The following is a 57,671-nucleotide window of genomic DNA, read 5'->3' as shown; positions in this document are numbered from 1 at the left end:
GCCTGGTCCACCCCGGGCGCCGCCCTGTTGGTCACCGCGCTGGCCGGCGTGCCCTTTCCTGAAGCCATCGGCGCCTTCGTGCTGGCGGCCGCCCTGACCCTGGCCTGTGGCCTGTTCGGCTGGATCGACCCCATCCTGCGCCGCATTCCCGGCGAGGTCGCCGCCGCCATGCTGGCCGGCGTGCTGCTCAATTTCGGCATGGGCGTCTTCACCAACATCAGCAAGCAGCCGGCGTTGGTGCTGGGCATGTGCGCCGCGTATCTGGTGTGCCGCCGCTGGGCACCGCGCTACGCCGTGCTGGTGGTGATGGTCGTGGCCGTCGGCATGGCGGCTGGCCTGGGCCTGCTGCAGGTCGACCAGCTTGACTGGCACCTCACCGAATTCGTCTGGACCACGCCCGTCTTCAGCATGCAGGCCGCGATCAGCCTGGGCATTCCGCTCTTCGTGGTCGCCATGGCGTCGCAGAACCTGCCCGGGCTGGCCATTCTGCAAGCGGCGGGCTATCGCCCCCCGGCCTCGCGCCTGGTCGCCGCCACGGGCTTCCTGGGCCTGCTGGCTGCCCCCTTCGGCGCCCATAGCGTCACGCTGGGCGCCATCAGCGCCGCCATCTGTACGGGCCCCGAGGCCCACGCCGATCCGTCCAAGCGCTACATCGCCGCCGCCACCTATGGCCTGGGTTACTTCGCGCTGAGCATCGTGGCCGGCGCGGTCGCCGTGTTCTTCCAGGCCCTGCCGGCCGCCCTGCTGGCCGCACTGGCCGGCCTGGCGCTGCTGGGCACGATCATGGGCGGCATGGCGGCCGCCATGGCCAACCCGCAACGGCGCGAAGCCGCGCTCATCACGCTGCTGGCCACGGCGTCCGGGTTCAGTTTCTGGGGAATCGGGTCGGCCTTCTGGGGCCTGGCCGCAGGCCTCGCGGCCCACACCGCCTTCGAGTACAAGCGCAAGCTGGCCGTGCCGTAACGGCAGGTCGGAAAACGGCAAGTCAGGAATGCGTCGCGCGGGTCCCCGCGGCGCTACCGGTTGTCAGGCCGGCCAGGCGGACACGGGCGTGTCCGGATGCACCTTCATGATGCGGCAGGGCACCTGCACGAAATTCGAGATCCAGGCGGCGGCAAGCTCGCCTTCGTCGACCACGTCGATGGTCTGTTCGCCCACTTTCATGCTGTAGCGCACGCTGTCGTCGTCTTCGATGACATCCAGTGGAATATCCATGCGCAGCATGCCCGGGGCGCGCAGCACCAGGTAACCCAGGCGCAATTCAACCGTCACGTCGGCCAGCCGCGGGCACAGCTCGCGGTTCAGCCACTGGCCCGAATCATTGGCCACCAGCCATTGCCGGTGGTAGGCGGCGGCCTCGGGCTGTGCCGTGTGGCCGCACTGGGCGATGGGCTGGAAGGCGTCGCTCATTTGCCGAGCAGGCCCTTGAGCGCCTTGTCGACCGCCGCACCGCCCTTGCCCTTGCCCGTCACGGCTTCACGCAACTTGTTTTCCAGGCTGCGCTTCAGAATGCCGCCGATGGCGTCCTTCCAGAGCAACGTATACGTGGGCTTGTCGAACGGGCCCTTCACGTGCACGGGAATGGTCACGTCCTTCAGGTCGATCAATTCCTTGCCTTCCGGGTCGGCGGCCGGGTTGACCACACGGGCGCGCGCCACCAGGTCCAGCTCTTCCTTGACGAAGTCGATGGTGGCCGGATCGCCTTGCGTCACCCGCAGCAGCGGCGACACGACGTTCAGGCGCTTCACGCTGGCCACGCCCTTGGTGAAGGCCAGGTCGGCGTCCATTTCCGAGAACTCGGTCTGCTTGCTGGTGTCGGCCGCCACGGTCTCGTCTTGCGACTCGGGCTTGAGCGCGGCCTTCAATTCGCGCAGGGTCTGCGTCAGGTTGATACCCTTGACCGCGCCATCGCGCAGGCGCACCTGCAACGTGCCGCCCAGGTTGCTCTTCATGGCGTAGCCGTTGGCGCCGCCGGTTTTCAGGTCCAGCGCCAGGCTGCCGGTGCCGGACAGCACATTCTTCTGCGCCAGGTCCATCAGCAGCGGTTCGATGGCGATGCCCGCCAGCGACATCTTCGTGGCCAGCTGGTTGCCCTGGGCCGCATCCACCGACATGGCGCCAGCCAGCTTGCCGCCGTACAGGCCCGCCGTGAGGCTGGAGATATCGAGCTTGCCGCGGTCCAGCTTGACGGCCGCGGCAACGTCGTCGGCCTTCAGGCCGCGCACCACCAGCTTGCCGACCTTGAGCGTGCCGTTCACGCTGGGGCCGACCAGGGCCGACAGGTTGATCGAGTCGTCCGCGGGCTTGGCCGGGGCCGGCTGGGCGGGCTTGTTTTCGTCTTTCTTGCCGTCGGCAGGCGGCTTGGCGGGCGCAGCCGCGACCGGCGGCACCAGCTTGTCCAGATCCAGCGTATCGACCGCCAGCGCGAAATTCACCTGCGGCGCGTCGCTCAGCTTGGTGATGTCGGCGCTGAGATCGAACTTGCCGCCTTCCAGCACGGCGTTGATCTTGCTGTTGGCCTGGTCTTTGAGCAGGTCGACATTCAGGCTGCCGATCACGGGAATCTGCAGGTTGCCCTTGGGCAGGCCCGGGTCGGTGATGCTGACGTCGCCGCGCAGGCCGGACAGGCCGCCCTTGCGCTGCAACAGGTTCAACGACAGCGGCGAGGCGAAGGTCAGCTTGACGATGCGTTCGCCGTTCTTGGACGTGCTGTCCAGCTTGGCTTCCTTGATGTCCAGTTCGGTCGCGTTGCCGCTGATGCCGTTCAGGCCGAAGGTCGCGTCCAGGCCGCTGATGCGCACGCGGCCGGTCAGGGCTTCGCCGGTGGCCTGCGTGGGCGAAATGTTCAATGCCGGTGCATCCACCGCGAATTCGAACGGGCCGTCGGCCACGCCGCCCTTGGCGCGCACGGCCAGCTTTTCGATCTGCAATTGGCTCTTGTGCGGGTCGATCGACAGCTTGGGCATCGCCACGCTGGCCTCGACACCGGTGGCGCGCGCGGCCGGATCGGTGATGTCGCCCTGGAAGACGAGTTCCAGCCCGGCCACATCCAGCGCCGACTTCTGGCCGTTGAACGCCAGGTTGCCGCGCATGGCCAGGCTCTTGGCCTCGGCGCCGGGCAGCTTGCCGTCCATGCGCAGGTCCAGCTTCTGGGCCGCATAGCGCTTGGCGGACGGGTCCAGCGTCAACAGCGCCTGGCCCGTCAGGTTGGCATCGATGCGCGGGTTGCCGCCTTCGACGCGGGCCGTCAGGCGCACATCGAACGGCTGGTTGAACGTCACGCGGCCGGTGTTGGCGTTGATCTTGGTGACCGCCACCGCCATGCCCGACATCTCGTCCTGCAGCAGCACTTCGCCGTCTTTCAGGTCCAGGCCGGCAATGTCGATCTGCATGTTGTTGCGCGCCGCCGGCGAGGTGCCATTGGTGAGCGCCTGCGCCGCAGTCTGGGCCGCGCCGGCAATGGCCTCGGCCGGATTGGCGGGCGTGGCGACCACCGGGGCCGTGCCGCCGACCAGATTGCTGAAATTGAACTGGCCGTCCTTGCCGCGCACCACCCGCGCCTTGAAACCGCTGATGGCCACGTGGTCCACCACGAAGCTGTTCGACAGCAGCGGCCACACGGCCACCGCCAGTCGGGTGCTTTCGATGGACGCGAAATTCTCGGTGCTATTGGCTTCGGACAGGGACACGCCCTGCACCGACAGGCCGATGCGCGGGAACAGCGACAGCTCGATTTCGCCGTCGATCGTCAGTGTGCGGTGATAGCGTTCCTGGACAAGCTCTTCGAGCTTGTACTTGTACGCGTTGGGGTCGAACGTCAGCAAAAAGATGGCCAGGCCAACGACGGCCACGACAACCAACACCACCAGGCCTATCAGAATGCGCTTGAACCACGTTTTCATTGCCGCCCCGTCGGACCCTCGACTGGTAATCCTTGAATGCCACCCGCCGCGCCGGGCGCGAAAGTGACGCTTTGCCGTGGCTTGCCGCCCGACATCCTGATCTGACCGTCTTGCATGGCATGCCGCCGCGTGCGCCGGGCTTGGGGCCGGGTCGCCTGAAATGGGGGATCTACCAAGGAAAGACGGGCTGAAGACGCGGGCATGGCCTGCGTGCAGATACCGCTATCGTAACAAATCGGGCCGGCCTGCGCGCCAACCCGAAAACTGACGGTTTTCTGTCTGGGGGATTGTAGGACTAGAATTATTGATCCATCAATCATTGACGTATCCAACAATGCCCGCCCCCAACCCCAGCACCCCCTATTCGCCCGGCCAGGTGCTTCCCTTCCGGCAGACCCTGCTGGCCATGCTGGGCATGTGCTTCGTGATGATGATGGTGGCCATCGACCAGACCGTGGTCGGCACCGCCCTGCCCACCATCGTGGCCGAGCTCAAGGGCTTCGAACTGTATGCCTGGGTGGCGACCTCGTACCTGCTGACCTCGGTCATCACCGTGCCGATCTTCGGCCGCCTGGGCGACTATTACGGGCGCAAGCCCTTCGTGGTCGCGGCCATCGTCCTGTTCACCCTGGCCTCGGTGCTATGCGGCGCCGCCGACAGCATGCTGACCCTGGTGCTGGCGCGGGCTTTGCAGGGCATCGGCGGCGGCATGCTGGTGGGCACGGCCTTCGCCTCCATCCCCGACCTGTTTCCCGACCCCCACGTGCGGCTGCGCTGGCAGGTCATGCTCAGCTCGGCCTTCGGCATCGCCAACGCGGTCGGCCCGTCGCTGGGCGGCGCCCTGACCGAGCACTACGGCTGGCGCTCGGTGTTCTACGTCAACCTGCCCATCGGCATCCTCGGCGTCTTCTTCGTGGCGCGCTACCTGCCCCACCTGCGCAACCACACCGCCGGCAAGGTCCGGCTGGACTGGCAAGGCGCCCTGCTCATCGCCGCCGCACTCGGCGGCCTGCAATTGCTGGTCGAACTGCTGCCCAAGGAAGGCGCCAGCCTCACCATCGCCCTGCTCGGCATCGGCAGCGCCGCCGCGTTCGCCCTGCTCTTCTGGTGGGAACGCCGCTGCCCGCACCCGCTCCTGCCCTTCGACATGTTCCGCAACCGCGGCCTGGCCACGCTGTTCACCCTGGCGCTGCTGGTCGGCGTCACCATGTATTCGATGCTGTTCTACGCCCCCCTGCTGCTGCAAGGCGGCTTTGGCCTGTCGCCGCAGGACGCCGGCCTGCTCATCACGCCGCTGGTCGTCTTCATCACCGTGGGCAGCATCATCAACGGCCGCATCATCACCCGCATCCGCAACCCCAACCGCATGCTGTACGCCGGCTTCATGCTGATGGCCGCGTCCTGCCTGGGCATCGTCACCACCCACAACTACACCCCGCACTGGCTCATCGCCGGCTACATGATGATGGCAGGGCTAGGCATGGGCTTCATCATGCCCAACCTCACCGTCTTCGCCCAGCAGACCGCCGGCCGCACCCACCTGGGCATCGCCACGGCCCTGCTGCAATCCCTGCGCATGATCGGCGGCATGCTCGGTACCGCCGTCGTCGGCACCATGGTCAACCATAGCTACTTCAGCGGCGTCGAATCCACCCTGCGCGGCACATCGGCCCAGTGGCTGCCCCAGCTGGACGACCCGCAGATGCTGGTCAATCCCGTGGCGCAGTCGCAGTTCCTGGCACAATTGGCCCATCAAGGCCAGGATGGAGCGTCGCTGATCGAGATCGCGCGCGTGGCGCTGGTCGGCGCCATCCACGAAGGGCAGCTCATTGCCCTGGCGGTCGCGGTGCTGGCGCTGTGGTGCGTGCGGCGCGTCCCCCTGGTGCAATTGGCGCGTGTTCCCAAGCCGGAGCCCGCCGGCGTCGGAGAGTAGCTTTTGCCCAAACAACAACAAGGCCTGCAGGTCATCCAGCACATGGGCCAGACCTACCGCGTCATGCAAAGCGCCTTCAGCGCCAAGGTCGGCCACGCGCTACCGCGCTGGCGCATCCTGCTGGCGCTGCATGAATGCGGGCAGTGTTCGCAAAAGCACCTGGCCGAACGCTGCCGGCTCGACCCGGCATCCCTCACGCGTCAGTTGCAGGCCATGCAGAAACTGGGCTGGATCTCCCGCGCGGTCGATGCCAACGACAACCGGCTGACCAATGCAAGATTGACGCTTGCCGGGCAGGCGGTGGTGGATGAAGCGCTACCGAAGCGGGCGGCGTTCTTTGATGAGTCGTTGAAGGGGCTGTCGGCGGCGGATATCGATACGCTGAACCGGGTGTTGAGCGTACTGGAGGAGAATTTCGTGCGTGGGGCGGGGGATAAGGGCGCTTGATCGGGCGCGGGTTTCATACCTTTCGATATGGCTGTTCAGCCCATTGCCCGACCAGCCATGTTGATGACGGCACGGTCATAAGACAGGCGCTCCGTTGGCGCTTTCAAACGACTCAGCAACACCAGATTGTGGCCCCCGAGCAATTGTGCAATAGCCGCTTGCACAATTTGGGTCTCTGGCCAGGCCTGGACGAGACTTCATCCGCGCACGTGGAAATACGTTCTCAGATTGGCTCGTATTCCGCGGCAAACGGAACCAGCTCGTAACTCGTACTGCGTCCGCCCGCCCCTGACCGCCGCAATACCCCCAACGCCATCAGCTCGTTGATATCGCGCAGCGCGGTATCCGCCGAACACTTGGCCAGCGCTGCCCATTTGCTGCTGGTCAGCTTGCCTTCGAAGCCGTCGAGCAAACGGTTGAGCACATTCACCTGCCGCTCGTTCAACGCGGCGCCCGACACGCGTTGCCAGAATCGCGCTTTGCCCAGCACCGCGTCCAACGTGCGGTGCGCTTGGTTCAGGGCCTCGCCCAGCATCCGCAGAAACCACAGCAGCCATTCGGTCACATCCGGCGTGCCTTTTTGCGTGCGCTCAAGGATGTCGTAGTACTGCTTGCGCTCACGTTGGATCTGCGCCGACAGGCTGTAGAAACGTTGCGGACTGCCATCCGCGCGCGCCAGCAGCAGATCGCCCACGGCGCGAGCAATGCGGCGGTTGCCATCGTCAAAGGGATGCAGGGTCACGAACCACAGATGGCCCAGGCCAGCGCGCACCAGGGCCGGTTCCGGCGTATCCGGCACGTTGACCCAATCCAGAAAGCGCGCCATCTCGGCAGGCAGACGCGTGGCGGGCGGCGCTTCGTAGTGCACCTTCTGGCGGCCGACCGGCCCGGATACCCCCTGCATCGGCCCATGCGCGTCGTCACGCCAGTCGCCAATGGTGATCTTGCTCAGGCCGGAGTAGCCCGTGGGAAACAGCGCGGCATGCCACCCGAACAGGCGCTCCACCGTCAGCGGCTGGGCGTAGTTGGCGCTGGCGTCCAGCACCATCTCGACCACGCCTTCCACATTGCGGTCCACGGGGGCCAGCGAGCCGATATCCACGCCAAGACGGCGCGCGATGGATGAGCGCACCGAGGCGACATTCAGATGCTCGCCTTCGATCTCGCTGGTTTTGATGACGTCATCCGTCAGAGCGGCGAGACTTGCTTCACCCTGCAGACGCGGACCGACGTCGGCCAGGCGACCCAATAGCAGCCCCTGCGCACGGCTGACACGCAACATCGGCTCGGCCACTGCGGCAAGGTCGTAGCGCCATTGCGGCCATTCCGGGATTTGCCAGAGATAGAGGTAATCACCGTGTTTCATGCGGCGATTATCGAGCCGATTCGCCGCATTCGCAAGTTATTCGCCGCATATTATGCAGTGAATAAGCGAAGATGACCCTTCCTGCCCTAGGTTGACACCTACGGCACGGTATCCGTAGCGATGCTACGGACTGAGCACCCGATGAACTTCATCGGGTGTTTTGCATTGTAGGGACAGATGTGGACGTTCGGTGTTGTAGATCTCGATAGACTGCCTGACCATGAGCCTGGCTTGAGCCAGATTAGCGGGTCTCTGGAGCAACAACTCTCCTTTGAGGATGCCGTTGACCCGCTCGGCCAAGGCATTCTGGTAGCAGTCATACCCGTCGGTCATCGAGCAACGGATGCCATGGCGAGCATGCAGGCGCTGGTAATAGGTCGAGCAGTACTGGATGCCTCGATCCGAGTGGTGCACCGACGGTTGGCTTGAACGTCGTGAGCGCAACGCCATCTCCAGCGCGCGGCGCACCCCTTCGGTTTGCAGGTTCTCGGCCACGTGATAGCCCACGATCTTGCGCGAGTAGGCGTCGGTCACCAGGCTCAAGTAGGTGCATTGCTGGGCGGTCGGCAGGTAGGTGATGTCGGCCACCCAGACTTGCTCAGGACCGGTCGCCACCACCTGACCTTGGCCCGCCTTGAGCAGGTTCGGGTGGCGCCGGAAGCGGTGATGGCTGTCTGTGGTCTTGTGGTACGTCCGGCGCGGTCTGACCAGCATCCGGGCGCTGCGCAGGATGTCGAACAGCGCATCGCGCCCAGCCTTGATCCACGCCTCGCGCAGCGGCTGGCCCAGCACGTGATGCAGCTTGCGCGTACCCAGCCTCGGCTGGCGGACCCGTAGCGCCGTCACCATCGACACCACCTGGCATGCCTGCTGCTGGCGTTCTCGCTCCCTGTGCCTGCCCTGGTAATACGCCTGGCGGCTGTGGCCCATGTAACGGCAAGCCCTTGCCACGCTCAGCCCTTGGACGAGCTTTTGCGTGAGGACTTGCCCGAAGGCTTTTTTACGACGCGCACCCCGTAGTCCTTCTCCAGCACGCTGACCACGGCCTCGAACAACTGCGCCTTCTCGCGGGCCTCCTTGAGCTGAACCTCCAGCTCCTTGATCCGCTGCTCGGGCGTGAGCACCTTGCCCTGACGATCCATATCCACTCCTCTGACCGTCGGCAGGCTCCAACCGCTCAAACCCGGACGACCATGCTTGCGCAACCACACAAGCACGGTTGACCGTCCTTGGATCCCATAGCGACGCTGCGCCTCTTTGTACGTCAGCTCGCCTTTTTCCACCTGCTCGACCACCGACAGTTTAAAAGCCAAGCTGTAGTCCCGCTGGGTTCGCTTCATCCTTGATTCCAATTGGCTCTCCTTTTTTCTCTCAAAAAGGTGTCAACTGAATTCAGGACGGGTCAAGAGGAACAAAAAAGCCGCATGACTGCGGCTTTCTTGGGAGGCAGTGCACTGCCGGGCATTCACGGAACGCCCGACACTGCCGAATCCGATCAGCCGTTGATCACACGTTTAAACGTTGATCGGTCGGCAAAGGGCCGTGAATGCTAGGTTTCGCGGGGAAATCGCGTCACGGGCTTTGCGGGAATCGCTGGAAGTACCCCCCAGTTATACCCCCATAGGGGTATCGGGATGATAAATCAGTCTGGATGCCGGTGCCAAAACTGCGGGTAGACGGATAAAACGGTTGTGGCGCAGACCGCATTGTTGGCTGACGTCTTGAACGGTACGCGATGAGATGCAGAGGAACGGGCCGCTGTAGCCCAGACCTCGGAGAACTCTCATGGCAGACCACCACACCCGGCACAACCCGCTGGGGCAAGACGCCCTGTTCGCTACACCTGCCTCGCTCATGCTCGATGCTCGCCTCACGCCGCTGGAGCGCAATGGCTGGCAGGTGCTGCGCTCTGCGGAGGGCATCAGTCCGCTGGCGAATCTGGGGCAGTTGCGCCGCTATCTCACCTCCACCCCGCTGGGGCAGAGAGCCGGGTACGAGACGGCCCGGCGCGTTCTCGTCGTGCTTAGGCTGACGGGGTGGATCAGTCTAGTGGGGCAGCACCGTGATCCGCTGACGGGACACGTGATTGGCGAGTTGTATCAGGTTCACGAAAGTGCCCTGGACTTCCAAGAGGCTTGCGTGCTCGATGCCAGTCTGTCCGCACTTCTTCAAGGGCCGATCAGCCACGAAAACAACCAAGTGGATCGGGTGGCCGTCCACATTCAGGCAACGCTGGCACAAGTGCCGGAAGTGGCTTCCATTGCGGCCCACGATCAATTCCGCGATGACGATGATTTGCCCCCTACGCCGCCGTCGCAAGCGAGCGAAGCAGCCGACCCACTGCCATTGCCTGGCAATTCCGCTGGTAGCACGCTTGTTCCGCAACAGACCGGACATGCTCACCACATGACAACTGAGCAGGGCAGTACGTATAAGACTTATGTGTATAAAAAAGAACGTACGTACCGCGCGCGCGAAGGCGACGGCGACTCGGCATCGCCGTCGGTGAGCTTGCCACCTTGCCTGAGCAATGCCCAGGCAGATCAGCAAAAGGACGTGCAGGCCGCCTTGCGGCGGCTGCCGCCGCAACATCGCCAGGAAGTACTCGACGAGTTGCAGGCACGCAGCCAGAGCGGCACCGTGCGCAATGTTGTGGCCTACTTCTTCGCCTTGGTGAAGCGCGTCTTTGCGGGCGAGTTCCGCTTGTGGGCAGGTCGCAAGGAGAAGTCTGCCGCGAACCGGCCTGCCCAAAAATCGGCCTGCTGGTGCGCCACGCACCGAAGACCGCCCGGAACCGACTGCGCCACCGGCATCGCGTGAAACCGTCCTGGCGCACATCGCCAATATCCGCAGGATGCTGAATGCCCCGGCGAACACTGGGGACATCGCAGCGCAGGCAATGCAGGTCAGGGGATGGCAGCCGCATCCTGCGTAGCAAATGCTGCCGCGAAACGGGTCGCCACTGCTCGCCGCAGTGACGACCCCGCACACGCCAGCAACAATGCGGGCGAATGCCGAATCCTATTGCGTGCGGCAGACATGATGATGGCCGCCCTACACTGACCGAGCAGTTGCCAAGACCGACGGGCTTCGTACATCGGCATACCCAACAGCGCAGGTTCCTGCAAGCGCTGGCCTGTCAGGGCGGAACCACCCCAGGTATGCCCAGGCTCCGATCGCATACCGGCCCTATCCAGGGGCGGAGCCTTCTTCGTCTGTTTGAACTCATCCCTTGCGCGCCGCCTTGCGCACTGTCCTTTGCGGCAATGTCCTGTGCGCAACGCACAGGACTCCGGCTGCTTTTTTCATCCCACTCACTTCATAGGAGGACTCTTCCACATTCGCATCGCTTTCGTCTTGCAGTACCTCCGTCCGGGCTTCCAACAGGGAGCAAGACGGGCGCCTCATTCGAGGCCCTGGTGTCTCCTGAACACCATGCCCTTGCCCTCACGGGATCTCGCCTAGACGAGTTGGCACCAACACTAACCACTGAGTTTCAGGACAACGCAGTACGTGCTTTGCTTGGAGGCCGGAAGATGGACGACTTGACCTATACGCTGCGGCAACTTTGCCAGCGCAACCGTGATGGTAGCTACAACACACAGGCCGACCGGACGCGTTCGCTGTCGCTGGCGGCGCGACAACTACGCGAGGCCGGTTTCCGGCAGATGAAAGCCTCGTCGCTCAAGGGCAAGCATATCCAGGCGCTGCTGGAACGCTGGCAAGGCGAAGGCTTGTCGTCCGGCACTATCAAAAATCGGCTCTCCCACCTGCGCTGGTGGGCGGAGAAGATCGGCAAGGCAGGAATCCTGCCCGCGGATAACACCAAACTGGGCATTCCTGAGCGGCGCTATGTAACCAATGAAAGCAAGGCCGAGGAATTGGGTGATAGGCTGGACAGAATCACCAACCCTCATGTCCACATGAGCCTGCGTTTGCAGGCCGCCTTTGGTTTGCGGCGGGAAGAGTCCATCAAGTTCCAGCCCTGCTACGCCGACCGCGACAACCATATCGCTATAAAGGGCTCATGGGCCAAGGGAGGACGTGATCGCACAGTGCCAATCACGACACCGGAACAGCGTGCTGTGCTGGATGAAGCCCATCGTTTGGCAGGCTCAGAATCATTGATCCCGCCGTACAAGACCTATATCCAACAGCGACATGTCTACGACGGGCAGCGTAAGGCTGCGAGACTGAGCAACATGCATGGGCTGCGGCATCGGTATGCGCAGATGCGGTATGAGGTGCTGACGGGACGGAAAGCTCCTGCGGCAAGAGGTCTTTCTAAAGTTCGGCTCAGTACCAGTCAGCGAATGAGCGACCTACATGCTCGGCAGCAGATCAGCCGCGAGCTTGGGCATGAGCGTATAAATGTAACGACGGCCTACCTCGGCACCTAAGGCTTTACGAGCCAGCAACATTCGCGTCAGTTTTTCATCTGGCGGCCAACCTCGGTGGGATCTTGTGTTGAGTATGACGGCTCATTACTGCGTCCCAGAGCTAGCTTGCCCCTCCCGCACACGCCGGAAGATCTCGAATGCCAGATGCTCATGTGCAGCCGAACGAAAAGTCTTGTCGGTCATGATGCGCGAGAAAATTTCCTCATTGCCTTCCATCCGGTCGATGAACAACTCATCCAGTGCACGTTCCAGATAGGATGAAAAATCCCCCAGATTGTTGGCACGAGCAGCCTCGATGATCTGTTCGTTGCCCTCCGCCGTGGCTCGAATCTGGTCGAAGAACAACTGGTCTGCCTCATTGAAGTCGGTGCCGAAACGTTCATTGAGCTTGTCCACCAGGCTCGACAACATTACCGGCTCCTCAGCCACACGCAAGGTGCCCACGTCGGTCGGCCCCTTCAACATATCCGCATAACCTTTGCTTAGTTCGATAGAACCTTCGGTCATCTGCTGCAGCCGGAAGTAGCGCAAGGCCACCTCGTCATCCAGCGTGAAGGCCTGTCCGTCGCCAGGAGGCGGCAGCTTGGCGATCAGGTTGCGCACGAAGGCATACAGCTTTTCAAGCTCGCTGTCCTGATAGGGAATGATCTGCGAGAGAAAGGCGTACAGATTCCGGTAGGCGGTGAGCTGTCCGCGAAACTCCTCCTTCTCGTGTTCCTCGCGCTCGCCGAAACGGTGCACTACCACATCCAGCAAGGCATTCATCACACGGTGGTCGCTGGCCGAGTGCTCACGCTTGGGCCGATACCAAACCTCAGCAAAGGCATCCACATCGGCAGGCGCGAAAATGGCCCATTCCAGCAGTTTGTGCTGCAACTCGGAGAGACGGTGCGGATCTGCATTGTCCCCGATGGGTGTTGCTTCGTAGTAGGGCTTGAAGGCCTTGTAGATATCGTCCTCTTCGTTGGCAAAGTCCAGCACGAAGGTACGCGTCTTGCCCGGTGCCATGCGATTGAGACGGGAAAGGGTCTGCACTGCCTGCACTCCGGCCAGCTTCTTCACTACATACATGGTCTGCAACAGTGGTTGATCGAAGCCGGTCTGGTACTTCTCAGCTACCAGCAGCACGCGGTAGTCGTCACGCTCGAAGGTCTCAGGCAGCTCGCTTTCGGCTAGCCCGTCATTCATGGACACTTCGGTCCAGGATGCGCCAGGGTTTTCTGGGTCTTCCACGGTGCCCGAAAAGGCCACCAGCGAGCGGATGCCAGTATAGCCGTTGGCCTTGATGTAGTGGTCGAATGCCAACTTGTACTTGACGGCAGCCAGCCGCGAGCCGGTGACCACCATGGCCTTGGCGCGCCCCCCCAGTTCGTGCATCACGTAGAGCCGGAAGTGTTCCACGATCACCGACACTACTTGCTCGATGTTGACCGGGTGCAATTCCAGGTAGCGGGTCAGCGCCTTGGCGGCTTTCTTGCGCGGCACTTCCGGGTCATTCTCCACCTGCTTGATGAGGCCGAAAAATCGTTTGAAGGTCGTGTAATTTTGCAGCACGTCCATGATGAAGCCTTCTTCGATGGCTTGTCGCATGGTGTATTCGTGGAAGGGTGACGTTCCCGATATTCCCGGCTCGTCGAACAATACTTTGGTCTTGAACTTCGGCGTGGCGGTAAAGGCGAAGAACGACAGGTTCGGTTGACGCGCGCGCTTGAGGGCATCGCGCAGCATCGCCGCCCTGGCTTCATCGGAAAGGTCGTCATCCTCCTCATCCGACATCTGAGCGGCAATCGCGGCCTCGATACCGTCCCGGTTCAGCATTCCTCGCAAGGCAGTCGCCGTCTCGCCGCTTTGTGAAGAGTGCGCCTCGTCCACGATCACGGCAAAGCGCTTGCCTGCGGTGTCGATCTTCACGCCTGCACCTATGCCTTCAAGTGTGGAGAGCGCCCGCGAGATGAAAGGAAACTTCTGGATCGTGGTGATGATGATCGGCGTGCCCTGTGACAGGGCACGCACCAGTTGCTGGGTGTCCTCGTCGATCTTCTCGACCACGCCGGTCTTGTGCTCGAACTGATAGATGGTGTTCTGCAACTGCTGGTCGAGCACGCGCCGATCGGTGACCACCACCACCGAATGGAACACCTTCTGGTCATCGGCATCGTGCAGGCTGGCCAGCCGGTGTGCCAGCCAGGCGATGGAGTTGGATTTGCCCGAACCTGCCGAATGCTGCACGAGGTAATTGCGCCCCGCGCCATTCGCACGCGCGTGGGAAACGAGTTTGCGCACTGCATCGAGTTGGTGGTAGCGCGGGAAAATCATCGTTTCCTTGCGGATGGTGCGCGCACCCTTGTCGGTCTTGACTTGACGCTCCTTCACCTCCAGGTGCATGAAGCGTTGCAGAATGTCGAGCAGGCTATCCGCCTGCAACACCTCATTCCACAGGTAATGGGTTTTCCAGTTGCCCTCCACGGGCGGATTGCCCGCGCCGTGGTTGTTGCCCCGGTTGAAAGGTAAGAACACCGTCTCCTTGCCTTTCAAGCGCGTGGTCATCCACACCTCGTCCGGATCCAGCGCGAAATGCACCAAGGCGCGTTTCTTGAAGGCGAACAACAGATCGCGCTCGTCACGGGCGTCGCAGTACTGGCGCACCGCATCCGTCGCGCGCTGGCCGGTCAACGGGTTTTTCAGTTCCGCCGTCACTACCGGCAGGCCGTTGAGGCTCAGCGTCACATCGATGATGCAGCGGCGGTTCTTGCCCTCGGCATTTTTCATCACCGAAGTGAAATCCACCTGCCGGGTGATGGTCAGCCGATTGGCGGCATACAGCGCGGCCGCCTCCGGATTCATGCCCGAGTTGGGGCGAAAGTACGCTAGCCGGAAGGTCTTGCCATAGCACTTGAAGCCGTGGCGCAGCACATGCAGCGTACCCTTGATGTCCAGTTCTTTGGCGAGGCTGTCGAGAACGGTGGCTGCGGTCTTAACGCCGAGCAGGGCTTCAAGCTGCGCCCATTTGGTGGGCTGGCTGTCTTTCAGGAAGCCAGTCACGTCATCGGGAAACAGAGCGAGCGACTCGTCGTAATCAGCAGAAGAGCGCTTGGCGTAGCCGCCGGTTCCGACCAGCCCGGCTTCGATGGCGGCTTCAAAGTCGTGTTCGGTATGGCCGGACATCGGCAAGCTCCTTATCCGTTGAGTTCTGAGAGTTTGCCGGTGACGGCGGCAGTGATTAGGGCGACGCGATATTTATTAAATTTTTGCAGACTGACTTCAATTTTTTCCTGCATCGTAGCAATTCGTCTGCATTCAACATCAATATAATTAGCTAGTTGTATTTGTTCCTCAACTGGAGGAACAAGGACATTAAAGAACTTTACATTTCCGCAATTCAAGTGCGGATGCAGCGCACCAGTCTTCACCATCTGCAAAAATTCTTGGCCATAGTCAGAATTGAGAAGCCAAGAAAAATATCGCCCTGACAACCTCGCTCGAATCGGCGAACAAACGATAAGTGCGTGGCAGTTGCAGCCCTCGTACTCGGGTGTAACGACAGCAACTTGGCCAATATCGCCCGTTTGGACAATCAAAACGTCATCTGTGCGCAATATAGATTTTGCGTGTTGATCGCTCCATGATTTTTCAACGAAGAAGTCGTTCCCGAAAATGATTTTGTTGTTTTTGATATGTAGAGATTGAATATATCGAATGCCATTTTCTACAAAAATGTCACGAGTCGGACCGACATAACCATTCGTGATCTTGTTCGTGATCTTATTGAGTGAAACGACATCCCAATGTGCCGGAATATCACCAAGCCAGTCGATGCCGGAGAGCTTCATGGGGGCATCAGGGTTCAGGCCCTTGGTGACGGCGCGGGTGATGAGGGCTTGGCGCTTTTCAGCTAGTCGGACCAGAAGTGCGCGCTTCTTTTCGATCAACCCGTCGATCCAGGCGATCTTTTCATCTAGGAACCGGGCTATCCGACGTTGAGTTTCGAGGGGAGGAAGAACTAGCGGGGCTGCTTTTACCTTCTCTGCGGTGAAGTGCGGAATCGTTGCCACATTGCAGATCATCTCAACGTAGCCTGAAGCCTTGAGAAAGGTGAACCAATAAAAAATGAACTCGGAGGCAATCTTCGTGTGAGTGTTTGGTCGGACACGGTTGATCGCGTTCTGAAAATAGAATTCAGCCTCAACATCAAAGACTGCTGTACGCCCCGCATCACCACCCTCGCTTACAAGAATGTCTCCTTTTTTCAGACGAAAGCGTTGAGCTTCCTGTGGGCGTATCCACATGCTGAATTCATGACTCAAATCCAACCCGCTTTTTGCGATATTAATGGCCCGTAGATATGGCTTCAGTTCATCGCGTTCAGACGAAGGGTCGCTTTGGAGCATCTTGCCGAGTTGAACGTCGCAATATTTCCCGACACTCGCTCTGATCCAGTTGTCGGGCGTTTCATCAAGACGGTGCATTCCGTCGCCCTTTTCAATGATTTGATTCATGATTGCTCCTTCTTGCTCTTGCTACCGCGTCGGCTATTCCCCGTCGATTGCGTGCGCTCAGCACTAAGAAGTTTTGCTGCTGCTCTCAGGTCATCAAGATAGTGCTCTCCCGCATCGGCTTCGGCCTCCAACCGCCGCCGCTCGGCAAAAGCGTCGTACTGCCCTTCGGCCCAGTCCAGGGCCTGCTGGTGGCTGACCTTGCCAGCGTTGTCCAGCACCGGCAATTCGGTATCGCGCAGGAACTTGTCGAGAAAGCCATCCCAGTCGGCCAAGCGAATGTCTTGCCGACGCATGGCGCGGAATTCGGCTTGGTCCAGGAACATCACGGTGATGCGGTTGAGGGTGTCGATTTCCCGTGTGTCCAGGTAATTTTTGGCGGTACCCACATCCTGCTTAAGCACGCGGCTGCCTTTCCAGGTGTTGACGCCCATGTTGGGTTTGGATGCATCGGCGCGATTGCGGATGATTTCCGCCGCCGTCAGGCCGGTTGCAGCGTAGTGCATCTTGTTCTGCATGGTCGCGAAGAAGCGCTGGGTAGCCTGGTCGCCCTCGCGGTAGTCCAACGCTAGCTTGAAAATTTCACGAATACGCTGGTAAACCCGGGCTTCGCTGGCGCGGATTTCGCGGATGCGAGCCAGTAGCTCATCGAAGTAATCCACCGGGTTGGTGTTGCCCTTGAGCCGCTCGTCATCCAGCACAAAGCCCCTGGTCAAGTACTCGCCCAGGCGCGCGGTAGCCCACTGACGGAACTCGGTGCCACGCGCGGAGCGCACGCGATAACCGACGGCAAGGATGGCTTCTAACCGGTAGTGCTTGGTGCTACGAGAGACGGTTCGTCCTCCCTCCTGGCGAACTTGTAAGTACGGCTTACACGTTGCCGCCTCCTTCAGTTCGCCTTCGACGTAGATCGCCCTAAGGTGCTGGGTGATGTTCTGGGGCGTGGTCTGGTAAAGCTCGGCGATCTGGGCCTGGGTCAGCCAGACGGTTTCGCCGGCCAGCAGCACGCGGATGCCCCCCGCATCCCCCCCAGCCGGGTAGATCAGCAATTCACCTTGCGTGGCAGGAACGATGTCCCTCTTGCTCATGCCAGCAGTCCTTTGAGCAAATCGGCGATTTCGCCTTCCAGTTGGCGGATGTCAGCCTCGATTTCTGGCAAGGGGCGCGGCGGCTTGTAGGCGTAGAAATGCCGGTTGATCGGAATTTCGTAACCGACCTTGGTCTTGTCGTAATCGACCCAGGCATCGGCCACGTGGGGCAGCACTTCCTTCGCCATGTAGGCGTCAATCACGTCGCGAAAAGCCTCGATCAACCGGTCATTGGGCTTGTCCGGGCCAAAGTCCATTGGTAATGGAAGTACGGTACCTGCGGGCAGCGGAATGTTCTCGGTGTCGCGCAGTTCACTGTCCGGCTCCAGCCTGCCCTTGGCGTCACGGCAGATCTCGGCCTCCGGGTCGCGCTCGCCCAGCGCAGCGAAGATGGCCTTCTTGATGGAGCCGGCCAGTTTCACCCCAGCGGCTTTGGCGGCCCTGTCCAGATCGGCTTCGAACGCCTTGCGATCCCTGTAGCGGCCTTTGGCCTCCAGCCTGGGCAGCAAGTTGCGGATGGCGTCTTGCTGTTCACGGCCTTCCTCAATCTCGCGTGCTGCAGCTTTGTCGTCCTTGCGCTTCTTGGAGGTGGCCAGATTGGCGAAAGCGGATTGCTCGTCCAGCCTCGCGATGCGCTCGGCGCTAGCCTCGAAGTTCATGCGCAAGGGACGTTCCACCGTCACTTTGAGGAAGCCGAACTCACGGTTCTCGAAGATGCGGGAAACAACGCGAGTTTCTTTTTCGCCGGTCTTGTGATCGATCACGACCTCTGCCGTCTCACCATCCAGGAAATTTCCGTAGAGGCGGGTCAGTTCGCGTATCTGATCTTCGGTGATTTCGTGGCGCTTGTTGTTGAGGCTTTTCTTCATGCGCTGGCAAAAGCGTGTGCCGTCGATCAACTGCACCTTGCCGCGTCGCTCGGGCGCCTTGCGATTGGTGACCAGCCAGACATAGGTGTAGATGCCGGTGTTATAGAAAAGCTGGTCGGGCAACGCGACGATGGCATCAAGCCAATCATTCTCGATGATCCAGCGGCGGATGTTGGATGGCCCCGATCCTGCATCGCCAGAGAACAGCGGCGAGCCGTTGAAGACGATGGCGATCTTGGAGCCGACGGCGTTTTCATCCCTGGCCGTATAGGGATGCATCTTGGCGATCATGTGCTGTAAGAACAGCAGCGAACCGTCGTTGATCGCCGGCAACCCCGCACCGAAACGACCGGAGAAGCCCATTTCCTTGTGCTCGCGTTCAACAACGGTCTTCTGGTCCTTCCATTCCACCCCGAACGGTGGATTGGCCAGCATGTAGTGGAATTTTTCACCCTCGAAGCCATCGCGGGTTTTTCCGTCGCCCAGGGTGTCGCCCAACACGATGCTGCTGGTGTCCTCGTCCTTGATCAGCATGTCCGAGCAGCAGATAGCCCAGGATTCGTCGTTGTACTCCTGCCCGAATAGGGCCAGATTGGCCTGGCTGTTCTGGTCGAGGATGAACTTTTCCGATTCCGACAACATGCCGCCGGTACCGCAGGCGGGATCGTAAATGGTGCGGAAAATGCCTGGGGTGTAGACGTCTTTCTCGCCCGTATAGACGAGGTTCGCCATCAGGCGAATGACTTCTCGCGGGGTGAAGTGATCGCCAGCCTCTTCGTTGGCCTGTTCGTTGAAGCGCATCACAAGATGCTCGAACAGGTAGCCCATTTGCAGGTTGTCAATGCGGTCCGGATGCAGGTCCACATCGGCCATCGCCTTGACGATGGTGAACAGTCGATTGCTGGCGTCGAGCTTTTCGATCTGGTCGGTGAACTTGAACCGTTCGAAAATGGTTCTCGCCGTAGGGGAAAAGCCGTTGATGTAGGAGACGAGGTTCGGTGCAATGCTCTCCGAGTCGCCCAGCAGCCGCTCGAAGGTAAATGGGCTGGTGTTGTAGAGCGGATGATTGCGCTTGGGGTCTGCTGCACGGCCTAGCAAGCGCTCCATCGCACTTTCCGGCATGTTCTGCGCCGTCAGCTTTTCGTATTGTTTGAGGACCTTGTCCTTGGTTGGCTCCAGCACGCAATCCAGGCGGCGCAACACCACCATCGGCAACATGACCAGACGATATTGAGGTGGCCGGTAGGGGCCGCGCAGTCGGTTAGCGATCTCCCAGATGGTGCTTTTCAGTGCTTCGTGTGTGTGGACGTTCATCAAAAATCTTCTTGTTCCAAGTGCGTAAGTTCGCCAGTACTGGTCATGTTCTGGCATTGGCGGAGTGTTGTACTGGCCAGCTCAAGCTGGCCAGTACAACCGCTTCAACGGCACAATGCGTTTGGTTTCAGTGTCGGTGGCGTCGTAGTGCTCGATCAGGGCGCGCACCACATGGTCCAGCGTCCACATGGCTAGCGGGATGGATGCTCGATCTGCTTCGTACTGGGCGTCCTTGGTGAAGCCGCCAGTACTGACATACAGACCACGATCATCCTTGTGACGGCCGCCGAGAAAGCTGCGGATTTCCTGACTGCCCATCTGCCCTTTGCGGTGCTTGACCTCCACGACGATGCGCGGGTGTTCGAAGCCAAAGCCGTCCGGCGAGGCAACGATGTCCTTGCCCCGATCCGAGCCGGGAGGCGAGACCTGAGTCTTGTAGCCCATGGCGCGCAGGATGCCGGCGACCAACTGCTGCATGTCGTCCCAGTCGAGTTCGTTGACCCGATCCTTGATGCGCTCCAGCGCCTGGGACTCGATATCGGCCAGCGGATCAGCGATGACTTCCTCGGCTTCATCCTCCACGGCCGGCGCCGGTTTGCCCTTCAGCGCCGCCAGCACTTCGGCTGCCGCGCTGGACGGCACCTCGAAGAGGGTCAGGGTCGAACCCAGACTGTTCTTTGTGCTGGTGCCCAAGCTGTCGCGCGGCAGCTCTTGCTTTTGCCATTGCACCTTGCGCGCCAGCGGTATACCTTGCTCGGCCCACTCAGGGTGGTGCTCGGCTGGCCCTGTGACTTTGCCGATCGAGTACAGGCGATTGGCTGGCGAATAGGTGACGATCCAATCACCATCCTGGATGTCGTTGACGAAGCGCCAGACCTGGGATGCGCCCGACACCACCGTGCCTTGTTTTGCCTGGGGCTCGGCGGATCGGTACAGGGCGATCAACTGCTTGCGCCCAACACCGGGTTTGGCGAGGGCTGCCAATTGGTTCCAGCCTACAGCCGCCACACCACGCTCTCGAAAGGCATCGTACAAGCTTCCGCCTTCGCCTCGCACCATCCACATCCGTGCCATTGCATTCCCTCTCTTATTCGTAGGCATCAATCCAGCACCACCAGAAACTCCGTCGCCAGCGCGGTCGGCTGAACATCCCGAACATTGCGCTGCAGCGAAACCAGGCCGTAATCCGACATCATCCGCAGAGTGCGCGACAGGTTCGGCACTTTGCGGCCACTGAGTTCGGCCAGTTCGGTCAGGGACTTGGGTTGTTTGTCATTGATCAGGCGCAGCAGGTGGCGGTTGTCGTCCGACAGCACTGCTGCCAGTGACGCCAAGGATGGAAACCAGATGCTGGGAACCTCACCTCCTTGCGGAGGAGGCGAACTATCCGGTTGTCGAACACCGACAATGCAGCGTTTCATGTTCACAAGCCCAAAGACACGTTAACTTACAATAATATCAGCCCCTGATAAGCACTGTTTGGCGAACCAGGAAAACTTGCCGCGCCCCATGAGGAAATGGGGTAATTCAGCAAAAATTACCCCAATACTCTCAAGCGATTACCCAATTTTCAACGCTCCGCACGCAGCAAAGGCAAATGGCAAGGGAACGGCACTCAAGGGACAACGGCCCTACCCAGAAAAAGAAAAGGCCGCCCCTTGTTCACTCGCTCTGCAGCACCTGGCCAAATCATCCCTATGCCGTGCCGCTGCCCTCCGCCGCACCCAGATAGTCCGCCCAGTCCTGCAACAGCGTCCTTCTCTGATCCAGCAACAACGCCTTGTTGTACGTCGCTCGCACCTTGTTGCTTTCCACGTGGGCAAGCTGGCGCTCAATCGCATCAGGCCGGTATCCATTCTCATTGGCCCAGGTCGAAAAGGTCGTCCGCCAGCAATGTGGCGTAGCACCCCGCCCCAGATTCATGTCACGCATTGCGTAGGTGAGCCGATTGGGAGTGGTGAAGCCCTTGCCGCTCCGGTGCGGGAACAAATAGCGTCCACCGCCCGTGATGCACTGCAAATCCTTCAGCACGGCAATGGCCTGCAAAGACAACGGGCTGACATGGTCACGCCGCGCTTTCATCTTCGCCGCAGGCCGACGCCACAACGCATCCTCAAAGTCGAACTCGTCCCACTCGGCATCCGCCGCTTCCCCAGGACGGCAAGCCGTCAGAGCAATCAACCGCAGACACAAGGAGGTTTCCGGATAGCCCCGGTAGCCTCGCAACTCCTGATAGAACCTTTGGATTTGCTCTCGCGTCATCGCCGCCTTGCTCTCGCTGAACGGCACGCGCAGCAGCCCACGCAGGCTGGGAATTGGATTTGCCTCGACCAGCCCCCGAACCACCGCAAACTCGAAGATAGCCGACAGATCACCTTTGGCATGTATGGCCGCCCACGCGCCGTGGCCCTTGCACTCTTCCAGCAGCGGACGAATCTGTTTGACGCCAATGTCGCTCATCGGCATCCCATCGAACTTGGGCGACAGGTACTTCCTGATGCGGGATTCTTTCGTGCGATAGGAACTGAGCGCAAAGACAGGCTTGATCTCGGCCAGATACGCCTGCGCCACCTTGGCGAACGAGCTTTCCCTTGCGCGCTTGCGTTCCTCCAGCGCTTCGAGGTTGCGCTGCTTGACCTGCTGCCGCTCATGCGCAGGGTGGATACCTTGCTTGACCAGGGCACGCGCTTTCTCGCGGGCAGCACGCGCCTCCGCAAGACTTACTTGAGGAAAGCCGCCAATGGCAAAGAGGTTTTCCTTGCCTTGCAGGCGATACTTCCACCGCCAGAGCTTGCCGCCGGTGGGCTTGACCAGCAGGAACAGGCCCCCGCCGTCTGAAAGTTTCCAGTCTCGATCAGTCGATTTGGCCGACCTGACCTTGAGGTCGGTGAGTAGATTCTCGGGCATCGTTGGACTCCACTGCGGGGAGATGTACCCCCACCGTTGAACACGAGTACCCCCAACGCTACCCCCGAATTTTTCAGAACTCGATGAACAATAGGAACGCTCAGCAGACCGAATTTTTTACAAGCCCTTGATTTAAAAAGACTTACCCAGTCCTCCGAGCGCTACTGAGCGCTCTTGAGATCAGAAAAAATCGTCAGACGTTAAACAAGAAATTCATCACATCACCATCCTGCACAATGTATTCCTTGCCTTCAGCCCGCATCTTCCCTGCTTCCTTGGCGCCCTGCTCGCCCTTGTAGGCGATGTAGTCTTCATACGCGATGGTCTGCGCACGAATGAAGCCGCGCTCGAAGTCGGTGTGAATCACGCCTGCGGCTTGCGGCGCGGTGGCGCCGATGGCGACGGTCCAGGCGCGCACTTCCTTCACGCCGGCGGTGAAGTACGTTTGCAGGCCCAGCAGCTTGAAGGCGGCGCGGATCAGGCGGTTCAGGCCCGGTTCTTCCATGCCCATGTCGGACAGGAAGGCCTGGCGGTCAGCATCGTCCAGGTCGACGATTTCCGATTCGATCGCGGCGCAGATGGCCACGACGGGCGCGTTGCGGGCAGCGGCGAATTCGGTCAGGCGGTCCAGCAGCGGGTTGTTGGTGAAGCCGTCGTCGGCCACGTTGCCCACGTACATCGCGCGCTTGGCGGTGATGAAGCACAGCTGGGCGATGTCGGCCTGCTCTTCGGTGGTCAGGTCCAGCGCACGAATGGGCTTGGCTTCGTTCAGCTGGGCCACGCACTTTTCCAGCACGGCCACGATGCGTTGCGATTCCTTGTCGCCGGAACGGGCGGTCTTCTGGTGGCGCAGCAAGGCCTTTTCGGCGGTCTGCAGGTCGGCCAGGGCCAGCTCGGTTTCGATGACTTCGATGTCGGCAATGGGGTCGACCTTGCCGGCCACGTGGATCACGTTGGGATCTTCGAAGCAGCGCACCACGTTGACGATGGCGTCGGTTTCACGGATGTGCGAGAGGAACTGGTTGCCCAGGCCTTCGCCCTTGCTGGCGCCGGCCACCAGGCCGGCGATGTCCACGAATTCGACCGTGGCGGACAGGATGCGCTCGGGCTTGACGATCTCGGCCAGCTTCTGCAGGCGCGGATCCGGCACCTCGACGACGCCCACGTTGGGCTCGATGGTGCAGAACGGGTAGTTCTCGGCGGCGATGCCGGCGCGGGTCAGAGCATTGAAGAGTGTCGATTTGCCAACGTTGGGCAGGCCGACGATGCCGCATTGCAGAGCCATGGGAATCCTGTGTAAGTACGGTATTGAGCGTTAACGTTCTAGTTTACCCCGCCAGGGGTGATGGCACGGCGGGCGCCCGGCCGGCGCGGGGCGGCGACCCGTGAAGGTCTTGCAGGCAGTCAGGCCGGCGCCGCGGCTTTGCTACTGCGCCGCGGCGGGCAGCCACCGCATCACCGCCCAGATCAGCAAAATGGGGCCAGCATTGAAGGTGGCGTGCAGCGCGATCGCAGCGCCGATGCCGCGGCGGACGCGAATCCAGCCCAGCACCAGCCCGGTCACCCACTGCGGCAGCACCAGCAGCGGCAGCAGCCAGTAGGGGGTGTCCTTGAAGACGAAGTTGGTCAGGTGCACGGCGGCGAATGTCAGCGCCACCAGGTGGAACACCCAGCCGAAATGCTTCAGGTAATGCCGCCGCCAGGCGGTGTTCCAGCCTTTGAGCGGGTCGGCCTTGGGGCGCAGCGCCCAACAGGCCAGCAGCACGAAGGCCGCCAGCAGCAGGCCGGTCCAGATGCGCGGGCCGTACAGCACCACGGGCAGCAGCGCCGGGCAGAACCACAGCGCCTGCCTGGGGCGCCGCAAGCCGTAGCGGAACAACATTTCCTCGACCAGGGGCGCCCAGATGATGGCGGTCAGCCAGGGAATGTTGGCCGGGTCCAGCCGATGCGTCACCCCGCCCGCCCCAGCCGCGGCGACCGCCAGCGGCCCCAGGACAAGCAGATTGATCAGCCACAGCACGCCCGCCCAGGCGAGGATGCGTCCGGGGCCGACGCCTGGCCACCAGTCCGACACCCAGCCGATCGCGGCGGTGCGCCCGGGCAGGCGCCGCACAGGATGCGGCCGGCGCACGAAGCGCCAGAAATCCACCAACTCGGTGCGAAAGCGCGGTTTGCGGACGGACACGGTGCCGGAGCTGGCGTTCATCAGGCGTCGTTGCCGCTGTGCAGCTGGCGCGTGGCCAGCGGGAAATCGCCGGCCAGCATGGCCGGCACCACGGCGCGGCAGCGGTCGATCACGGCTTCAATTTCCTTTTGCTCTTCGCGGCGCGGCGGATGCAGCACGAAGTCGGCCACCTGCTGCGCGAGATTCAGCGTGCGCGGATGGCCGATGCCGATGCGCAGGCGCCAGAAATTCGGGCTGCCCAGCGCAGCCTGAATGTCCTTCAGGCCGTTGTGGCCGGCGTGGCCGCCGCCCTGCTTGAGCTTGACCTGGCCGGGCATCAGATCCAGTTCGTCATGCAGCACCAGCACGTGCTCGGGCGTGAGCTTGTAGAAGCGCGCCAACGCGCCCACCGCCTGACCGGACCGGTTCATATAGGTGTTGGGCTTGAGCAGCAGCACGCTGTCGGCCCCCAGGCGGGCTTTGGCGACCATGCCGAAAAAGGATTTCTCGAGCGCAAAAGAAGTGCGCAGATCGTCCGCCAGGTGGTCGGCCAGCCAGAAGCCGGCGTTGTGCCGGGTGGTTTCGTAGTCAGGACCGGGGTTACCCAATCCCACGATGAGGCGTATGGGAGTAGACATGATGGGGGTGTTTAAACCAAAAAACCCTGCGCATGCAAATGCACACGCAGGGTTTCGGGCACCAGCCGCAGGAAAGCCGAGGCTTTCCGGCAGGACTTAGGCGGCCGGGGCAGCCGGAGCGGCTTCGTCGGCGTCGTCAGCGGCAGCGCCGCCCTTGACGACAGCGGCAGCCAGCAGCGGGTTGGCGTCAGCGCCGTGGGGCACGTAGGTCACGCCCATCGGCAGCTTGATGTCGGCCAGGTGGATCGAAGCGCCAGCCAGGATGTTGGCCAGGTCGACTTCGATGAACTGGGGCAGCGCGGCCGGCAGGCAGGTGATTTCCAGTTCGGTCGTCACGTGGCTGATGATGGCGCCCGACAGCTTCACGGCCGGCGAGACTTCAGCGTTGATGAAGTGCAGCGGCACCTTGGTGCGCAGGGCTTGGTTGGCGTCCACGCGCTGGAAGTCCACGTGCAGGACTTGCGGCTTGTAGGCGTGCCATTGAACCGAACGCAGCAGAACTTGTTCTTCAGCGGCGCCTTCGAGCTGCATTTGCAGGATCGATGCGTGGAATTCTTCCTTGCGCAGCGCGTGATAGATCTCGTTGTGGTCGAGTTCGATGTTCAGAGGGGCAGCCGTACCACCATAGACAATGGCGGGAACGCGGCCCGCGCGGCGCAGGCGGCGGCTCGCACTCGAACCCTGGACGCTACGCGCAGTGGCGATGAATTTCATGGAAAACTCCAAAAACAAAAAAATAGCGAAGAGGCTTCGCCGGTTAAAGCACGGCGCACAACAGGTGCGCCGTGTTGCTTGTGCCTTGCCGCGACCAGCAAGGCACAAAAAAACGGGGGTGGGCTGAACGCCCGACCGACGCCTGGCGTCAGTCGACGAACAGCGAGCTGACCGATTCGGCGTTCGAGATACGCAGGATGGTCTCGCCCAGCAGCGCGGCGCACGACAGCTGGCGGATCTTGCCGCTGGCCTGGCCTTGCTCGGAGAGCGGAATGGTGTCGGTGACGACCAGCTCGTCCAGTTCCGACGCTTCGATGCGGTCGATGGCGCCGCCCGACAGCACGGGGTGCGTGCAGTAGGCGTAGACGGCGCCGGCGCCGCGGTCCTTCAGGGCCTGGGCCGCCTTGCACAGCGTGCCGGCGGTGTCGACCATGTCGTCCATGATGATGCAGGTACGGCCGTCGACTTCACCGATGATGTTCATCACTTCCGACACGTTGGCGCGCGGACGACGCTTGTCGATGATCGCCAGGTCGGCTTCCAGTTGCTTGGCCAGTGCACGGGCACGGACCACGCCGCCGATGTCCGGGGACACCACGACCAGGTTCGAGAAATTGCGGCGCCAGATGTCGCCCAGCAAGATCGGACCGGCGTAGATGTTGTCCACGGGGATGTCGAAAAAGCCCTGGATCTGGTCGGCGTGCAGGTCCATCGTCAGGACGCGGTCGACGCCAGCCACTTGCAGCATGTTGGCCACGACCTTGGCCGAGATGGCCACGCGCGCCGAGCGCGGGCGGCGATCCTGGCGGGCATAGCCGAAATAGGGAATCGCGGCGGTGATGCGGCCCGCCGACGCGCGGCGCAGGGCATCGACCATGACCATGATTTCCATCAGGTTGTCATTGGTAGGCGCACAGGTGGGCTGCAGGACGAAGACGTCCTTGCCACGCACGTTCTCGTTGATTTCGACCATCACCTCGCCGTCTGAGAAGCGACCGACGGTCATCTTGCCCAGGGACATATCGAGGTGGTTGACTACGTCCACGGCCAGCCGAGTGTTGGCCGTGCCCGTGAAGATCATGAAGCTATCGTTTGCCATGATGGATGATGCGATGGTCGTTTAAGACACTGACGAGATGATGCGAGAACCTGCGGACCGGAAAATAAAAAAGCTGCTGAACCCGGGCCAGTGTCTTACAGGCGTGTTCAACAGCTTTTTTATGTATTCGGTTGGCTGGGGAGGAAGGATTCGAACCTTCGCATGCCGGAATCAAAATCCGGTGCCTTAACCAGCTTGGCGACTCCCCAACTATCTTGCAATCCAATTCCGCAACGGATGCTCAGTCAACCCAGGACAAGCCTGCACTAACCGGAACCGTGGATGCGTTGTGCTGTTTGTTTTAACAGCGCCGCGCATTGTAGCGGTAATTTCCGTTTTCGCCAAAACGGCCTCCGGAAGTTCGGAAAACTCGGCGTATAAACACGCGCCAGATCCCGACATGCGAACGGGGATTCCTCGAGACTTCAGGGCATCCTGTTCACTAAGCCACCGCCATGCCCTGAAAACTTCAGGATAAAGACGGAAGACTACCGGCTCCAAGTCGTTCCTGCCGAAGCAGAAAGTAGGCGAAGCAAGAAAGTCCGCTATTGTGATGTAAGAAGAATCTCTTGTCAAATCGGGGGCGGAAAAAATTCCAACAGTCGGTACGCTCGCATCCGGCTGGGCCACCAGATACGCCCGATCCGGCAGCGCCAACGGCGTCAGTTTTTCGCCCACGCCCTCGGCAAAAGCCGATTGGCCAAACACGAATACCGGTACATCGGCACCCAGCGGCAAGGCCAGGTCCATCAACTGGCGCCGGGTCAGGCCCGTGCCCCACAGCCGGTTCAGCGCGATCAGCACGGTCGCCGCATCGCTGGACCCGCCACCCAGGCCGCCCCCTTGCGGAATACGCTTTTCCAGCGCGATCTGCGCGCCCTGGCGCGTGCCGGTGGCTTGCTGCAGGGCGCGAGCCGCGCGCAGGGTCAGGTCGTCGACCTCGGACACGCCAGGCAGGTCCGCGGCGCGGCTGATGACGCCATCGGCACGCACCTCGAAATGCAGCGTGTCGCACAGGTCGATGAAGCGGAACGCGGTCTGCAGCAGGTGGTAGCCGTCAGGGCGACGGCCCACCACGTGCAGGAACAGGTTCAGCTTGGCGGGCGCGGGAACGTCGTAGAGAGTCACGGCGGATCGGAAAAAAGGGAGCAAGCGCCGATTTTAACGATCCGCGGGCACACGGCCGATCAGGCGATCTGCGGCGCGGCGCGGCCGGCCAGACGCTCGGCGGGCGCCTCGATGACCTGACCTTCCGGCAGCTTGAACACCGCCACGGCGCTGGCCAGCTGGCGCGCCTGTTCTTCCAGCGCGCCGGCCGCGGCGGCGGCCTGCTCGACCAGGGCCGCGTTCTGCTGCGTCACGCCATCCATTTGCGTGACGGCGCGATTGACCTGGTCGATGCCGCTGGCCTGCTCTTCCGAAGCCGCGGAAATCTCGCCCATCAGGCTGGTCACGCGCTGCACGGAATCCACGATCTCGCGCATCGTGGCGCCGGCGGTTTCCACCTGCGTGGAGCCGACGCCGACCTTCTGCGCCGAATCTTCGATGAGCTGCTTGATTTCCTTGGCGGCGGCGGCGCTGCGCTGGGCCAGCGTGCGCACTTCGCTGGCGACCACGGCAAAGCCCTTGCCCTGCTCGCCCGCACGCGCGGCTTCCACTGCCGCGTTGAGCGCCAGGATGTTGGTCTGGAACGCAATGCCGTCGATCACGCCCACGATGTCGGAAATGCGGGTCGAGCTGCCCGAGATGGCGCGCATGGTTTCCACCACGCTGGACACGGCATCGCCGCCGCGCTGCGCCACCGCGGCCGACGCGGCGACCATGCGGTTGGCTTCGCGCGCGGTGTCGGCGTTCTGCTTCACCGTGGACGCCAGCTCTTCCATGCTGGCGGCGGTTTCCTCGAGCGAGGCAGCCTGCTCTTCGGTACGGCTGGACAGGTCGGTGTTGCCCGACGAGATTTCACGCGCACCGACGTTGATTTCATCCACGCCGCGGCGCACGGTGGACACCGTGCGCACCAGGCTGTCCTGCATGGCGCGCAGCGCGTTCAGCAACGCGCCGATTTCATTGCGGCCGCGATCGGCCACGCGGCGCGTCAGGTCGCCTTCCGCGATGCGGCGGAAGATCTCGCCGGCTTCCAGCAGCGGGCGCACGATCATGCGGCGGATCAGCACGTGCGCACCGACGGCCATCGCCAGGCCCAGCGCCAGAATGCCGCCCAGCAGGTACGTGAACACGCGGTGGAACAGCGAGATCTCGTCCATCACGCCCTGCCCGGTTTCCTCGGCGCGGCGCATGAAGGCGTCGCGCTCGGACACCAGCAGTTCCTGCACCTGCTGCGTGCCTTGCTTGAAATAGGCGTCCATGTCGCCGGCCTCTAGCACCTTGCCCACGTTCTGCAGGTTGGTGCTGAGGTTGCCATAGGCCTCGATCAGATCCTTGGAGGCAGCCCGCTCATCGGCCGACAGGCCGCCCGAGAAGCCCTGGAACGCACGATCGCCCGCGGCGATGCGCTGGCGTGCCAGCCGCAGTGCGGTGGTGTCGCTGGCATTGCCCTGTGCCACCCGGGTGGCGTAGCGGCTGAGGTCGGTGCGAGCCGCCACCAGCGACAGCGCCGCCGAATTGACGGCGTTGACCTGCTGCGAAGAAAGGCGATAGAGCTGGCCGACGTCCTGATTGGTCTGGCGCAGGGCGATGAAGCCCATGCCGCCGACAAGCAGCTGGAAAGTGAAAAAGACCGCAATGATCCCCAAAAGCATCGTCGCGATTCGTGTGTTCCTGAACATAGGCATTCTCCAAAAAATCGGCGGCGCGATCCGCGGCCGCCGGTCTTGCAAGCCGCGCGGGCTGATCGCGCGCGCGGGTCTCGGGAGAATTATTCAGGCTAAACAAGATATTTCAAGCCGTAACACAACGGACTTTGCCGCGTTTATTTGCCCGATTGAAAAATGACGGGCGTGTTAACGCCGACGGCCGCGGCGCCCCAGGATTGAAACCGGGGCGGCGCGGCCGTCGGGCCAGGCGGATTACGGCAGGATCAGGGCTGGTTGACGACCAGCCGCACCATGATGCGGCGGCCGGGTTCCTGGCGTTCCAGGACCAGCATGCGGGGACCAAGGGTGTCGTAGCGCGACAGGTTGGCGCGCCAGCCGCCCTGCTCGAACGCCACGGGGCGGCCGAGTTCGTCGTTGGAAACGTCGGAGGCTTCGGGTTGCCCGGCCAGCTTGCCGCGCAGCCAGTCGCGCAGGCCGGATACCGGCATGCGGCTGCCCAGGGCGTCTTCGGCCAGGGCATCGGGGTTGTCGGCCACCAGGCGGGTGCCGTCGGCCTTGGTCAGGCTGGCGGCGCCGGGCTGGCCTTCGACGCGGGCTTCGGTCGAACCCAGCGGGTTGGTCAGGTCAAGCACGTAACGACGGCCGTCGTCCGACCACGAGAACCCGCCCTGCACGGCGCTTTGCTTGCCGCCTTCTTCGTTGACGGTGATGGCAAAGCGCCCGATGCGGGAAAACGCATCGGCGGACGTGCCTTCGATGGGCTTGGGCGTGGTGGTGCAAGCCGCCAGCACGAAGGCCAGCAGGGCCAGCAGCGCCCAGCGCAACGCCGTCACGCCATCATGCAGGCGCCGAGCCACTGCCGTCACAGGCTGACCCCCAGGCGCTTGATCACATCAAGCACGGTCTTGTTCTTGGGGTCTTTCTGCAAAGCGGCGCGCAGCAGGTCGGTGGCCTGGTCGCGCTTGCCCTGGGTCCAGAGCACTTCGGCCAGGTGGGCGGCGATGTCGGCTTCCGGACGCACGCTGTAGGCGCGGCGCAGGTAGTCGGCGGCCGCGACCTGGTCGCCCATGCGGAATTTGACCCAGCCCATGCTGTCCAGGATGAACGGATCGTTGGGCGAGAGTTCCAGCGCCTGGGTGATGAGGTCCAGCGCTTCGGGCAGGCGCTGGTTGTGGTCGGCCAGCGTGTAGCCCAGCGCGTTGTAGGCGTGGGCGTGGTCCGGGTCCAGCGCGATGACCTGGCGCAGCATGCGTTCCAGGTCGGCCAGGCGATCTTGGCGCTCGTACAGCATGGCCAGTTCGTACTTGATCTCGACGGTGTCGGGCAGCGCCTGATCGGCGGCTTCCAGCGTGGACACCGCCTGGCCGATGCGGTCGGCATCGCGCAGGATCTGAGCCTTGGTCAAGACGCCCAGCGTGCGTTCTTCTTCGTCTTGCGGCGAGGCGGCATCGACCATCTTGATGGCGTCGTCGACGCGGCCGGACTTGGCCCGCAGGACGGCCTGGCGCATGCTGGCTGAGAACCGCAGCGACGGGTCGTCGATGCGGCCGAGTTCGGCGATGGCTTCGTCGTACTGGCCCTGGTCTTCGGCGATGCGCGACAGCAGCACGTGAGCATCGGCGGCGGCGGCGCCGGCGTCGGTGGCGCCCGGCACGATGGCGCGCTGGCGCTGGTTCTGGACGTCCAGGTACTGCTGCAGGAAAGCCTTGGCCTGCGGCAGTTGGCCGGCCTTGTAGGCCAGCTGGGCCTGCATGAAGAGCAGATCGAAGTCTTCGGGCGAGCGGCGCGACATGGCCTGCAATTCGGCCAGGGCGCCTGCGTAATCGCCGGCGTCGGCCATTTGGCCGGCCAGCATCAGGCGCACCTTGCGGGCGTTGGGATTGCGGCTGATATAGGCGCGGGCGTCAGCCTGGGCGCGCTGGGGATCGACCTTGGCGCCGTACTCGAGCACGCGCTGGGCGGCGGCTTCGGACTTGGGGTCGGCGGCCAGCGCGGCGCGGGCTTCCTGGGTGGCGCGTTGGTTGTCGCCGGACGCGGACGCCACGTCGGCCAGCGCCAGGTGCGCGGCGGGCAGCTTGCGCACGCTGTCGCTGAAGGATTCGTCAAGGATGCGCAGCGCCAGGCGGCGATCGTTCAGGCGGCTGAGCACGGCCAGGGCCTGGCCGATGGCGGCCGGCTTGTCGCGCGAGGCGTCGATGCGGTTGCGCAGCGCCTGCGACAGCCCCTTGGTCTGGCCGTTGGCCGCGGCCAGCGCCAGTTCGGTGGAGCTGGCTTCCAGGTCGTTGGGCGACAGGCGGGCCCAGACGCGGGCGGCGTCCAGCGCGCCCGGCAGGTTGCCGCCGGCCAGCTGGAATTCCAGGCCACGGCGCGCCAGGCGGGGATCGCCGGTATCGCGGGCCAGGCCGACCATGGTGTTGGCGGCCGTGCCGTACATGCCGCGCTGGGCGGCGATTTCCGACGCCAGGACGCGATAGAAGATGTCGGCCGTCAGCGACACGTAGGGCAATTGCCCCGGACGCAGGCGGATGACCTCGGTTTCAGGTTGGCGGTTCTGGGGCGCCATGCGCGGGCCGGTCGCGTCGCGCGTCCGGCTGTCGGCGGCCTGGGCCTGAGGGGCCAAGACGGCGGCCAACGCGAGCGCCAGCGTGGCAAACCCGATATTCATTTGTTTGAAAGACGACTTCACGCGGCCCGTCCGGTTGATGGCACAATCTTCGTACACGCAATTGATGATCTTACACTGGCTCATGCCGGAACTGCCTGAAGTTGAAACCACGCGTCGGGGAATCGACGCCGTCATCACCGGCCGGACCCTCTCGCGGCTGGTCGTCCATGAATCCCGGATGCGCTGGCCCATCCCGTCCGACCTGCCTGCCCTGCTGAGCGGCCGGACGGTGCTGGAATGCGGCCGCCGGGGCAAATACCTGCTGCTGCGCTTTGACCACGGCACCCAGATCGTGCATCTGGGCATGTCAGGTTCGCTGCGCAGCACGGCGCCGGGCGAATTCCTGCGCAAGCACGACCATGTCGAATGGATCTTCGACCAGGCGGTCCTGCGCCTGCACGACCCCCGCCGGTTTGGCGCGGTGCTGTGGCACCCCGACGCCGACGGCCCCATCGAAACCCACCCGCTGCTGGCCAAGCTGGGCATCGAACCCTTCGATCCGCGCTTTGACGGCGCCTGGCTGCACCAGCACTTCAAACGCCACGGCGCCGCGGTCAAGCAGGTGCTGCTGGCCGGCATGGCGGTCGTGGGCGTGGGCAATATCTACGCCTCTGAAAGCCTGTTCCGGGCCCGCATCAATCCCAAGACGCCGGCCAACAAACTATCGGCCGCCCGCTGCGACCGCCTGGCGGACATGGTGCGCGCCACCCTGGCCGACGCCCTGACCTCGGGCGGCAGCACACTGCGCGACTACGTCGGCGCCAGCGGCGAACCGGGCGCCTATTTCGAGATCCACGCCGCGGTCTACGAACGTGAAGGCCAGCCCTGCAAGGTCTGCGGCACCCCGATACGGCGCTTCGTCCAGGGCCAGCGCGCCACCTATTACTGCCCGAAGTGCCAGAAGACCTAAGTCCGGGCCTGAACCCGGGCCTCAGCCCAGACTAGGCCCGGGTCCAGGCTCGAAACCTCGGCCTGAACCTCGGCCAGGCGGTCTGAGCCTTGAGCGACCCGAAAGTTCCCCCTGAATGTTCCCCTGCGGGCCGCGTTGCGGCCCGGTTTGCCATGGGCGCTGGGGCCATGACCCTGGTGAAATCCCTGAAAAAACCGGACCATTAGTCAATAGCAAACGTATTGCATAAGCACTAATGCCACGCTATATTCCTTCCACACACCCTATTCCTATAAAAGTGGAAGGAGCCAGTCATGAGCAAGCAATTCGCCTCGCACGCCGACCTGTCCGACAAGGTCGTCTCGTTTGAAAAACTGTCCGACAACGCCTATGCCTACACGGCCGAAGGCGACCCCAACACGGGCGTGATCATCGGCGACGAGGCGGTCATGGTGATCGACACCCAGGCCACCCCGGTCATGGCGCAGGACGTCATCCGCCGCATCCGCGAAGTCACCGACAAGCCCATCAAGTACATCCTGCTGTCGCACTACCACGCCGTGCGCGTGTTCGGCGCGTCGGCCTATAACGCCCAGGAAATCCTGGCCAGCCGCGACACCTACGACCTCATCGCCGAACGCGGCGAGCAGGACAAGGCCAGCGAAATCGGCCGTTTCCCGCGCCTGTTCCGCAACGCCGAATCGATTCCGCCCGGCCTGGTCTGGCCCACGATGACCTTCAAGGGCGAAATGACCGTCAACCTGGGCAACCTGGAAGTCAAGCTGCTGCAGGTGGGCCGTGGCCACACCAAGGGCGACACCATTGCCTGGCTGCCCGAACAGAAGATCCTGTTCGCCGGCGACCTGGTCGAATACCAGTCCACGCCCTACTGCGGCGACGCCTACTTCCGCGATTGGCCCACGACGCTGGACGCGCTGTCCGGCTTTGAAGCCGAAAAGATGGTGCCCGGCCGCGGCCCGGCCCTGAAGAACGCCACGGAAGTGCGCCAGGGCCTGGCCGGCACCCGCGCGTTCCTGACCGACCTGTACGGCGCCGTGAACCGCGGCGTGGCCGAAGGCAAGGACCTGAAGACGATCTACCGCGAGGTCTACGACTTCATGAAGCCGCGCTACAGCGACTGGGTCATCTTTGACCACTGCATGCCGTTCGACGTGTCGCGCGCCTATGACGAAGCCTCCGGCCACGTCCACCCGCGCATCTGGACCGACAAGCGCGACCTGGAAATGTGGGCCCAGCTGGAGGGCTGATCCCGAACGGAACGGGGTGGGCAGGCCGACACAAGCGGCCGCCCTCACCCGTTTCACGCCAAGCAGGAACCGGCTTCGTCCGCCCCCGCCGCAACCGGCGCGGGCAGCAAGGCGCAGCCGAGCATAAAAACAAAATGACCCACACAGGAGACAACCGTGGGAGACATCGACTTTCAGGCGATGGAGTTCGCCTATGAAAAACACGCCGACCAGGCGGCCGCGGCACGCGCGCGCCACCCGGTGGTGGTGGTGGGCGCCGGACCGGTCGGCCTGACCACGGCGCTGGACCTGGCCAGCCAGGGCGTGCGCGTGGTGGTGCTGGACGACGACTACCGCCTGTCCACCGGCTCGCGCGCCATCTGCTTTTCCAAGCGCACGCTGGAAATCTGGGATCGCCTGGGCGTCGGCCAGCGCATGGCCGACAAGGGCGTGTCCTGGAACGTGGGCAAGGTGTTCTTCCGCGACCAGGAGGTCTGGCGTTTCGACCTCTTGCCCGAACCTGGCCATCGCCGCCCCGCCTTCATCAACCTGCAGCAGTACTACGCCGAAGGCTACCTGTACGAACAGGCGCGCCAGCAGCCCAATATCGACCTGCGCTGGAAGAACAAGGTGGTCGGCGTCGAGCAGACTGACGCGGGCGTGGTGCTGTCGATCGACACGCCCGAGGGCGCCTATACCTTGCAGGCCGACTGGCTGGTGGCGTGCGACGGCGCGCGTTCCCCGGTGCGCAAGCTGATCGGCCAGGAAAGCCATGGCCGCATCTTCCGCGACCGCTTCCTGATCGCCGACGTCAAGATGAAGGCCGACTTTCCCGCCGAACGCTGGTTCTGGTTCGACCCGCCCTTTCACCCCAACCAGTCGGTGCTGCTGCACATGCAGCCCGACAACGTCTGGCGCATCGACTTCCAGCTGGGCTGGAACGCCGACCCCGTCGAAGCTGTCAAGCCCGAGAACGTGCTGCCGCGCATCCGCGCCCTGCTCGGCCCCGACGCGCAATTCGAGCTGGAATGGGTCAGCGTGTACACCTTTGCCTGTGAACGCATGGACAGGTTCCGCCATGGCCGCGTGCTGTTCGCGGGCGACTCGGCCCATCGCGTATCGCCGTTCGGCGCGCGCGGCGCCAACAGCGGCGTGCAGGATGCCGAAAACCTGGCCTGGAAGCTGAAACTGGTGCTGGCCGGCCAGGCGCCCGAATCGCTGGTGGACAGCTACGCGGCCGAGCGCGAGCATGCCGCCGACGAGAACATCCTGAACTCGTCGCGCGCCACCGATTTCATCACCCCCAAGAGCGACATCAGCCGCAGCTTCCGCAATGCCGTGCTGAACCTGGCGCGCCACCACCCGTTCGCGCGGTCACTGGTCAACAGCGGCCGACTGTCCTTGCCCGCCACCTACGCCGATTCGCCGCTGAACACGCCCGACACGGACGCGTTTGCCGGCCGCATGCGGCCGGGCGCCGTGGCGCTGGACGCCCCGGTACGGGGCCCGGGCGGTATCGACTGGTGGCTGTCGCGCCTGAGCGGCAGCTTCACGCTGGCGCTGTTCTGCGGCGACCAACCGCCTGCGCCCGACACGCTGCAAGCCCTGCAGGCGCTGCGCCTGGCGGCCGTGCCGGTCACGCCGGTGCTGGTGGCTGGCGCCCACTGCGACACCTCGGCGTGGCCCGCCGACCTGGCACAGGTGGTCGACAGCGAAGGCCTGCTGGCCCAGCGCTACGACGCCCGCCCCGGCACCGCCTACCTGATCCGCCCCGACCAGCACATCAGCGCGCGCTGGCGCGCCTTTGCGCCCGACGCCGTGGCCTCGGCCATCCAACGCGCCACCGGCCGCGCCTGAATCCGAAGGACTATCCATGCTGATCACCGAGAACAACCTGGCCGCGCCGGACGACTTCTATGAAGCGCTGATCGACGCGCACCGCGACCTGAGCAACGAGCAAAGCCAGGAAATGAACGCCGCACTGATCCTGCTGCTGGCCAACCACCTGGGCGACATGGCCGTGCTGCGCGAAGCCCTGGCGCAGGCGCGCGCCTCGGTCACGCCGCAGGCGACCCCACCGCAAACGCATTGACGATCAAGGCGCGCAGCCATTGGTTGCCGCCGTCGCGGTCGTAACGGCGCTGCCAGTACATATTGGTCTGCAGCGCCGGTACCTTCACCGGCGGCGTCATGATGCGCAGGCCAAAGGGCGGCGCGGCGCTGGCGGCCAGCTTTTCGGGCACCGTGGCCAGCAGGTCGGTCGCGCTGACGATGTACGGCACGGCCGAAAAATGCGGCACGCTGAAGTGTTCGGCCAGCACCAGGCCGGCGCGCTCCATGGACTGGTTCACCTGGCCGTAGGGTGCGGCGCGCGACACGATCAGGTGGCGTTCGGCTCGAAACGCCTTCAACCCCATGCCGGCATGCGCCGTGGGATGCGCCTGGCGAAACAGCGTGGCGTAGCCCTGCCGGAACAGCATGCGCTGCAGCGTGCCCGCCCCCATCTCGTCGAATGCGCCGATCGCCAGGTCAACGCGGCCCGCCTCCATTTCGCGCGGCAGGTCCGGCCCTTGCACCCGCACCGAATCAATGCGCACCTGCGGCGCCACCTGCACGCACACTTCCATCAGGCGCGGCATGAAGTGAATCTCGCCGACGTCGGTCATGGCCACGCGAAAACGCCGCGTGCTGGTGGACGCGTCAAAGGCGTCCTGGTCCTGCAACGCCTGCGTCAGCATCGCCAACGCCTCGCTGACCGGCCCAGCCAGGCGCTGCGCCCGCGGGGTGGGCAACATGCCCTGGGCGGTGCGCACGAACAGTTCGTCGCCAAAGGCCAGCCGCAACCGCCGCAAGGCATTGCTGACGGCGGGCTGCGACAAGTCCAGCCGCCGCGCCACGGCGGACAGGTTGCGGTCTTCGAGCAGATGCTGGAACAGGATCAAGAGGTTCAGGTCTACGTCGCGCAGCTCGGCCATGTGGCCCCCTACTATTCACAAAATTTATAGTCGCTATTTTTGCATTCCCGTAGCCGTAGCGGGGGTTTTTTCCGACAATGGCGAATCGGCCTCGGGCAAGCGCTGCCAGTCGCCCCAGAACCAAGACCGCGCGGCCACGCACCGCGCGCCACCCAGGAGGATTCCATGGAACTGCAATACCAGACCGGCTTCGGCAACGACTGTGCCACCGAAGCCCTGCCCGGCGCGCTACCGCTGGGCCGCAATTCGCCCCAGCAATGTCCCTACGGCCTGTACGCCGAGCAACTGTCCGGCACCGCCTTCACCGCGCCGCGCAGCGAGAACCGTCGTTCGTGGCTGTACCGCATCCGCCCCGGCGCCCAGCACAAGCCGTTTGAACCGTTCGGCGGCGCCGCAGGCTGGCAAAGCACGTTTGGCGAAGGCCCGGTCACGCCCAACCAGCTGCGCTGGAGCCCGCTGCCCATCCCCACCGCCCCCACCGATTTCCTGGAAGGCGTGAAGACCTGGGGCGGCAATGGCGGCCCCGACGAGCAGGGCGGCGTCGGCATCCACCTGTACGCGGCCAATCGCAGCATGAAGGGCCGCTACTTCTACAACGCCGACGGCGAGCTGCTGCTGGTGCCGCAGCAAGGCCGCCTGCGCCTGGCCACCGAACTGGGCCTGATCGACCTCGCGCCGCTGGAAATCGCCGTGATCCCGCGCGGCGTGCGCTTTGCCGTGGAATTGCTGGACGATACGGCGCGCGGCTACATGCTGGAGAACTTCGGCGCCGCGCTGCGCTTGCCGGAACTGGGCCCGATCGGCTCGAACTGCCTGGCCAATGCCCGCGATTTCAAGACGCCGGTGGCCTGGTATGAAGACGTGGAAGGCGATTTCGAACTGATCGCCAAGTTCACGGGCGGCTTCTGGCGCGCCGCCATCGGCCATTCACCGCTGGACGTGGTGGCCTGGCACGGCACGCACGCGCCGTACAAGTACGACCTGCGCCACTTCAACACGATCGGCTCGATCAGCTTCGACCATCCGGACCCGTCGATCTTCACGGTGCTGACTGCGCCGTCCGACACCCCGGGCACTGCGAACATGGATTTCGCGATCTTCCCGCCGCGCATCCTGGCGATGGAAAACACGTTCCGTCCGCCCTGGTTCCACCGCAACGTGGCCAGCGAATTCATGGGCCTGATCCAGGGCGTGTACGACGCCAAGGCTGAAGGTTTCGCCCCCGGCGGCGCCAGCCTGCACAACTGCATGAGCGGCCACGGCCCGGATGCGGAAACGTTCGAGAAGGCGTCGCACGCCGACACCAGCACGGCGCACTACATCCGCGACACGATGGCGTTCATGTTCGAGACGCGCCGCGTGATCCGCCCGACCGCGCAGGCATTGGCGTCGGTAGAATTGCAGGGCGACTATTACCGGTGCTGGCAGGACATCAAGAAGCACTTCGATCCCAGCAAGGCGTGACCGGACAGACCGATTTCACGCCCGCCCACGGCGATGCGCGCAAGCGCATCGCCGTTTGGCTTTGGATTTTCCCGGCGCCTGCCGGCCCCTTACAAACACACTGAACGAGACACGCCATGACCACGACGATCAACGAAACCCACGACCCGTCCCTCAAGAGCTGGGTGGCCAGCGCGAACACGGGCACGTCCGATTTCCCGGTACAGAACCTGCCGTACGCCGCTTTCCGCCGCAAGGGCTCGCAAGAGGCCTTCCGCCCCGGCGTGGCGATCGGCGACCAGATCGTGGACCTGGCGGCACTGGCCGCCAAGCAACCGTTCGAAGGCGCCGCCTCCGAAGCGCTGGCCGCCTGCCAGGGCGACGGCCTGAATGCGCTGATGGCGCTGGGCCACACCCACTGGAGCGCGCTGCGCCTGGCACTGTCGCGCGCGCTGCGCGAAGGCGCGGCACTGCGCACGGTGGTGGAGCCGTTGCTGGTGGCACAGGCAGAAGCCGAGTACACGACGCCGGCCCGCATCGGCGACTACACGGACTTCTATATTTCGGTGCACCACGCCACGGCGGTGGGCAAGCAATTCCGCCCGGACAATCCGCTGCTGCCGAACTACAAGTGGGTGCCGATCGGCTACCACGGCCGCGCCTCGAGCATCGGGGTGGACCAGAAGTTCCCGCGCCCGGTGGGCCAGACGCGCCCGGCAAACGAAGGCGAAAACCCGCAGTTCGGCCCGTGCGCGCGCCTGGACTATGAACTGGAACTGGGCATTTTCGTGGGCACGAGCAACGCGCAAGGCGAGCGCATCACGCTGGCGGACGCCGACGCGCACGTGTTCGGCCTGTGCATCCTGAACGACTGGTCGGCTCGCGACATCCAGGCCTGGGAATACCAGCCGCTGGGCCCGTTCCTGTCGAAGAATTTCGCCTCGACGATCTCGCCGTGGATCGTGACGATGGAAGCGCTGGAACCGTTCCGCACACAATGGAACCGCGGCCCCGCAGAACCTCAACCGATGCCCTACCTGGCCTCGGACGCAAACCGCGCGAAGGGCGCCTACGATGTGCAGATGGAAGTGCTGCTGACAACGGAAAAGTCGCGCACCGAAAAACTGCCCCCGGCCAAACTCTCGCGCAGCAATTTCCGCGACGCCTACTGGAACATCGCCCAACTGATCACGCACCACACCGTGAACGGCTGCAACCTGCAACCGGGCGACATGCTGGGTACGGGGACGCTGTCGGGTCCGCAGGCGGCGGAAGCGGGTTCGCTGCTGGAACTGAGCAATGGCGGGAAGACTGCATTTGATCTGCCTTGGGGGGAGAAGCGGACGTTCCTGCAAGATGGGGATCAGGTGATCATGCGGGCTGAGTGTGTGAAGGCTGGATATCCTCGGATTGGCTTTGGTGAAGCGTCTGGGACTGTGTTGCCGGCTCGGGTTTAGGGTATTTGGATCTTGCTGGCGTTTGTTTGTGCTTCGTAGGTCGCCCCTCGCGGCGGTGGCATGCGGGGCGGGCGCCCACGATTGCGGTCCGGAGCCTTCGCTCCGGACTGCCCCTTCGTCATCTTCGTCCGGACCTTCGGTCCCTCCTTCAGATTCCCTCGGGCGCATCGAGGTTGCCCGCCCCGCATGCCACCACCGCGAGGGGCTACGCGCGTCTCGAATCGTTGCGCTGCTAGACCTGTGGTCAGGGAATGGAATCTGCAGGGTCGCCAAGCCGCGGCCGCGCGGGCGGCCACGTTTGGCATTGCGTTGCTGGAAAGTGTTGCGACGGCGCTTCGCGCTGTTGGAGATTGGTTTTCTGGTGGCTCGTCACGTTGGGGGTGGGCGGTGATGGGCGGCGCGGCGGGGGCCTGCTTGCGCATGCTGACTGTCTCGCGCGCCGCCCATCGGGCGCTACACATTCATGTTGAACGCCGCGGCATCCGCGCCGCTACAGGCCAACAGCATTGCTGATGCCACCTGCATCGCACACACACAAGAGCGACATCGTCACTCCACCAACCCCGCTACCCACACGCGAGAGCGTCATCGGCGCACGCAAGACGCCGCGTAAGCTTCGTAAGGCCGCCCGCGCGGCCGGCACGAAGCGGGCATCGCCCCACCCCGCCCACCCCACTCCGACGGGGATAAATATGCCAAGCACACCACTCGCCCCAACGCCCGTGACTAATCCTCATCATGAGCGCTTGGCGGGGTCGGCGGGTGGAGGGCGGGGCGTTAGATGCGCCCGAGGGAATCTGAAGGAACCGCCGAAGGCGGTGACGAAGATGACGAAGGGGCAGTCCGGAGCGAAGGCTCCGGACCGCAATCGTAGCCCCGCCCTCCACCCGCCGACCCCGCCAAGCGCGGCTTAAGAACCCACATCAAGGCAACCGATACTTCTCTTCCCGATAAACCCAACTCCCCCACAATCCATGCGCCAAAGCTTCTTTCACAAGCGCATCGTCTGCCGGCTCAACAGGTTCGTAGATCTCATCACGTCCCACCGGCGCCGCCTCATACCGATATTCTTTTGGCGCCTTCGAAGGCTCCAGAACCAGCAGCTTGTCGCCGCGCAGATAGCCGAAATTGTCTGCGTACTGCATCAGCGCCCGATTCGGATCTCGTTGCGTCAGATCTGCGCCCAGCATCGGGTTCACGTTGTCCAGGCCGATCAGTGACAACAGCGTCGGCGCCATGTCGATCTGGCTCACGATGCGGTCGTCCTGGCGGGGGGAGATGCCGGCGCCCAGGATCAGCGCGGGGATCTGGAAGTGGCGGACCGGGACCGGGATCGAACCGTAGACGCGCGAATCGTGGTCGGCGATCACCAGGAAGACCGTGTTGTTCCAGTACGGGGCCTGGCGGGCCTTGTCGAAGAATTGGCCCAGCGCCCAGTCTGCGTAGCGCACCGTGTTGTCCACGCTGGCCGGGTCGCCCACTGGCTGGATGCGGCCGGCGGGGTATTCCCAGGGCGAGTGGTTGCTCACCGAGAACGCCAGGGTGAAGACGGGCTTGTCGCCGTCTTCGCGCAGCAGGCGGTCGACCTGGTTGAACATGTCTTCGTCGGAAGCGCCCCACGAGCCTTCGAACACCGGGTTCACGAACTTCGGGCGGTCGATGACTTCGTTGAAGCCGTTGCCCAGGAAGAATGCTCGCATATTGTCGAAATGGGATTCGCCACCGTAGACGAAACGCGAGTGGTAGCCGTGCTTGCCCAGCACTTGCGCCAGCGTGAAGAAGCCGGTCTGCGAGCGTGGCAGTTTGACCACGGCGTCGGCCACGCTGGGCAGAAAGCCTGCCGTCACCGCTTCGATGCCGCGCACCGAGCGAGTGCCGGTGGCGTAGGCGCGGTGGAACATCCAGCCGTCCTTGGCCAGACGATCGATATTGGGCGTGAGGTCCTTGCCGCCCAGGCTGCCGACGTATTGGGCGCCCAGGCTTTCCTGCAGGATGATCACCACGTTCAGCGGCTTGTCGCGGCGTACAGTGGCTTTCTGTTCGTGCAGGCTGGGGTAGCGCGGGTCCAGCGGCGGGCCGGACAGGCCGGCTTTTTCACGCACGATGGCGTTCATTTCGTCCACCGGCATCTTGGGGTACATCGCCGCCGACGAGCGCTCGTCGCGCATGCGGTAGGCAGCATCGAACACGCTGTACAGCGAGTTCAGGGCCAGCGAATTGACCATGGCATCCGAGCTGAACGCCACCTTGGCCGGGTTGATGGGGCGGTGTTCCAGCGTGCCGCGTGCGCCCAGCACCACCAGGGCCAGGATGACCAGCGTCGCCACCGGCCGCTTCCACCATGCCATGAACGGGTCGCGTACGCGCGTCGGGAACAGCTTGACCGCCAGCCAGGCCGCCAGGATCAACACGATGGCGGCCGCGAGCAGCACGCCCTTGTAGCCCTGCCACAGCATCGAACCGACTTCTTTCGGGTTGAGCAGGTAGATGAAGTACAGGCGGTTGGGCCGGGTGTCGTATTCGGCGATGAATTGCGGCGTGGAGACTTCCAGCAGCACGTACAGCATCCACCAGATGCGGAACCACCAGGCGGTGACGCGGGCGCCCCAGGCGCGGTGGCCGAACCACGGCGAGAACACCGCGGGCAGCGCGATCACCATGGACAACAGGCAGACGTCGATGCGCAGGCCGCCGAACAGCACGGGCCACAGGCCGCCGGCGGCCTCGACGCGGTCCCACATCCACAGCGCCAGGCCCAGCCGGCTGAGGGTCAGCAGGACCAGGACGGACAGGATGAACCGAAGTGTCAGGCGGCGCATGCGGCGGCCCTCCCCTGGCGGCTGCCAAACCCTTGCGTTGATGCGTCGCTACGATGACCGAGCCAAACCATGCCTTGCCGTCCGGTGAATGAAAACGGCCAAGATTAACGCGGTTTGGCGGGGACGACGGCGGTGAGCCGCGGTTGAATTTCTACCGAGCCAGGGTAAACGTTGTATGACGTCATATTTCATCAAACGCTGCCCCTGAGGAAGACAGGCCGTCGCCGTTATTGCACCTTGCGCAGGCGCTCGCGGCTGTTGCTCAGGTGGGTGCGCATCGCGGCGCGGGCGCCTTCGGCGTCCTGGCGGACGATGGCGCTGTAGATGTCTTCGTGTTCCAGATTGACGCGCGCCAGGTAGGCGGGGCGGTCTTCGTGGGCGAATTTGGCCGAATTGATGCGGGTGCGGGGAATGATGGCCGAGCCCAGGTGCGACATCAGGTCGGCGAAATAGCGGTTGTCGGTGGCTTGGGACACCAGCAGGTGGAACTGGAAGTCGGGGGTGATGGTGTCGCCGCCGCTGTCCAGCGCGCTCTTGAAGGCGTCCAGCGCGCGGCGCATGTCGGCCAGCTGGGCCTCGCTGCGGCGTATCGCGGCAAGACCCGCGGCTTCGCTTTCGAGGCAGATGCGCAGTTCCAGCAGCACCAGCACGTCGCGCACGGTGGCGATGTCGGCCGGGTCCACGCGGAAATCACCGCCGCCGCTCGGTTCCAGGGCGTAGGTGCCCACGCCATGGTGGGTTTCGACCAGGCCCGAGGCCTGCAGCCGCGACAGGGCTTCGCGCACGACGGTGCGGCTGACGCCGAACAGCCGCATGATCTCGGATTCCGTGGGCAGCTTGTCGCCCGGGCGGATCTCGCCGCCGCGGATGCGTTCGGAAATGCTCTCGACCAGGCCCTGGGCCAGGTTTCGGGGACGACGCTGCGGCAAAACGGGGGTATCGACAGGAGCGTTCATCAGGGATTATCCGAAAGCGGTTGCGTGGAGCTTGACTGCAAAAATTCGTGCTTATTATACTTTGGACAGGTTGTACGATAACGTACCAGATACGTCCTCTCCACTGCGCCATCCACCGAGTGTTGCGCCATGAGCCAAGTTGTCGACCGCATGCCCGCTGTTCCGCGTTGCCATCGCCTGCTATTGACCGGCGCGGCCGGCAACCTGGGCAAGGTACTGCGGCCACGCTTGCAAGCCTATGCCGACGTGCTGCGGGTATCCGACGTGGCGGCGCTGGCGCCTGCCGGCCCTGGCGAGGAAGTCATCCCCTGCGACCTGGCCGATGCCGCCGCCGTTTCCGCACTGGTGCGCGGCGTCGACGCCATTGTGCACCTGGGTGGCGTTTCCGTGGAACGTTCTTTCGAAGAAATCCTGCCGGCCAACATCCAGGGCGTGTACCACGTCTACGAAGCCGCCCGCGTCCATGGCGTGCGGCGCGTGGTGTTCGCCAGCTCCAACCACGTCATCGGCTTCTACGAACAGGGCGCGCAGCTGGATGCCGACGTGCCGCTGCGCCCTGACGGCTACTACGGCCTGAGCAAGGCCTATGGCGAAAACCTGTCGCGCTTCTACTACGATCGCTACGGCATCGAGACCGTCTGCCTGCGTATCGGCTCGTCGTTTCCCGAGCCCAAGGACCGGCGCATGATGGTCACCTGGCTCAGTTACGACGACCTGACCGACCTGGTGGTGCGATCCCTCTTCACGCCGGGCGTCGGCCACCTGATCGCCTACGGCGCCTCGGCCAACCGCGACAGCTGGTGGGACAACGCCCGTGCCGCCGCGCTAGGTTTCGCGCCCAAGGATTCGTCCGAATCCTTCCGCGCCCAGGTCGAAGCCGAACCGTCCTTGCCCGCCGACGACCCCGCCGCCCGCTACCAGGGCGGCGCGTTCGTCAAGGCCGGCCCCTTCCCTTTTCCGCCCCGCTGAGTCCCGCCCCCGCCATGGCGACTTCCGTTGAACGCATCGGCACCCAGCGCTGCGGCGTGGGCGAAAGCCCGGTCTGGCGCGCCGCCGACCAATCCTTCTATTGGACCGACATTCCCGGGCGCACGCTCTGGCGCTGGACGCCGGACAGCGGCGCCATCGACCACTGGGCGCTGCCGCAGATGGCCGGCTGCATCGCGCCGCGCGGCGACGGCTGGCTGCTGGCCATGGAAGACGGCCTGTACACCTGCGGCCCGCTGATCGCGGCGCAGCCCTGCCTGCCGCAGCCGCTGGCCCGCGTACGCCATGGGGCGCCCGGCATGCGCTTCAACGATGGGCGCTGCGACCGCCAGGGCCGCTTCTGGGCCGGCACCATGGTCATGGACATGAGCCTGGCCAGCCACGCCGGCCGCCTGTACCGGCACGACGGCGGCGACACGCTGCAAGCCGTGGTCGCTGACCTGATCGTGCCCAACGGCCTGGCCTTCAGCCCCGACGGCCGCACGCTGTACCTATCCGATTCGCATCCGGCGCGGCAGGTGGTCTGGGCCTACGACTACGACACCGACGCCGGCGTGCCGAGCAACCGCCGCGTGTTCATCCCGAAGCTGCCCGCCGGCCGGCCCGACGGCGCAGCCGTGGACGCCGATGGCGGCTACTGGATCTGCGGCAACGAAGCGGGCCGCATCTACCGCTACACGCCGGACGGCCGGCTGGACCGCAGCGTCGACGTGCCCGCCCCGCGGGTCGCGATGTGCGCCTTCGGCGGACCGGACCTGGACGTCCTGTTCGTCACATCCATCCGCCCCGCGGACGCCGCCCCCGGCTCCGCCGCCGGCGCCGTGTTTGCCCTGCGCCCCGGCGCGCGGGGCCTGGAGGAAACCGCAAGCGCCGGCTAGCACCCGACCGCGGCGCGCCTCTTGCGCCCACGCACGTGTAGTAGGCAGGTCCGACATATCAAAGAGCTTCGGGGCCCCACGGGCCCTCAACGAAACGCCGTACTCCCTACCGGAGGTAGACATGCTTGCCCCGACCCTGACCCGCGCCATTCTGGCGGCGGCTGCCTTGCTGACGCTGATTCCCGCCACCCACGCCGCCGAGCTGCGCTCCGCGGACATCCATCCCGACGATTACCCCACCGTGCAGGCCGTGCGCCAATTCGGTGAACTGGTCAAGCAACGCACCAATGGCCGCATCACCGTCAAGGTGTACGCAGGCGGCGCATTGGGCAACGAAGACGATTCGATCGAACAAGTGAAGATGGGCGCGCTGGCCATGGCGCGCGTCTCCAGCGCCGCCATGCACAACATCTGCCAGACCACGCGGGTGCCGTCGCTGCCGTTCCTGTTCCGCTCCAAGGACCACCTGCACAAGGTGCTGGACAGCGACATCGGCGAGCAGATCCTGCGGTCGTGCGAGTCGGCCGGCTTCGTGGGCCTGGCCTGGTACGACAGCGGCTCGCGCTCGATGTACACGCGCAACAAGCCGATCAAGACGCTGGCCGACGCCAAGGGCTTGAAGATCCGGGTGCAGCAGTCGGACCTGTCGGTCGCCATGGTGGAAGCGATGGGCGGCAATGCCACGCCGATGCCGATGGGCGAGGTCTATACCTCGCTCAAGACCGGGCTGGTGGACGCGGCCGAAAACAACTACCCCAGCTACGAAAGCGCGCACCACTACGAGGTGGCCAAGTACTACGCGATGACCGACCACACCATGACGCCCGAGATGCTGATCTTCTCGAAGCGGCAATGGGACAAGCTGTCGGCCGACGACCAGAAGATCCTGCGCGAGGCCGCGCGCGAATCGGTGCCCTACATGCGCAAGCTGTGGGACGAGCGCGAACAGAAATCCCGCGCCGTGGTCGAGAAGGCCGGCTCGCAGATCGTCGAGGTCGACAAGGCCTCGTTCCAGGCGGCGATGAAGCCGGTCTACGACCGCTACGTCACCACCCCCGACATGAAAGACCTGGTCGCCAAGATCCAGGCCGTCCAGTAAGGGAACATCATGTTGGCTACCTCCACGAATGACCCGGATGTCGCGGCGGGGGGCCGGGCGCATGCCCTGGCTGCCCCGCTGGACGCCTACACCCGCGGCTGCGCCCGGCTGGCGCGCCTGTGCATGTGGACCAGCGTGTTCGGGCTGGTCTGCCTGATCGTCGCCGTGTCGCTGCAGATCTTCGGCCGCCACGTCCTGAACAGCACCCCCACCTGGGCTGAAAGCCTGGCCTTGCTGCTGGTGCTGTACGTCACCATGCTGGGCGCGGCGGTCGGCGTGCGCGATGCCGGCCACATCGGCTTCGAATCGCTGGTGGACGCACTGCCCGCGGCCGGCCAGCGGCGCCTGAAGATATTCATCCACCTGCTGGTGCTGCTGTTCGGGGTGCTGATGGCCTGGAATTGCGCCCTGCTCGCCGAGTCCGTCTGGCCCTACAAGATTCCCAACCTGGGCATCTCCAACGGTTGGAAATACATCCCCGCGGCCCTGTCCGGCACGTTGATCGCGCTCTTTTCCATCGAGCACGTCATCGCCCTGCTGCGCAACCAGAAGGTGGTACCGGCATGGCGCTGACCCTACTCTCATTCACCTTCATGGGGTTCCTGGTGATCGGCGTGCCGGTGGCCTTCGCCATCGGCCTGTCGTCCATCACGGCCATCATGTATGAAGACCTGCCGCTGGCGGTCGCCTTCCAGCAGATGACCTCGGGCATGAACGCGTTCTCGTTCCTGGCCATCCCGTTCTTCATCTTCACCGGCGAACTGATGCTGTACGGCGGCATCGCCGACCGCATCGTGGCCTTCGCCAAATCGCTGGTGGGACACGTGCGCGGCGGGCTGGGCATGTCCAACGTGGTGGCGTGCACGCTGTTCGGCGGCGTGTCGGGGTCGCCGGTGGCGGACGTGTCGGCAATGGGCTCGGTGATGATCCCCATGATGAAGCGCGAGGGCTACCACGCCGACTACGCCGTCAACGTCACGACCCACGCGGCGCTGGTCGGCGCGCTGATGCCCACCAGCCACAACATCATCATCTATACGCTGGCGGCGGGCGGCAAGGTATCGATTGCCGCCCTGATCGCCGCAGGCGTCATCCCCGCGCTGATCCTGACGCTGTGCAACCTGGCCGCGGCCTACTTCGTGGCGCGCAGCCGCGGCTACCCGGCAGGCACGTTTCCCGGCTGGGCCATCGTCGGACGCTCGCTGGTGGCCGCGACGCCGGGCCTGTTCGTGGTGGTGCTGATCATCGCGGGCATCCTGAGCGGCGTGTTCACCGCGACGGAATCGGCGGCGGTGGCGGTGCTGTATGCGCTGGCGCTGACCGTGTTCGTCTACCGCTCGCTGACTTGGGACCAGTTCGTGCGCGCCGCCAGCAAGGCGGTCAAGACGACGGGGGTGGTGTTGCTGCTGATCGGCATTTCAGCCACCTTCGGCTACCTGATCAGCTTCTACGGCGTGGCCGAAAAGACCGGCGAACTGATGGCGTCCGTGTCCACCAGCCCCTGGGCCATCTTCCTGATGGTCAACGTCATCCTGTTCGTGCTCGGCACCTTCCTGGACATGGCCGCCACCATCCTGATCTGCACGCCGATCTTCCTGCCGATCTGCATGCAGTACGGCATGGGGCCGGTGCAGTTCGGCATGGTGATGCTGCTCAATTGCGCGCTCGGGCTGAACACGCCCCCGGTGGGCACGACGCAGTTCGTGGGGTGCGCCATCGGCGGCGTCTCGGTGGGCACGGTGATGCGCACGATCTGGCCGTTCTACGGGGCGTTGCTTGCCGCCCTGGCGCTGGTGACCTACGTGCCCGCGTTCTCGCTATGGCTGCCCGGCGTGCTATTGAACTGAACCGTCGCGACCGGGGACGATCCGCCAAGGTTCCGTCCCCGCAGCACCGGCCAGAAGAACAGCGCGGCCAGCAGCCACATCAGGGTCGCGGACCAGAGCGTCTGGCTCAGGAAGTGCGCGCCCTGCAGGATGCGCACGACCGAAAACGCCACCCCGGCGATGATCCCTATCGCCAACCCGCCCCAGCGCCAGTTCGGCCGGCCCGCCGCCCAGCCGGCGAAGTACAGCGCCAGCATGGAATAACCGGCGCCGGCATGGCCGCTGGGCAAGGCGCCGCCGGCCTTGGTGCGGTCCCAGGTCCACCAGGACGTCGGATACGGCGTGTAGCCGCCCAGCGTGTCCAGGTCGTAGGGCCGCGGCAAGGTGGTGTAGTGCTTGAGCTGGTTAACCAGCAGTTGCCCCACCAGGCAGGTCAGGGCAATCGCCAGGGCCGGACCGCGCAGGGGCCGCCAGGCGGGAATGCGGTAGCTGGCGGCGGCCACCGCCACCGCGGCCAGGGCTATGCCGATGGGCAGGGCCAGCACCATGCGGTGCCCGACCAGTTCCAGCCATCGATTGGTATGCAGGGGAAAGTCGTCCAATGCCGGACTGAACAGCGCCCGCCCGATGGCCAGGTCCAAGCCGGAAGCATTCGCCCACCAGGCCAGGCAGGCCAGGATCAGGGTCACGCCCAGGACGTGCGTGAAGAAATAGGCGACTGGCGTCGGCCGGGCGGCCGCGGGCAGGGATAACGGGGACATGTAGGAGGCAGTGCGGTGGCGGTCGGCCGGAGCGGACAGCTTAGGCGTGCGATAGTCGAAAATTCGTCAAATTCGCACGCCGGGGTTCACGCCGTCCGTTCAGGCCGTGACAGTGGCCGCGTCCAGCCGCAGCGTGAAGCGCGTACCGCGCTGCTCGCCCTCGCGAGAGGAATCCACCGTCAGCGTCCAGCCCTGCATGTCGCAGACCCGCTTGGCGATCGCCAGCCCCAGCCCGCGCGCGGTTTCGTCGCGCCCGGCCATGCCGGAATCGCGCATCCGGCCGCTGTAATACCGGCGGAACAGGAACGGCAGGTCGTCGGCCGCGATGCCCTTGCCGTCGTCGCTGAGCCGCAAGGCGCCGTCGGCATCCAGGCTGGCCGTCAGAGTGGCCGGCGCAGCATGCTCGACGGCATTGCGCACCAGGTTGCGCAGTACGGTCAGCAGCGCATAGCGGTCCAGAATGCGGATGTGGTCAGGCTCGATGCGGTTGTCAAAGCGCAGTTCGGCCAGGCCGGCCTGCGTTTCATAGCCCCGCCAGGCATCCAGCATGCATTCGCCCAGGTCGACCGGTTCGGGCGGACGCATCTGGTCGCGGGCCATGGCGCGCGCGCTTTCCAGGCAGACGATGACGTCGTCGACGTTATCCACCACCCGCGTCAGCCGCTGGCGCTGGTCGGCGGTCAATTCCTGCGTCAGCAGCATCAGTTCGCTGTCGGACCGGATGGCCGCGAGCGGGGTGCGGACCTCGTGACTGAGATTGCCGGCGAATTCGCGCTCGCGCGCGATCGACCGGTCGACCTGGTTCTGCACCCGGTTGAAGGCCTCGATCAGTCGGCCCGCCTCGTCGTCGCGGGTCACGGCCAGGTCGGGCGCCCCCGGCGCCCAGGTCGACAATCGGTCGGTCAGGTCCAGCAACGGCCCCACCGCCACCGCCGCCACCCGCCGCGACAAGGCGTAAGCGCCCACCACGCAGATCGCCCCCACCCCCAGCACGATCAGGCCGAAATCGTGCACCCGCTCTTCGTTGTCGGTCGCGTCGTACAGCAGGTACACCTTGCCGGTGCCGGTTTCGGCCACCATCACGTGCCAGGTGTAGGCGCCGGGTTCGATCAGGTGCAGGCCGTTGTCCAGCCCGCGGATTTCTTCAGGCATGCCGATGGGCGGCTGGCCGTCGACGCTGAGCCAGGCACGCATGGACCCGCCCAGCTCGCGGGCGCCGCGGCGCGGCAGGAACTGGTCGCTGGTGCGCGCGTGCTGCACCAGGCGGTCCATTTCGGTGTTGAGGATGTCGTTGACCAGATCGTCTTCCATCTGGTCGAACGTCAGGTAGGCCAGCAACGCCAGCGCCGTGACGAACAGCGCCACGGTGCCCGTCAGCGCCCACACCACGCGTTGGGTCAGGGTGCCGGCCCCGGTCGAGGGCCGATTCATGCGGCCGCTCCGCTCGCCACCAGCCGCCAGCCGGTGCCGTGCAGCGTTTCGATGCCATCGAAGCCGGCATCGGCCAGTGCGCGGCGCAGCAGATGAACCTGGCTGCGCAAGGCATCGGAAGACGGCGGCTCGCTGCCCCACAGCTGCGCTTCGAGTTCTTCGCGCGATACCACCCGGCCCGGATCGCGCAGCAGCGCTTCAAGAATGATGGTCGCCTTGCGCGTCAGGTGCACCGGCTTGCCGGCGATGGACACCATGCGGCTGCGCGTGTCGTATTGCAGGTCGCCGAACACCCGCACCGTGTCCACGGTGGAACCCTTGGCGCGCTGGATCAGGGCCAGCAGGCGGGCTTCGACTTCCAGCAGCGCGAACGGCTTGGTCAGGTAGTCGTCGGCGCCATGCGAAAAGCCCGCCAGCTTGTCTTCAAGGCTGTCGCGCGCGGTCAGCACCAGCACCGGCAGCGGCAGGCGTTTCTCGTTGCGCAGCGCATGCAGCACCGCGTTGCCGTCCATGCCCGGCAGGCCGATATCCAGGATCATCGCGTCGAAACGCTGCTCGTCCAGGCGCTTGAGCGCGGCCGGACCGCTGTAGGCCACGTCCGGCAGGAACTTGCGCGCTTCCAGGAACGTGTACAGATTGCCGGCGATGATGTGATCGTCTTCGACGATCAGGATCCGTTGGTTCGCCCCCGCTGCGGAACTGGCCGCCATATTTGCATTCCCCATGGAAAGAAAGGTTGAGCGCCCCGCGTCAGGCTTGCAGCACCTTGCCGGGATTCATCAGGCCTTGCGGGTCGAGCGCGCGCTTGATGCGGCGCATCAGCGCCAGCTCGACCGGACTCTTGTAGCGCGGCAGCTCGTCGCGCTTGAGCTGGCCGACGCCGTGCTCGGCGCTGATCGAGCCGGCGTGGGCATGCACGCTGTCGTGCACCACGCCATAGACGTCGCTTTGCAGCGCCAGCAGTTCGGCTTCGGTCTGGCCCGGCGCATTGGCCACGTTGTAATGCAGGTTGCCGTCGCCCAGATGGCCGAAGATCACGTGCCGCACGCCAGGAAAGCGCGCCTGCAGCAACGCATTGGTCTTGTGCACGAAACCGGCGATGGCCGATATGGGAATCGACACGTCGTGCTTGACGGACTTGCCCAGCTCGGCCTCGGCCAGCGGAATGCTTTCGCGCAGGTGCCACAACGCCTTGCTCTGCGCCACATTGGCGGCAATGGCGGCATCGTTCACCAGGCCGGCTTCGATGGCATCGCCCAGCACCGTTTCAAAGCGCTCGCGCGCATGGGTTTCGCTTTCGCTGTCGGACAGTTCCAGCAGCGCGAACCAGGGCGATGCGGCGGATTCGCCGTCAAACGGCAGGCGCTGTTGCGGGAACAGCCGCACCACCGCCTGCAGGCAATCGCCGCTCATCAGTTCGAAGCCGGTCAGCGCGGCGCCAAAACCGGCGCGTGCACGTGACAGCAGTTCCACCGCGTTGTCGATGCTGTCCAGGGTGAGCAACGCCGTACATGAGGCCACCGGCCGCGGAAACAGCTTGAGCGTGGCCGCGGTGATGATGCCCAGCGTGCCCTCGCTGCCGATGTACAGGTCGCGCAGGTCGTAGCCGGTGTTGTCCTTGCGCAGGCCACGTAGGCCGTCCCAGATCTCGCCTTCGGCGGTCACGACTTCCAGCCCCAGGGTCAGGTCGCGCGTATTGCCGTAGCGCAGCACTTGTGTGCCGCCGGCATTGGTGGCCAGGTTGCCGCCGATGGTGCAGCTGCCTTCGGCCGCAAGGCTCAGCGGGAACAGCCGGCCCGCGTTGGCCGCGGCCTCTTGCACCGCTTGCAGGATGCAGCCGGCTTCCACCGTGATGGTGTCGTTGTCGGTATCCAGCGCGCGCACCCGGGCCAGGCGGGCGGTGGACAGCACCACGGCGCTGCCGGAATCGTCGGGCGTGGCGCCACCGCACAGACCGGTGTTGCCGCCTTGCGGCACCACCGGCACGCCATGGCGGGCGCAAAGCTTGATGGCATCAGCCACTTCCTGGGTGGACCCCGGACGGATCACCGCCAGCGCCGCGCCACGATAGCGCCGGCGCCAGTCCAGCACGTAGGAATCGGCGTCCGCGCCGGTCAGCACATGGGACGCGCCCAGGAGGGACTGCAAATCGCTCAGCAAATTCATAGGCGCCGCACAGGAAATCGCGCCGGGCCGCGCCCGGGCGCTGTTCAAGGGATATGCGGCCTATTGTAGAGGCAGCGGCGGCCCGCCTGCCCCCTAGCCGACGGCCTGGTCCAGCCGGGTGCCCGTCAGGCCCGTGCAGTAGGCCCGCGACGCGATGCGATTCATCAGGAACGCCCGGTCCACGCCAGCGGGGCCGGGCATTTCAGACAACGCGCGGTACGCGCGGCGCAGAGCCTCGCCGCGTGTGGCGCCGCACACCAGCAGGCGGGTGCAGGGCTTGCGGCGCTCGGCGCAGCCGTCGATGCGCACTTCGAGCGCATGCGCGGCCACCGGTTCGAAATCGGCCACGGCCGCGCCCGAACGAGGCTGCGATTCGGCGCAGATCACGCGAAAGACGCCGCTGCGGTCGTCCAGCGAAAAGGCCACAGTGCCCATGCCTTGCCAGGCCAGGTCCCGCGCCACACTGGCCGCGATGGCGCGCAGCGCGCTTTCAATGGAGGCGGGCAGGTGCGGCGCCGGGCATTCGGCGATCAGCACGCGGGCATCGCGCCAGACGCAGCGCTCCCAGGCCCGGCCGGTCGCCAGTTCGCCCTCGGACGATACGAACACGTGGATGTCGAGTCGGCGCTCCCGCCCGGCGGCGGGGCCGGCGAAGTCCGTGGGCGGCCCCCGCCTGCGCCTGGCGCCGCCCGATGACATGACTGTGGATACTTTGGCTCCCATGGCCCCTCCGGTCTTTCTGCTTGCATGGCAAGCGTATCACCTTCGGATGACGAGCAAGTTCGGTGGCCACGCAAGGCCCTTGACGCCCTACGGCGCCCGCCGGATGATGCGCCCCGCCCCGATGGGGGATAATCCGTGTTTTCACCCCGCCTTGCCGGCCCGTTCGGTCTAGGGGTTAACCAGCAGAATCTGTCCGGCATCCCCGGCGGGGCCTGCCAGCTGCATGCCAGTATCGTTATTAGAATAAGGAACCGTCGTGGCCGACAACACGCAATTTCCCGCCTCGGTATTCAAGGCCTATGACATCCGCGGCACCGTCCCGGATCTGATCGATGCCCGCTTCGCGCGCTCGCTGGGCGTGGCGCTGGCCGCGCTTGCGCAAGCGCAAGGTATCCAGACGCTGGTGGTGGGCCGCGACGGCCGCCTGAGCAGCGAAATGCTGTCGCAGGCGCTGCAGGAAGGCATGCTGGAAGGCGGGGTCGACACCCTGGACGTCGGCCAGGTCCCCACGCCGCTGGTGTACTTCGCCGCGAACACCATGCAGACCGGCTCGGGCGTCGCCATCACCGGCAGCCACAATCCGCCCAAGTACAACGGCTTCAAGATGATGATGGGCGGACGCGCCCTGTACGGCGAAGACGTGCAGGCCCTGGCCCGCGTCATGAATGGCGCCCCGGCCGCCCCGGCCGCACGGCCCGGCGTGCGCCGCGAGCTGGACCTGGTCGCGTCCTACATTGCGCGCGTGGCCTCGGGCATCAAGCTGGCCCGCCCCATGAAGATCGCCATCGATTGCGGCAACGGCGTGGCCGGCGCCATCGCGCCGCAGCTGTTCCGGGCCCTGGGCTGCGATGTCACCGAACTGTTCTGCGACGTCGACGGCACGTTCCCCAATCACCACCCCGATCCCGCCGAACCCAAGAACCTGCAGGACCTGATCCACTGCCTGGCCACCACCGACTGCGAGCTGGGGCTGGCTTTCGACGGCGACGGCGACCGCCTGGGCGTGGTCACCAAATCGGGCCAGATCATCTGGCCGGACCGCCAACTGGTGCTGTTCGCCCGCGACGTGCTCGAGCGCAATCCCGGCGCCACCATCATCTATGACGTCAAGTGCAGCCGGCACGTGGGCCTGTCGGTGCAGGCCGCGGGCGGCGAACCGCTGATGTGGAAGACCGGCCACTCGCTGGTCAAGGCCAAGCTGGCCGAAACCGGGGCGCCGCTGGCCGGCGAAATGAGCGGGCATATCTTCTTCAAGGAACGCTGGTACGGCTTTGACGACGGCCTGTATACCGGTGCCCGCCTGCTCGAGATCGTGTCGCGCTTTGCCGATGCGTGCGCGCCGCTGGAAGCCTTGCCGCAAGACGTTTCCACGCCCGAACTGAAGCTGGAAATGGAAGAAGGCCAGCCTTTCGCGCTGGTGCAGGCCCTGCAAGAGCAAGGCCAGTTTCCGGGCGCTGTGCGCGTCGTCACCATCGACGGCGTGCGGGCGGAATATGCCGACGGCTTTGGCCTGGCGCGTCCGTCCAACACCACGCCCGTCGTGGTCCTGCGCTTCGAGGCGCAGACCGCCGAGGCGCTGGCCCGCATCCAGGGCGATTTCCGCCGCGAACTGGCTAAACTCGCCCCCGACGCAACTTTGCCTTTCTAGACTGACCATGTCACTGTCCGACAGTCCCGCATGGCGGCAGTTCACCGCCGCTGCCAAACACGCCAACCTGGACGGCGAGCACCTTCGCCTGATCAACGCCCCCGGACTGCGCCTGGACCTGAGCGCACAGGCGCATTCGCCCGAGCTTGCGCAAGCCGCCACGGCTCTGCTGACCCAGCAAGGCTTTGATGCGGCGCGGGCCCGACTGTTCGACGGCGGCAACGCCAACTGGACCGAGCAGCGCCCCGCCTGGCACACCGCCCTGCGCGCCTCCCAGCCGCCGGCCCTGGTCGCCAGCGCCGTACTGGCTGAACGCGAACGCGTGCGCCAATTCGTGCGCGAGGCCGACGCCGCCAAGCGCTACAGCGGCGTGCTGCACCTGGGCATCGGCGGCAGTGACTGGGGCCCCCGCCTGGTGACGCGCGCCCTGCGCTACGGCGCCGCGCGGCGCGAAGTGCGGTTCGCCTCCAACGTCGACTCGCACTCCGTCGCCGACGCCATGAGCCGGCTCGACCCGCACAACACGCTGGTCATCGTCGCGTCCAAGTCCTTCACCACCACCGAGCCACTGGCCAACGCCGAAGTCGCCATGAACTGGCTGCGCGATGCCGGCGTGGCCGACCCGATCAAGCAGGTCGTGGCCATCACCGCCAACGTGGAAGCGGCGCTCAACCTGGGCATCTCGCCCGACCACATCTTCCAGATCTGGGACTGGGTGGGCGGCCGCTATTCGCTGTGGTCGGCCATTGGCCTGCCCGTGGCGCTGGCCCTGGGCAACGATGCCTTCGACCAGCTCCTGGCCGGCGCCGCCGCCATGGACGAGCACTTCCGTCATGCCCCCTTTGCCGAGAACGCGCCCCTGCAGCTGGCGTTGGCCGGTGTCGTCAACCGCAGCGTGCTGGGCTACGACTCGCTGGTCATTTCGCCGTATGACTCGCGGCTGTACCACATCGTGCCGTGGGCGCAGCAGCTGGAAATGGAATCCCTGGGCAAGGTCGCCACGGCCGATGGCAGCCCGGTGGGCGTCCCGACCGGTCCGGCGGTGTGGGGCATGTCGGGCACCGACTGCCAGCACACGTTCTTCCAATGGCTGCACCAGGAGACCACCGGCGCGCCGGTCGATTTCATCCTGTGCGAACAGCCCGACCACGACTACGCGCGCCACCACGAACTACTGATCGCCAACTGCCTGGCCCAGCGCGCGGCGCTGCTGCGCGGCAAGTCGTTCGACGATGCGCTGGCCGAAACCTCGCGGACGGAAAAAGATCCGGCCAAGGCACGCGTGCTGGCGCAGCACAAGGTGCACCCGGGCGGGCGGCCGTCTTCGCTGATCGTGCTGCCCCGCCTCGAGGCCTATACGCTGGGCGCCCTGCTGGCGCTGTACGAACACAAAGTCTTCACGCAGGGCGTGATCTGGGGCATCAACCCCTTTGACCAGTGGGGCGTGGAATTCGGCAAGGCGCTGGCCAAGAACATCATCCGCGAGCTGGACGCCCCCGCTTCGCAGGCCGCCCCCCAGGACCCCTCCACCCGCTTCTGGATCGACGCCATTTCGCGCCGCCACTGACGCCGGCCCTGGCGGGCACCCCTATG

General features: G+C 64.4%; 47 protein-coding genes and 1 tRNA gene (1 of these 48 cut by a window edge). 19 read left to right on the top strand and 29 right to left on the bottom strand.

Annotation, left to right across the window (positions count from 1 at the left end):
• Nucleotides 1-963, top strand: the 3' portion of a protein-coding gene (locus U858_RS0122760) for a benzoate/H(+) symporter BenE family transporter (RefSeq protein ID WP_025139462.1). It extends 261 nt beyond the left edge of the window; 963 of the gene's 1,224 nt are visible here — the last part of the coding sequence; its start codon lies beyond the left edge, outside the window; its stop codon occupies nucleotides 961-963.
• Between the two features lie 63 nt (nucleotides 964-1,026).
• On the opposite strand, the gene U858_RS0122755 is transcribed toward U858_RS0122760, so the two are convergent.
• A complete protein-coding gene (locus U858_RS0122755) occupies nucleotides 1,027-1,410 on the bottom strand; it encodes an MOSC N-terminal beta barrel domain-containing protein (RefSeq protein ID WP_025139461.1) in 384 nt (127 codons plus the stop codon).
• Nucleotides 1,407-3,902: an AsmA family protein gene (locus U858_RS0122750; RefSeq protein WP_025139460.1), complete on the bottom strand. Its 2,496-nt coding sequence runs from the start codon at nucleotides 3,900-3,902 to the stop codon at nucleotides 1,407-1,409. Before U858_RS0122750 ends, U858_RS0122755 begins: the two co-directional genes overlap by 4 nt.
• 334 nt (nucleotides 3,903-4,236) lie before the next feature.
• Between U858_RS0122750 and U858_RS0122745 the strand changes: the two genes are divergently transcribed.
• Both U858_RS0122745 and U858_RS0122740 read left to right on the top strand, forming a co-directional pair.
• Nucleotides 4,237-5,835 carry an MDR family MFS transporter gene (locus U858_RS0122745; protein ID WP_025139459.1) on the top strand — a complete coding sequence of 533 codons (1,599 nt, stop codon included), beginning with the start codon at nucleotides 4,237-4,239 and terminating at the stop codon, nucleotides 5,833-5,835.
• A gap of 3 nt (nucleotides 5,836-5,838) precedes the next feature.
• Nucleotides 5,839-6,282, top strand: coding sequence for a MarR family winged helix-turn-helix transcriptional regulator (locus tag U858_RS0122740; protein ID WP_025139458.1), 444 nt, complete (start codon nucleotides 5,839-5,841; stop codon nucleotides 6,280-6,282).
• A gap of 223 nt (nucleotides 6,283-6,505) precedes the next feature.
• Here U858_RS0122740 and U858_RS0122735 read toward each other — a convergent pair whose 3' ends face one another.
• On the bottom strand, nucleotides 6,506-7,648 hold the full coding sequence (locus U858_RS0122735; protein WP_025139457.1) for a Fic family protein: 1,143 nt from the start codon (nucleotides 7,646-7,648) through the stop codon (nucleotides 6,506-6,508).
• 123 nt (nucleotides 7,649-7,771) lie between these two features.
• Nucleotides 7,772-9,000 (bottom strand): IS3 family transposase gene (locus tag U858_RS0122730; RefSeq protein ID WP_198529751.1). Its coding sequence is split into 2 segments (ribosomal slippage): nucleotides 7,772-8,650 and nucleotides 8,653-9,000, totalling 1,227 coding nucleotides; the frame shifts between segments, so codons are not numbered across the junction.
• 433 nt (nucleotides 9,001-9,433) lie between these two features.
• Between U858_RS0122730 and U858_RS33875 the strand changes: the two genes are divergently transcribed.
• Together U858_RS33875 and U858_RS0122715 are read left to right on the top strand one after the other, a co-directional pair.
• Nucleotides 9,434-10,468, top strand: coding sequence for an STY4528 family pathogenicity island replication protein (locus tag U858_RS33875; protein WP_232786586.1), 1,035 nt, complete (start codon nucleotides 9,434-9,436; stop codon nucleotides 10,466-10,468).
• 716 nt (nucleotides 10,469-11,184) lie between these two features.
• Nucleotides 11,185-12,048, top strand: a complete 864-nt coding sequence (locus U858_RS0122715; protein WP_025139454.1) for a phage integrase N-terminal domain-containing protein — start codon at nucleotides 11,185-11,187, stop codon at nucleotides 12,046-12,048.
• An 84-nt stretch (nucleotides 12,049-12,132) separates the two neighbouring features.
• Here the strand turns inward: U858_RS0122715 and U858_RS0122710 are convergent, their stop codons facing one another.
• The 15 genes from U858_RS0122710 to U858_RS0122640 form a co-directional block, all read right to left on the bottom strand.
• Entirely contained in the window at nucleotides 12,133-15,213 is a 3,081-nt protein-coding gene (locus U858_RS0122710) for a type I restriction endonuclease subunit R (protein WP_025139453.1), read from the bottom strand.
• 11 nt (nucleotides 15,214-15,224) lie between these two features.
• Nucleotides 15,225-16,544 carry a restriction endonuclease subunit S gene (locus tag U858_RS0122705; protein WP_025139452.1) on the bottom strand — a complete coding sequence of 440 codons (1,320 nt, stop codon included), beginning with the start codon at nucleotides 16,542-16,544 and terminating at the stop codon, nucleotides 15,225-15,227.
• Nucleotides 16,541-17,629: a virulence RhuM family protein gene (locus U858_RS0122700; RefSeq protein WP_025139451.1), complete on the bottom strand. Its 1,089-nt coding sequence runs from the start codon at nucleotides 17,627-17,629 to the stop codon at nucleotides 16,541-16,543. Before U858_RS0122700 ends, U858_RS0122705 begins: the two co-directional genes overlap by 4 nt.
• A complete protein-coding gene (locus U858_RS0122695) occupies nucleotides 17,626-19,812 on the bottom strand; it encodes a class I SAM-dependent DNA methyltransferase (RefSeq protein WP_025139450.1) in 2,187 nt (728 codons plus the stop codon). The genes U858_RS0122700 and U858_RS0122695 overlap by 4 nt, the downstream gene beginning before the upstream one ends.
• Nucleotides 19,813-19,893: 81 nt before the next feature.
• A complete protein-coding gene (locus U858_RS0122690) occupies nucleotides 19,894-20,886 on the bottom strand; it encodes a restriction endonuclease (protein ID WP_025139449.1) in 993 nt (330 codons plus the stop codon).
• Between the two features lie 26 nt (nucleotides 20,887-20,912).
• Nucleotides 20,913-21,233, bottom strand: a complete 321-nt coding sequence (locus U858_RS0122685) for a MarR family transcriptional regulator (RefSeq protein WP_025139448.1) — start codon at nucleotides 21,231-21,233, stop codon at nucleotides 20,913-20,915.
• 274 nt (nucleotides 21,234-21,507) lie between these two features.
• A complete protein-coding gene (locus U858_RS0122680; protein ID WP_042885406.1) occupies nucleotides 21,508-22,719 on the bottom strand; it encodes a site-specific integrase in 1,212 nt (403 codons plus the stop codon).
• Nucleotides 22,720-22,912: 193 nt separating this feature from the next.
• Nucleotides 22,913-24,004, bottom strand: a complete 1,092-nt coding sequence (gene ychF / locus U858_RS0122675; RefSeq protein WP_025139446.1) for a redox-regulated ATPase YchF — start codon at nucleotides 24,002-24,004, stop codon at nucleotides 22,913-22,915.
• Nucleotides 24,005-24,145: 141 nt separating this feature from the next.
• Complete coding sequence (locus tag U858_RS0122670) at nucleotides 24,146-24,925, bottom strand: type II CAAX prenyl endopeptidase Rce1 family protein (RefSeq protein WP_025139445.1); 780 nt, start codon at nucleotides 24,923-24,925, stop codon at nucleotides 24,146-24,148.
• The gene (pth, locus tag U858_RS0122665) at nucleotides 24,925-25,521 is read right to left on the bottom strand and encodes an aminoacyl-tRNA hydrolase (protein ID WP_025139444.1); all 597 of its coding nucleotides are present in this window, start codon (nucleotides 25,519-25,521) and stop codon (nucleotides 24,925-24,927) included. The genes U858_RS0122670 and pth overlap by 1 nt, the downstream gene beginning before the upstream one ends.
• A gap of 96 nt (nucleotides 25,522-25,617) precedes the next feature.
• Entirely contained in the window at nucleotides 25,618-26,235 is a 618-nt protein-coding gene (locus U858_RS0122660) for a 50S ribosomal protein L25/general stress protein Ctc (protein WP_025139443.1), read from the bottom strand.
• 148 nt (nucleotides 26,236-26,383) lie between these two features.
• Nucleotides 26,384-27,334, bottom strand: a complete 951-nt coding sequence (locus tag U858_RS0122655; RefSeq protein ID WP_006227587.1) for a ribose-phosphate pyrophosphokinase — start codon at nucleotides 27,332-27,334, stop codon at nucleotides 26,384-26,386.
• 132 nt (nucleotides 27,335-27,466) lie between these two features.
• Nucleotides 27,467-27,543, bottom strand: a tRNA-Gln gene (locus U858_RS0122650).
• Nucleotide 27,544: 1 nt separating this feature from the next.
• Entirely contained in the window at nucleotides 27,545-28,462 is a 918-nt protein-coding gene (gene ispE, locus U858_RS0122645) for a 4-(cytidine 5'-diphospho)-2-C-methyl-D-erythritol kinase (RefSeq protein WP_025139442.1), read from the bottom strand.
• 59 nt (nucleotides 28,463-28,521) lie between these two features.
• Nucleotides 28,522-30,120, bottom strand: coding sequence for a methyl-accepting chemotaxis protein (locus U858_RS0122640; RefSeq protein ID WP_025139441.1), 1,599 nt, complete (start codon nucleotides 30,118-30,120; stop codon nucleotides 28,522-28,524).
• Between U858_RS0122640 and U858_RS35990 the strand changes: the two genes are divergently transcribed.
• On the top strand, nucleotides 30,077-30,286 hold the full coding sequence (locus U858_RS35990) for a hypothetical protein (protein ID WP_198529754.1): 210 nt from the start codon (nucleotides 30,077-30,079) through the stop codon (nucleotides 30,284-30,286). The genes U858_RS0122640 and U858_RS35990 overlap by 44 nt on opposite strands.
• 85 nt (nucleotides 30,287-30,371) lie before the next feature.
• Here U858_RS35990 and lolB read toward each other — a convergent pair whose 3' ends face one another.
• Both lolB and U858_RS0122630 read right to left on the bottom strand, forming a co-directional pair.
• Nucleotides 30,372-30,974 carry a lipoprotein insertase outer membrane protein LolB gene (gene lolB, locus U858_RS0122635; RefSeq protein WP_025139440.1) on the bottom strand — a complete coding sequence of 201 codons (603 nt, stop codon included), beginning with the start codon at nucleotides 30,972-30,974 and terminating at the stop codon, nucleotides 30,372-30,374.
• Nucleotides 30,971-32,857, bottom strand: a complete 1,887-nt coding sequence (locus tag U858_RS0122630) for a lipopolysaccharide assembly protein LapB (RefSeq protein ID WP_025139439.1) — start codon at nucleotides 32,855-32,857, stop codon at nucleotides 30,971-30,973. The genes lolB and U858_RS0122630 overlap by 4 nt, the downstream gene beginning before the upstream one ends.
• Between U858_RS0122630 and mutM the strand changes: the two genes are divergently transcribed.
• From mutM to U858_RS0122610, 4 genes are all read left to right on the top strand, one after another.
• Complete coding sequence (mutM, locus tag U858_RS0122625; RefSeq protein WP_025139438.1) at nucleotides 32,856-33,683, top strand: bifunctional DNA-formamidopyrimidine glycosylase/DNA-(apurinic or apyrimidinic site) lyase; 828 nt, start codon at nucleotides 32,856-32,858, stop codon at nucleotides 33,681-33,683. The two genes, U858_RS0122630 and mutM, sit on opposite strands and share 2 nt — an antisense overlap.
• Before the next feature lie 293 nt (nucleotides 33,684-33,976).
• Nucleotides 33,977-34,930: an MBL fold metallo-hydrolase gene (locus U858_RS0122620; RefSeq protein ID WP_025139437.1), complete on the top strand. Its 954-nt coding sequence runs from the start codon at nucleotides 33,977-33,979 to the stop codon at nucleotides 34,928-34,930.
• A 156-nt stretch (nucleotides 34,931-35,086) separates the two neighbouring features.
• Nucleotides 35,087-36,766: an FAD-dependent oxidoreductase gene (locus U858_RS0122615; protein WP_025139436.1), complete on the top strand. Its 1,680-nt coding sequence runs from the start codon at nucleotides 35,087-35,089 to the stop codon at nucleotides 36,764-36,766.
• A 16-nt stretch (nucleotides 36,767-36,782) separates the two neighbouring features.
• Nucleotides 36,783-37,001: a DUF2783 domain-containing protein gene (locus U858_RS0122610; RefSeq protein ID WP_025139435.1), complete on the top strand. Its 219-nt coding sequence runs from the start codon at nucleotides 36,783-36,785 to the stop codon at nucleotides 36,999-37,001.
• Here U858_RS0122610 and U858_RS0122605 read toward each other — a convergent pair.
• Nucleotides 36,967-37,884, bottom strand: coding sequence for a LysR family transcriptional regulator (locus U858_RS0122605; protein ID WP_025139434.1), 918 nt, complete (start codon nucleotides 37,882-37,884; stop codon nucleotides 36,967-36,969). The genes U858_RS0122610 and U858_RS0122605 overlap by 35 nt on opposite strands.
• A gap of 165 nt (nucleotides 37,885-38,049) precedes the next feature.
• Between U858_RS0122605 and hmgA the strand changes: the two genes are divergently transcribed.
• Entirely contained in the window at nucleotides 38,050-39,348 is a 1,299-nt protein-coding gene (gene hmgA, locus U858_RS0122600) for a homogentisate 1,2-dioxygenase (RefSeq protein WP_025139433.1), read from the top strand.
• Nucleotides 39,349-39,464: 116 nt separating this feature from the next.
• The gene (gene fahA, locus U858_RS0122595; protein ID WP_025139432.1) at nucleotides 39,465-40,784 is read left to right on the top strand and encodes a fumarylacetoacetase; all 1,320 of its coding nucleotides are present in this window, start codon (nucleotides 39,465-39,467) and stop codon (nucleotides 40,782-40,784) included.
• A gap of 923 nt (nucleotides 40,785-41,707) precedes the next feature.
• On the opposite strand, the gene U858_RS0122590 is transcribed toward fahA, so the two are convergent.
• Together U858_RS0122590 and U858_RS0122585 are read right to left on the bottom strand one after the other, a co-directional pair.
• Complete coding sequence (locus U858_RS0122590) at nucleotides 41,708-43,603, bottom strand: LTA synthase family protein (protein ID WP_025139431.1); 1,896 nt, start codon at nucleotides 43,601-43,603, stop codon at nucleotides 41,708-41,710.
• Between the two features lie 227 nt (nucleotides 43,604-43,830).
• Entirely contained in the window at nucleotides 43,831-44,559 is a 729-nt protein-coding gene (locus U858_RS0122585) for a FadR/GntR family transcriptional regulator (protein ID WP_025139430.1), read from the bottom strand.
• 129 nt (nucleotides 44,560-44,688) lie between these two features.
• Between U858_RS0122585 and U858_RS0122580 the strand changes: the two genes are divergently transcribed.
• The 5 genes from U858_RS0122580 to U858_RS0122560 all read left to right on the top strand — a co-directional run bounded on the left by U858_RS0122580 (nucleotide 44,689) and on the right by U858_RS0122560 (nucleotide 49,370).
• Nucleotides 44,689-45,528 carry an NAD(P)-dependent oxidoreductase gene (locus U858_RS0122580; RefSeq protein ID WP_025139429.1) on the top strand — a complete coding sequence of 280 codons (840 nt, stop codon included), beginning with the start codon at nucleotides 44,689-44,691 and terminating at the stop codon, nucleotides 45,526-45,528.
• A 14-nt stretch (nucleotides 45,529-45,542) separates the two neighbouring features.
• Nucleotides 45,543-46,424 (top strand): SMP-30/gluconolactonase/LRE family protein, encoded by an 882-nt coding sequence (locus tag U858_RS0122575; protein WP_025139428.1) that lies wholly within the window; start codon nucleotides 45,543-45,545, stop codon nucleotides 46,422-46,424.
• 121 nt (nucleotides 46,425-46,545) lie between these two features.
• On the top strand, nucleotides 46,546-47,523 hold the full coding sequence (locus tag U858_RS0122570) for a TRAP transporter substrate-binding protein (protein ID WP_025139427.1): 978 nt from the start codon (nucleotides 46,546-46,548) through the stop codon (nucleotides 47,521-47,523).
• 9 nt (nucleotides 47,524-47,532) lie between these two features.
• Nucleotides 47,533-48,096 (top strand): TRAP transporter small permease, encoded by a 564-nt coding sequence (locus U858_RS0122565; protein WP_025139426.1) that lies wholly within the window; start codon nucleotides 47,533-47,535, stop codon nucleotides 48,094-48,096.
• Nucleotides 48,087-49,370 carry a TRAP transporter large permease gene (locus U858_RS0122560; RefSeq protein WP_025139425.1) on the top strand — a complete coding sequence of 428 codons (1,284 nt, stop codon included), beginning with the start codon at nucleotides 48,087-48,089 and terminating at the stop codon, nucleotides 49,368-49,370. Before U858_RS0122565 ends, U858_RS0122560 begins: the two co-directional genes overlap by 10 nt.
• Here the strand turns inward: U858_RS0122560 and U858_RS0122555 are convergent.
• The 5 genes from U858_RS0122555 to U858_RS0122535 all read right to left on the bottom strand — a co-directional run bounded on the left by U858_RS0122555 (nucleotide 49,322) and on the right by U858_RS0122535 (nucleotide 54,430).
• Nucleotides 49,322-50,110, bottom strand: a complete 789-nt coding sequence (locus U858_RS0122555) for a phosphatase PAP2 family protein (protein ID WP_025139424.1) — start codon at nucleotides 50,108-50,110, stop codon at nucleotides 49,322-49,324. The genes U858_RS0122560 and U858_RS0122555 overlap by 49 nt on opposite strands.
• A 99-nt stretch (nucleotides 50,111-50,209) precedes the next feature.
• On the bottom strand, nucleotides 50,210-51,541 hold the full coding sequence (locus tag U858_RS0122550; RefSeq protein ID WP_025139423.1) for a HAMP domain-containing sensor histidine kinase: 1,332 nt from the start codon (nucleotides 51,539-51,541) through the stop codon (nucleotides 50,210-50,212).
• Complete coding sequence (locus U858_RS0122545) at nucleotides 51,538-52,251, bottom strand: response regulator transcription factor (protein ID WP_025139422.1); 714 nt, start codon at nucleotides 52,249-52,251, stop codon at nucleotides 51,538-51,540. The genes U858_RS0122550 and U858_RS0122545 overlap by 4 nt, the downstream gene beginning before the upstream one ends.
• Nucleotides 52,252-52,291: 40 nt before the next feature.
• Nucleotides 52,292-53,707 carry an FAD-binding oxidoreductase gene (locus U858_RS0122540; protein WP_025139421.1) on the bottom strand — a complete coding sequence of 472 codons (1,416 nt, stop codon included), beginning with the start codon at nucleotides 53,705-53,707 and terminating at the stop codon, nucleotides 52,292-52,294.
• Nucleotides 53,708-53,800: 93 nt separating this feature from the next.
• Nucleotides 53,801-54,430, bottom strand: a complete 630-nt coding sequence (locus tag U858_RS0122535; RefSeq protein WP_025139420.1) for a BPTD_3102 family carboxylase-like protein — start codon at nucleotides 54,428-54,430, stop codon at nucleotides 53,801-53,803.
• Between the two features lie 256 nt (nucleotides 54,431-54,686).
• Here U858_RS0122535 and U858_RS0122530 point away from each other — a divergent pair, with 256 nt between their 5' ends.
• Together U858_RS0122530 and pgi are read left to right on the top strand one after the other, a co-directional pair.
• On the top strand, nucleotides 54,687-56,078 hold the full coding sequence (locus U858_RS0122530) for a phosphomannomutase/phosphoglucomutase (RefSeq protein ID WP_025139419.1): 1,392 nt from the start codon (nucleotides 54,687-54,689) through the stop codon (nucleotides 56,076-56,078).
• A 7-nt stretch (nucleotides 56,079-56,085) separates the two neighbouring features.
• Complete coding sequence (gene pgi, locus U858_RS0122525) at nucleotides 56,086-57,645, top strand: glucose-6-phosphate isomerase (RefSeq protein ID WP_029954222.1); 1,560 nt, start codon at nucleotides 56,086-56,088, stop codon at nucleotides 57,643-57,645.
• The last annotated feature ends 26 nt before the right edge of the window (nucleotides 57,646-57,671 follow it).

Source organism: Achromobacter sp. DH1f (genome assembly GCF_000633435.1).
Lineage (GTDB): Bacteria > Pseudomonadota > Gammaproteobacteria > Burkholderiales > Burkholderiaceae_B > Achromobacter > Achromobacter deleyi.
The sequence above is the reverse complement of the archived record's forward strand: the minus strand, read 5'-3'. Positions and strand labels throughout refer to the sequence as shown.

Excerpts from the sequence above, each read along its gene's own strand:
- U858_RS0122755 (WP_025139461.1), bottom strand. The coding sequence starts at position 1,410 with ATGAGCGACGCCTTCCAGCCCATCGCCCAGTGCGGCCACACGGCACAG.
- U858_RS0122750 (WP_025139460.1), bottom strand. The coding sequence starts at position 3,902 with ATGAAAACGTGGTTCAAGCGCATTCTGATAGGCCTGGTGGTGTTGGTT.
- U858_RS0122745 (WP_025139459.1), top strand. The coding sequence starts at position 4,237 with ATGCCCGCCCCCAACCCCAGCACCCCCTATTCGCCCGGCCAGGTGCTT.
- U858_RS0122735 (WP_025139457.1), bottom strand. The coding sequence starts at position 7,648 with ATGAAACACGGTGATTACCTCTATCTCTGGCAAATCCCGGAATGGCCG.
- U858_RS33875 (WP_232786586.1), top strand. The coding sequence starts at position 9,434 with ATGGCAGACCACCACACCCGGCACAACCCGCTGGGGCAAGACGCCCTG.
- U858_RS0122715 (WP_025139454.1), top strand. The coding sequence starts at position 11,185 with ATGGACGACTTGACCTATACGCTGCGGCAACTTTGCCAGCGCAACCGT.
- U858_RS0122710 (WP_025139453.1), bottom strand. The coding sequence starts at position 15,213 with ATGTCCGGCCATACCGAACACGACTTTGAAGCCGCCATCGAAGCCGGG.
- U858_RS0122705 (WP_025139452.1), bottom strand. The coding sequence starts at position 16,544 with ATGAATCAAATCATTGAAAAGGGCGACGGAATGCACCGTCTTGATGAA.
- U858_RS0122700 (WP_025139451.1), bottom strand. The coding sequence starts at position 17,629 with ATGAGCAAGAGGGACATCGTTCCTGCCACGCAAGGTGAATTGCTGATC.
- U858_RS0122695 (WP_025139450.1), bottom strand. The coding sequence starts at position 19,812 with ATGAACGTCCACACACACGAAGCACTGAAAAGCACCATCTGGGAGATC.
- U858_RS0122690 (WP_025139449.1), bottom strand. The coding sequence starts at position 20,886 with ATGGCACGGATGTGGATGGTGCGAGGCGAAGGCGGAAGCTTGTACGAT.
- U858_RS0122685 (WP_025139448.1), bottom strand. The coding sequence starts at position 21,233 with ATGAAACGCTGCATTGTCGGTGTTCGACAACCGGATAGTTCGCCTCCT.
- U858_RS0122680 (WP_042885406.1), bottom strand. The coding sequence starts at position 22,719 with ATGCCCGAGAATCTACTCACCGACCTCAAGGTCAGGTCGGCCAAATCG.
- ychF (WP_025139446.1), bottom strand. The coding sequence starts at position 24,004 with ATGGCTCTGCAATGCGGCATCGTCGGCCTGCCCAACGTTGGCAAATCG.
- U858_RS0122670 (WP_025139445.1), bottom strand. The coding sequence starts at position 24,925 with ATGAACGCCAGCTCCGGCACCGTGTCCGTCCGCAAACCGCGCTTTCGC.
- pth (WP_025139444.1), bottom strand. The coding sequence starts at position 25,521 with ATGTCTACTCCCATACGCCTCATCGTGGGATTGGGTAACCCCGGTCCT.
- U858_RS0122660 (WP_025139443.1), bottom strand. The coding sequence starts at position 26,235 with ATGAAATTCATCGCCACTGCGCGTAGCGTCCAGGGTTCGAGTGCGAGC.
- U858_RS0122655 (WP_006227587.1), bottom strand. The coding sequence starts at position 27,334 with ATGGCAAACGATAGCTTCATGATCTTCACGGGCACGGCCAACACTCGG.
- U858_RS35990 (WP_198529754.1), top strand. The coding sequence starts at position 30,077 with ATGATCCCCAAAAGCATCGTCGCGATTCGTGTGTTCCTGAACATAGGC.
- U858_RS0122640 (WP_025139441.1), bottom strand. The coding sequence starts at position 30,120 with ATGTTCAGGAACACACGAATCGCGACGATGCTTTTGGGGATCATTGCG.
- mutM (WP_025139438.1), top strand. The coding sequence starts at position 32,856 with ATGCCGGAACTGCCTGAAGTTGAAACCACGCGTCGGGGAATCGACGCC.
- U858_RS0122630 (WP_025139439.1), bottom strand. The coding sequence starts at position 32,857 with ATGAGCCAGTGTAAGATCATCAATTGCGTGTACGAAGATTGTGCCATC.
- U858_RS0122620 (WP_025139437.1), top strand. The coding sequence starts at position 33,977 with ATGAGCAAGCAATTCGCCTCGCACGCCGACCTGTCCGACAAGGTCGTC.
- U858_RS0122610 (WP_025139435.1), top strand. The coding sequence starts at position 36,783 with ATGCTGATCACCGAGAACAACCTGGCCGCGCCGGACGACTTCTATGAA.
- U858_RS0122605 (WP_025139434.1), bottom strand. The coding sequence starts at position 37,884 with ATGGCCGAGCTGCGCGACGTAGACCTGAACCTCTTGATCCTGTTCCAG.
- hmgA (WP_025139433.1), top strand. The coding sequence starts at position 38,050 with ATGGAACTGCAATACCAGACCGGCTTCGGCAACGACTGTGCCACCGAA.
- fahA (WP_025139432.1), top strand. The coding sequence starts at position 39,465 with ATGACCACGACGATCAACGAAACCCACGACCCGTCCCTCAAGAGCTGG.
- U858_RS0122590 (WP_025139431.1), bottom strand. The coding sequence starts at position 43,603 with ATGCGCCGCCTGACACTTCGGTTCATCCTGTCCGTCCTGGTCCTGCTG.
- U858_RS0122585 (WP_025139430.1), bottom strand. The coding sequence starts at position 44,559 with ATGAACGCTCCTGTCGATACCCCCGTTTTGCCGCAGCGTCGTCCCCGA.
- U858_RS0122580 (WP_025139429.1), top strand. The coding sequence starts at position 44,689 with ATGAGCCAAGTTGTCGACCGCATGCCCGCTGTTCCGCGTTGCCATCGC.
- U858_RS0122575 (WP_025139428.1), top strand. The coding sequence starts at position 45,543 with ATGGCGACTTCCGTTGAACGCATCGGCACCCAGCGCTGCGGCGTGGGC.
- U858_RS0122570 (WP_025139427.1), top strand. The coding sequence starts at position 46,546 with ATGCTTGCCCCGACCCTGACCCGCGCCATTCTGGCGGCGGCTGCCTTG.
- U858_RS0122565 (WP_025139426.1), top strand. The coding sequence starts at position 47,533 with ATGTTGGCTACCTCCACGAATGACCCGGATGTCGCGGCGGGGGGCCGG.
- U858_RS0122560 (WP_025139425.1), top strand. The coding sequence starts at position 48,087 with ATGGCGCTGACCCTACTCTCATTCACCTTCATGGGGTTCCTGGTGATC.
- U858_RS0122555 (WP_025139424.1), bottom strand. The coding sequence starts at position 50,110 with ATGTCCCCGTTATCCCTGCCCGCGGCCGCCCGGCCGACGCCAGTCGCC.
- U858_RS0122550 (WP_025139423.1), bottom strand. The coding sequence starts at position 51,541 with ATGAATCGGCCCTCGACCGGGGCCGGCACCCTGACCCAACGCGTGGTG.
- U858_RS0122545 (WP_025139422.1), bottom strand. The coding sequence starts at position 52,251 with ATGGCGGCCAGTTCCGCAGCGGGGGCGAACCAACGGATCCTGATCGTC.
- U858_RS0122540 (WP_025139421.1), bottom strand. The coding sequence starts at position 53,707 with ATGAATTTGCTGAGCGATTTGCAGTCCCTCCTGGGCGCGTCCCATGTG.
- U858_RS0122535 (WP_025139420.1), bottom strand. The coding sequence starts at position 54,430 with ATGGGAGCCAAAGTATCCACAGTCATGTCATCGGGCGGCGCCAGGCGC.
- pgi (WP_029954222.1), top strand. The coding sequence starts at position 56,086 with ATGTCACTGTCCGACAGTCCCGCATGGCGGCAGTTCACCGCCGCTGCC.